Source organism: Streptomyces sp. NPDC001219, from assembly GCF_053597915.1.
Window position 1 is genome coordinate 1 of the sequence record NZ_JBSFJF010000028.1, and the last position, 57,671, is coordinate 57,671.

Genomic DNA, 57,671 nt, shown 5'->3' on the forward strand with positions numbered 1-57,671 from the left:
ACATGCCGCGCCTGACTCAGGAACCGGAACGCCTCAGGAGCCTTCCGCACATCCCACGCCGTCACCGGCAACGGCTCCAGCACACCCCCCTCGAAGAGACCGACAAGTGCGGTCAGCATCTCCCCGATTCGCTCGGGACCGGCGTCAAAAACATCGAACGCCTGGTAGCGCACGCCCTCATGCTCCGCCGCCACCTCCCCCGGCTCACGGACATCCGTCTTGCCCATCTCCAGGAAACGCCCACCCCGCGGCAACAACCGCAACGAGGCATCCACGAACTCCCCCGCCAGCGAATCCAGCACCACATCCACGCCCCGGCCACCACTCGCCGCCAGGAACGCCCCCTCGAAGTCCAGATCACGCGACGAAGCGATATGCGCCTCATCCAGCCCCAGAGCCCGAAGCGTCCCCCACTTCCCCGGACTCGCAGTGGCGAACACCTCCGCACCCAAATGCCGCGCCAACTGCACCGCGGCCATCCCCACACCACCCGCACCGGCATGCACCAACACGGATTCACCTGCCTGGAGACCACCCAGCTCCACCAGCGCGAAATACGCCGTCAGGAACACCACCGGAACCGACGCCGCCTGCGCGAACGACCAGCCCTCCGGAACCCGGACCACCATCCGCTCATCAGCCACCGCCACCGGACCGAACGCAGACGGGAACAACCCCATCACCCGGTCCCCCGGAGCGAACCCGGTCACTCCCGGACCGACCTCGGTCACCACCCCGGCGCCCTCGATGCCCAAGGGCCCGGCGTCGCCCGGGTACCTGCCGAGCACGTTCAGCACATCGCGGAAGTTCACCCCGGCCGCCCGCACAGCGATGCGTACCTGGCCGGCCTCCAGCTCGTCCGCTGCCTCGGGCCGCCGCACCAGGCGCAGGCTCTCCAGCGTGCCCTCGGCGGCGTTCTCAAGGCACCAACCGTCCTGCGGCAGGCACGGCACCGTCAGCTCGTCCCGCCGGATGTTCATGCTCAGCCTCGGCAGATGGGCCGTGCCGTTCCTCAGGGCGAGTTCGGGCTCTCCCGTGGCCAGGGCAGTCGGCAGTGCCGCCAGCGAGGCTTCCGTGCCGTCCACATCCACCAGCACGAAGCGGTCGGGGTGCTCGACGCGTGCGGCGCGGACGAGGCCCCAGACCGTGGCCTGTGCGGGGTCGGGGTGCTGGAGTTCCGCCGGGACGGCGTTCCGGGTCACCACCACGAGGCGGGTGGCGGAGCGGTGGTCGGATTCCGTCCATTGCTGTATGCAGGCCAGGGCGCGGTGCGCCGCTGCGCGCGCGGCCGCCGGAGTCGCGGCGGACTCATCGGTGGCGGTGTCGAGCCGCAGCGCGACGAACGCCGGCAGGTCATCGCCCGGTGCGGCGCCGAGGTCGTGGAGGTCGCCAAGGTCGTGGAGGTCGACGAGGTCGACGGGTTCCGCGGCGGTCTCGGGCGCCGGGGTCCAGTCGACCCGGTACAGCGCGTCGGAGTGGGTGCCGCCCTGCCGGGCGCGGCTGAACAGTTCCGGCGTCATCGGCTGGCGGGTGAGGGAGGCGATCTCCGCCACCGGTTGTCCTACGGCGTCCGCCAGTTGGAGCGACACCTCGCCGCCCGCGCTCGTCGATATTCGTGCCCGGAGCACGGTGGCTCCCAGGGCATACAGCTTCACGTTCTGCCAGGAGAGCGGCTGCTGTCCGAGGTCGGCGGTCTGGTCCGCTTCGAGTGCCAGCGCGTGGAGGACGGTGTCCAGCAGTGCGGGGTGCAGCCCGAAGGACGAGGCCTCCGCCGCTTCGGGGATCTCCACCGTGGCGAAGAGGTCACCGTCACGCCGCCATACGGCGCGCAGCCCGCGGAAGGCCGGACCATAGGCGATCCCGGCGTCGGCGAAGGCCTCGTAGAGACCGTCGGTCGGGACGGGCCGGGCTCCTTCCGGGGGCCACACGGCGAAGTCGAAGGTCTCGCGGTGCCGGCCCGCTCCGAGCACGCCGGTGGCGTGCCGGACCCATGGTTCCTCCGCGACACCGGTGCTCCCGATCCGGCAGGAGTGGAGGGTGAGTGCGCGGGCGCCGTGGAGGTCCGGCTCCTGGATGCGCATCTGCAGCTGGACGGCTTCGTGTGCCGGGAGAACCAGGGGGGCTTCGACGGTCAACGACTCGATGTGGTCGCATCCGGCCTGGTCGGCGGCGCGGAGTGCGAGTTCCAGGAAGGCCGTTCCGGGCACGAGGAGGGAGCCGTCGACGACGTGATCCGCCAGCCACGGGTGGTCCTGCGCGGTGAGCCGTCCGGTGAAGACGACGGAGTGCGAGTCGGCAAGCGTCATGGTGGCCGCGAGCAGTGGATGTTCGGCCGCCTGCAACCCCGCCGAACCGAGGTTCGTGGCGTTGGTGTGGCCCAGCCCGAGCCAGTAGCGCTGGTGTTGGAAGGCGTAGGTGGGCAGATCCGTGTGGTGGGCGCCGGTGCCGGTGCCGGTGCCGGTGCCGGTGAAGAGGGTGGCCCAGTCGACGGTGACTCCGCGGGCATGGGCGTGGCCGAGGGCGGTGAGGAGTCCCGTCACCTCCGGGCGGTCCTTGCGGAGGGCGGGCACGAGGAGGTGGTCCGCGTGACCGTCGAGGCATCCCTGCGCCATGGCGGTCAGGGTGCCGTCCGGCCCGATCTCCAGGAACCGCGTGACTTCGTGCTCCTCCAGCCACCGGATGCCGTCGGCGAAGCGGACGGCGCCGCGGACATGCCGTACCCAGTAGTCGGGTGAGGTCAGTTCCGTTGCCGTGGCGAGTTCGCCGGTGACGTTCGAGACCACCGGGATGCGGGGTTCCTCGTACGTGACGCTCTCCGCGACCGTCCGGAACGCGTCGAGCATCGGCTCCATCAGCGGGGAGTGGAAGGCATGGCTGACCTGGAGCCACTTCACCTTGCGGCCCTCGGACTCGAAATGCCCGGCGAGGTCCGCGACGGCGGTCTCCTCGCCGGAGATCACCACTGCCTGCGGGCCGTTCACGGCGGCAATGCTCACCCGCTGCTCGTGACCTGCCAGCAGCGGCACCACCTCGGCCTCGGTGGCCTGGAGCGACACCATCGCGCCGCCCGGCGGCAACGCCTGCATCAGCCGGCCGCGTGCCGCCACCAGACGGCAGGCGTCCTCCAGCGTCAGGACGCCCGCCACATGGGCGGCCGCCAACTCGCCGATGGAGTGGCCCACCAGGTAGTCCGGCCGGACACCGAAGGACTCCACCAGCCGGAACAACGCCACCTCAACGGCGAACAGCGCCGGCTGTGTGAACTCCGTCCGGTGCAGCGCCGCCGCGTCTGCCGCCGCGTCCGCCGCCCTGTCCTCCTCTGCGGCTCCGTCGGCGGCGAAGACCACACTCCGCAGGGGCGACGTCAGCTCACCGTCGAAGTGGGCGCACACCGCATCGAAGGCCTCCGCGAACACCGGGAAGTCCTCGTACAACTCCTGGCCCATTCCCGCGCGTTGGGCGCCCTGGCCGGTGAACAGAAAGGCGAGGCCGCCTTCGGAGGTGGCCAGGCCTGCGACGATGTTTCCCTGCGGTTCGCCGCGGCCGAGCGCGTTCAAGCGGTCGAGCAGGGTTTCCCTGTCCTCGCCGAGGACGACGGCCCGGTGTTCGAACGGCGACCGGGTGGTGGCGAGCGACCGTCCCACGTCCAGCGGGTCCAGTTCGGGCCGGTCCGTGAGATGCGCCGACAGGCGCGCGGCCTGCGCCCTCAGGGCCGCCTCGCTGCGTCCGGACAGGACCCAGGGCACGAGGGACGGTGCGGGTGTCGGGGAGGGCGCGTCCTGCGGTTCGTCGGCAGGGGGCTGTTCGAGGATGACATGTGCGTTGGTGCCGCTCAGGCCGAAGGACGACACACCTGCCCGGCGGGGCCGGTCTCCCTCCGGCCACCGCACGTCATCGGTGAGCAGCCGGACGTGGCCTGCCGACCAGTCCACATGGGAGGACGGCTCGTCCGCGTACAGCGTCCGGGGCAGGACTCCGTGCCGGAAGGCCTCCACCATTTTGATGACGCCCGCGACACCCGCTGCCACCTGGGTGTGCCCGATGTTGGACTTCACCGAACCCAGCCACAGCGGGCGGTCCGCGTCGCGGTCCTGGCCGTAGGTGGCCAGGAGTGCCTGTGCCTCGATCGGATCGCCCAGCCTGGTGCCCGTACCGTGGCCCTCGACCGCGTCCACGTCCGACGGCGACAGCCCCGCGCCGGCCAGTGCCTGCCGGATCACCCGCTGCTGGGAGGGGCCGTTCGGTGCCGTCAGGCCGTTCGACGCACCGTCCTGGTTCACGGCGCTGCCGCGTACGACGGCCAGCACGCGGTGGCCGTTGCGCCGGGCATCCGAGAGGCGTTCCACCAGCACCATGCCGGCGCCCTCGCCCCAGCTGGTGCCGTCCGCGGCCTCCGCGAACGCCTTGCAGCGGGCGTCCGCGGCAAGGCCCCGCTGCCGGCTGAACTCGATGAACGCACCCGGTGTGGACATCACGGTCACTCCGCCGGCGAGGGCGAGGTCGCAGTCGCCCGAGCGCAGGGACTGCACCGCCAGATGCAGGGCGACCAGCGACGACGAGCATGCCGTGTCCACGGTCAGGGCGGGCCCTTCCAGGCCCAGCGCATACGCCACCCGGCCCGACACCACCGCGCCGGAGCTGCCGGTGAGCAGATGGCCCAGGAGGTCGTCGGGCATGTCGCCGGCGCCCGACCCGTAGCCCTGGTAGCCGCAGCCCACGAAGAGTCCGCTGCGGCTGCCCCGTAGCGACAGGGGGGCGATGCCGGCCCGTTCCACGGCTTCCCAGGAGATCTCCAGCAGCATCCGCTGCTGGGGGTCCATGGCCAGTGCCTCGCGTGGTGAGATCCCGAAGAAGCCGGGGTCGAAATCGCCGGCGCCGCGGACGAATCCGCCCTCGCGCACATAACTGGTGCCCGGGCAGCCGGAGTCGGGGTCGTAGACGGCGTCGAGGTTCCAGCCGCGGTCCTCGGGGAAGGGCGTGATGGCGTCGCCGCCGTCGGCGATCAGCTTCCAGAGGTCCTCCGGGGACCGTACGTCCCCGGGGTAGCGGCAGGCCATGCCCACGATGGCGATCGGTTCCCCGTCCGCCGCTACGGGGTGCGCGAGTGCGGCGGTGTGCTGCTCCCCGAGGTCTCCCAGGAGTTCGGTGCGCAGATGACGCGCCAGTGCCAGCGGCGTCGGATGGTCGAAGACGAGTGTCGGGGACAGGGGCAGCGAGACGGCCGCGGAGAGGGTGTTGCGGAGTTCGACCGCGGTGAGGGAGTCGGTGCCGAGTTCCTGGAAGGTGCGGGTTGTCCCGACGTCTTCGGAGCCCGGGTATCCCAGCACGGTGGCGGTGGTCCGACGTACCAGGCGGAGCAGGTGTTGTTCCTGTTCGGCGGGGGTGCGCAGGGCGGCGAGGAGGCTGCGGACGCCTTCGGCCCCGGTGTCCTGGCCGGGGTTCCGGCCGGCGGCTTCGGACAGTTTGCCGAAGAGCGCGTTGCGGCCCGCGGGGAAGGTGTCCCAGTCGATGTCGGCGATGACGAGGTGGGTCTCGCCGTGGTCGAGTGCCTGCTGCAGCGCGACGAGTGCGGTTTCCGGCTCCATGGGCGGCAGGCCGGCGCGGCTGAGCTTCGCGCGCAGGGTGGGGTCGGCGGCCATGCCGTCGTGTGCCCAGGGGCCCCAGGCGATGCTGGTCGCGGGCAGGCCGTGGGCGCGGCGGTGCTGGGCGAGGGCGTCCAGGCCGGCGTTGGCCGCCGCGTAGTTGGCCTGTCCGGCCGCGCCGAGGGTGCCCGCGAGGGAGGAGAAGAGGACGAACGCGGTCAGGTTGTGTGCGCGGGTCAGTTCGTGGAGGTTGGCGGCGGCCTCGGTCTTGGGGCGCAGGGCGGTGGCGAACCGCTCGGCGTCCATGGTGGCGAGGGTGCCGTCGTCGAGGACGCCTGCGGTGTGGAAGACGCTGGTCAGCGGCTGATCTTCGGGGAGTGAGGCGAGGAGCTGGGCCAGTGCGTCGCGGTCTGCGGGATCGCAGGCGGCGAGGGTGGAGCGGGTGCCGTGGGTGGCGAGTTCGGCGACGAGGTCCTGGGCGCCCGGGGCGTCGGGGCCCCGCCTGCTGATGAGCAGCAGATGTTCGGCGCCTTCGCGGGCCAGTCGGCGGGCGAGGGCGGAGCCGATGGTGCCGGTGCCTCCGGTGATCAGGGTGGTGCCGGCCGGGGCCCAGGCGGTCGATCCGCTGGGCTGCTCGGGGTGGGGGGCCCGGACCAGCCGGCGGGCGAAGAGGCCGGAGGTGCGGAGGGCGAACTCCTTGCCGTTCCCGGTGTCGTGGCCGGGGCTGTGGAGTACCGCGCACAGGCGGTCCAGGGCGCGGTCGTCGAGCTGTTCCGGCAGGTCGACGAGGCCGGTCCAGTGGTCGGGGTGTTCGATGGCCGCGGTGCGGCCGAGGCCCCAGAGAGTGGCCTGACCGGGGGCGCTGAGCGGGTCGGAGCGGCCGATGCTGACGGCGCCGCGGGTCGCGCTCCACAGCCGTACGGGGGCGTCGGCGCCGAGCACTGCCTGGAGGAGCGCACCGGTCAGGGCGAGGGCGGCGGGGGTCTCGGGGTGGTGGGTGTCGCGGGCGGTGCCCAGGCCGAGGAGGGAGAGGACGTTGATCTCGTCCGGGGCGCGGTCCGCGTCGCGGTCCCGGTCGCGGGCCTCCTCGATGCGTTGTGCGAGGTGGTCGGCGTCCGGGGGCAGGTTCAGGGTGGTGACGGTCGCGCCGTGCCGGGCGAGTGCGGTGGTGAGGGCGTCGGCGACGGGCTGGTGGTCCTCCGGGCCCTCGGCGGGGACGACGAGCAGCCAGTGGGCCGGTGCGGTCGTGGTGGCGTGCGGCTCGACCGGCTCCCAGTGCTCGGTGTACCGCCAGGTCCGGGCGGTGGAGTGCTGTTGCTGGTCGCGGTGGAAGGCCGCGAGTGCGGGGACGACCGGTTCGAGGAGGGAGCGGTCGAGGCTGAGGCTGTCGGCGAGTTCGGGCAGGTTCTGCTGCTCGACGGCGGTCCAGAACGCGGAGTCGGCCGGCCGGCTGCCGGGCGCGTCGTCGGGGGGTGTGGCGTTGAGCCAGTAGCGGGTGCGCTGGAACGCGTAGGTGGGGAGGTCGACGCGGCGCGCGCCGGGCAGCAGGGCGGCCCAGTCGAGGGGGGCGCCGGAGAGATGGAGTCCGCCGACCGCGGTGAGCAGGCTTTGGGCCTCGGGGGTGTCCTTGCGGAGGAGGGGGGCCAGCAGCCGGTCGCCGTCAGGGAGGCAGGCCGCGGCCAGCGCGGTGAGGGTGCCGTCGGGGCCGAGTTCGACGAGCCGGGTGACGTGGCGTTCGGCGAGGGCCCGGACGCCGTCGGCGAAGCGTACGGCCTGGCGGGCGTGGCGCACCCAGTAGTCGGGGCTGCACAGTTCGTCGGGGGTGGCGAGGCGGCCGGTGACATTGGAGATGACGGGGGTCCGCGGCTGCCGGTAGGTGAGGTCGCGGGCGGTGGTGCGCAGGTCCGCCAGCATCGGGTCCATGAGCGGCGAGTGGAAGGCGTGGCTGACCCGCAGTCGGGAGACCTTGCGTCCCAGGTCCCTGAAGTGTCCGGCGAGGGTGTCCACGGTGGCTTCGTCGCCGGCGATGACGGTGGCCTCGGGGCCGTTGACCGCGGCGATGCCCACCCGGTCCGCGGTGTCCGTCAGCAGCGGCCGCACCTCGGCTTCGGTCGCCTGGAGGGAGGCCATGGCTCCGCCGGGCGGGAGTGCCTGCATCAGCCGGCCGCGGGCCGCCACCAGCCGGCAGGCGTCCGGGAGGGACAGCACGCCGGCGCAGTGTGCGGCGGCCAGTTCGCCGATCGAGTGGCCCATCACGACGTCGGGCTGGATGCCCCACGAGGTCAGCAGCCGGAAGAGGGCCACCTCGAAGGCGAAGAGGGCGGGCTGGGTGTTGCCGGTGCGGTCCAGCTGTGCCGGGTCGTCGCCGAAGACGGTGGCGCGCAGCGGCAGTTCGAGCTCCGGGTCGAGGTGTGCGCAGGCGGCGTCGAAGGCCTCGGCGAAGGCCGGGAACGTGTCGTACAGCTCGCGGCCCATGCCGAGGCGCTGGGCGCCCTGCCCGGTGAACAGGAACGCGGTCTTGCCGCGGAGGGGGGAGCCGGTGAGCGCACCTGCGGCGTCGGGTCCCTCCTCGGCGAGTGCGGCCAGCTTGCGGTGCAGTTCGGCGGGGCCGGTGCCGAGCAGGACCGCACGGTGCTCGAAGGCGGACCGGGAGGTGGCGAGCGAGTAGGCCAGATCCCGCGGGTCCGTGTCGGGGTGGGCCTCCAGGTGGGTCAACAGACGGCCGGCCTGTGCCCGCAGGGCTTCCGCGCTGCGGGCGGAGAGCACCCACGGGAGGTGCGGAAGGCGGGCCGCGGTGTGGTGCGGGGCTGCTTCGGCGGCCTGTTCCCGGCCCGCCGCGGCCGGTTCCGGGTCGTCCGGGGAGGGAGCCGGGGCCTCCGGGGCCTGTTCCAGGATGGTGTGCGCGTTGGTGCCGCTGATGCTGAACGACGAGACGGCGGCGCGGCGCGGCCGGGCAGCATCCGGCCAGGTCACGGGCTCGGTCAGCAGCCGGACGTGGCCCGCCGACCAGTCCACGTGGGTGGAGGGCCGGGCGGTGTGCAGGCTCTGCGGCAGGACGCCGTGCCGGAGCGCCAGCACCATCTTGATCACGCCGGCCACTCCCGCGGCCGCCTGGGTGTGCCCGATGTTGGACTTCACCGACCCCAGCCACAACGGCCGGTCGGCGTCGCGATCCTGACCGTACGTCGCGAGCAGCGCCTGTGCCTCGATCGGGTCACCCAGCGTCGTACCGGTGCCATGTGCCTCGACGGCGTCCACGTCGGCGGCGGTCAGCCCGGCGCCGGTGAGCGCGGAGCGGATCACCCGTTGCTGGGCGGGGCCGTTGGGGGCGGTGAGGCCGTTGGAGGCACCGTCCTGGTTGAGGGCGCTGCCGCGGAGCAGGGCGAGCACCGGGTGGCCGTTGCGGCGGGCGTCGGAGAGCCGTTCGACCAGCAGCATCCCGGCGCCCTCGCCCCAGCCGGTGCCGTCGGCGTCGTCGGAGAACGGCTTGCAGCGGCCGTCGCCGGCGAGTCCGCCCTGCCGGTCGAACTCGACGAAGGCGGCGGGAGTGGACATGATCGCGACCCCGCCGGCAAGGGCGAGGTCGCATTCGCCCGCCCGGAGGGACTGCGCGGCGAGGTGCAGCGTGACCAGCGAGGACGAGCAGGCGGTGTCGACGGTGACGGCGGGGCCTTCGAGGCCGAGGGCGTAGGCGACCCGGCCCGAGACGACGCTTCCGGTGGTGCCGGTGAGGATGTGCCCTGCGACGCCCTCGGGGACGTTGCCGCGCAGCCCGGCGCCGTACTCCTGATTGCTGCAGCCCGCGAAGACGGCCGTGCTGCTGCCGCGCAGCGTCGTCGGGTCGATGCCCGCCCGCTCCAGCGCCTCCCAGGACACCTCCAGCAGGAGCCGCTGCTGCGGGTCGGTGGCCAGTGCCTCGCGCGGGCTCATACCGAAGAACTGCGGGTCGAACGCGTCGGCGGTGTGGACGAAACCGCCACGGGTGGCGGCCACATCGAGTGCGCTCAGGTCCCACCCGCGGTCGGCGGGGAACTCCGACAGCGCGTCGACGCCCCCGGCGAGCAGCTGCCAGTACTCCTCGGGAGTCTGCACACCGCCCGGGAAGCGGCAGCTCATGGCGACGATGGCGAGGGGTTCACCGGCGGCGTCGACCAGCTGCTGATTCTGTTTGCGCAGCCGGTCGTTCTCCCGCAGCGAGGCCCGGAGGGCTTCGACGATCTGATCCGCGGACGTGGCCATTGGTCAGCTCTCCATCATTCCGGCTTCGTCAGGTGGGTGCGTCGGGACGGCGGTGCTCAGCCGTCCGCTGCGCCGAACGCGAGGCGCACAAGGTCGTCGACTTCCATGCTTTCGAGGGCGTCCGGGGCGGGGGCGGAGTCGACGCGGCCCTCGCGGCCGGTGCCGGACGTCGTCGCCTCTGCCAGCGCCAGCAGGTCATCGAGCAGTCCGGCCGCCCGCAGGCGTTCGACGGGGATGGCGGCCAGGGCCTCCCGTACCGCTGCGTCGTCCTCCGGTACGGCGGCCTGCCCCGCGGGATGACCGGGGGCCAGCTCCGCGCACAGGTGGTCGGCGAGGGCCAGCGGAGTGGGGTGGTCGAAGACGAGCGTGGCGGGCAGCAGGGCGCCGGTCGCGGTACCGAGCCGGTTGCGCAGCTCCACCGCGGTCAGCGAGTCGAAGCCGAGGTCCTTGAACGACTGCTGGTCACCGACCTCGGCCGCGGAGGCATGACCGAGTACCGCGGCGACCTGGGCGCACACCACGTCGAGTACGGCATGGTGCGCCTCGTCGCGGGTCAGAGTGGCGAGCGTGCGGGTCAGTGTCTCGGCGGAGCCCGCTCCGGCGGGTGCCGCCGCAGCCGCGGCCACCGTCCGGCGAGGTGCGGTCGGCAGGAGGCCGCTCAGCAGCGGTGGTACGGGCCCGCCCGAGCCCAGGGCGCGGCGGTCGACCAGCATCGGCAGCAGGGCTGCCTCGGGCCGGCCGAGCGCCGCGTCGTGGAGGGCGAGCCCGCGCTCGGGAGGCAGGGCGGGCAGGCCGGCGCGTGCCATGCGCTGCAGGTCGGCTTCAGTGAGTCCGCTGGTCATGCCCGTTGACCGGGACCACGGCCCCCAGGCGAGCGAGGTCGCGGGCAGCCCGGCGGCCCGGCGCTCGGCGGCGAAGGTGTCGCAGAAGGCGTTGGCGGCCGCGTAGTTGGCCTGTCCCGGCGCGCCGAACACACCGGCGGTCGAGGAGAAGACGAGGAACGCCGCCAGGTCCTCGTCACGGGTGAGTTCATGCAGATGGACCGTGGCATCGGCCTTGGGGCGCAGGACCGCGGACAGCCGCTGCGGGGTGAGCGAGGTGACGACGGTGTCGTCGAGTACGCCTGCGGTGTGCACGACGGCGGTGAGGGGGTGCTCCTTCGGCGCCGAGTCCAGCAGCCCGCTCAGTGCCTCGCGGTCGGACACATCACACGCCACGACCTCGACCTCGGCACCCAGCCCCGCCAGCTCCTCCACCAAGGCATCCGCCCCCGGAGCCTGCGGACCCCGACGACTCGCCAGCAGGAGATGACGTACGCCGTGCTCGGCGACCAGGTGCCGGGCCACCAACGCCCCCAGGCCACCCGTCCCACCCGTGACCAGCACCGTCCCCTCCGCATCCAGCGGAACGGGCATCGTCAGCACGACCTTGCCCACATGCCGCGCCTGACTCAGGAACCGGAACGCCTCAGGAGCCTTCCGCACATCCCACGCCGTCACCGGCAACGGCTCCAGCACACCCCCCTCGAACAACTCCCGCACCTGCGCGAACATCTCCCCGATCCGGTCAGGGCCCGCCTCGATCAGATCGAAGGCCTGATAGCGCACACCCTCGTGGCCCGCCGCCACCTCCCCCGGGTCACGGACATCCGTCTTGCCCATCTCCAGAAAGCGCCCACCCCGCGGCAACAACCGCAGCGACGCATCCACGAACTCTCCCGCCAGCGAATCCAGCACCACATCCACGCCCCGGCCACCACTCGCCGCCAGGAACGCCCCCTCGAAGTCCAGATCACGCGACGAAGCGATATGCGCCTCATCCAGCCCCAGAGCCCGAAGCGCCCCCCACTTCCCCGGACTAGCAGTGGCGAACACCTCCGCCCCCACATGACGCGCCAACTGCACCGCGGCCATCCCCACACCACCCGCACCGGCATGCACCAGCACGGATTCACCTGCCTGGAGACCGCCCAGCTCCACCAACGCGAAATACGCCGTCAGGAACACCACCGGAACCGACGCCGCCTGCGCGAACGACCAGCCCTCCGGAACCCGGACCACCATCCGCTCATCAGCCACCGCGAGGGGGCCGAAGGACTGGGGGAACAACCCCATCACCCGGTCCCCCGGCGCCAGTCCAAGGACGCCCGGACCGGCCTCCGTCACCACGCCCGCCCCCTCCAGGCCGAACGCTCCGGCATCTCCCGGGTACATGCCGAGCACGTTCAGCACATCGCGGAAGTTCACCCCGGCCGCCCGCACCGCGAGGCGCACTTCGCCTCGTCCCAGCGGTCGTGTGGCGTCGTCGTGGGGCATGAGGGTGAGGTGGTCGAGGGTGCCCTTGCCGGTCATGCCGAGGCGCCAGCAGGTGCCGTCGACGGGCTCGCGCAACGCGGTGCCGTCGTGGACGGGGGCGACCCTGGGCAGGTGCACGGTGCCGCCGCGGACGGCGAACTGGGGCTCGTTCGTGGCCAGTGCGGCGGGCAGTGCGGCGTACGAGGTGTCCTGGCCGTCGAGGTCGGCGAGGACGAACCGGCCGGGGTGCTCGGACTGCGCCGAGCGCACCAGGCCCCAGATGGGGGCAGCCGCGGCGTCGTGGTGGGTGGTGCCGGGGGCGTCGACGGCTCCCCGGGTGACGAAGACGAGGCGGGCCGCGGCGGGCGGGTCCGTCAGCCATCGCTGGACCAGTGCGAGTGCGCCGGTCGCCGCCTCGTGCGGGTCGGTGGCGGGGAGTTCCACGAGGACGGTGCCGGTGGTCTCGTGGAGAGCGGACGGACCGGTCAGCCGGGTCACGGTCCGGCCCGCGCCGTCCAGGCCGCCGGCGAGGGCCTCGCTGTCCAGGACGTGGAGGCGGGCCGGCTCCTCGGGCGGCGTCGTGGGCGTCGGGGCCACGGGCCAGTCCAGGTGGTAGAGGGGATCGGAGGGCCGGGCGGAGAGCGCGAGGTGGTCGGTGGACATCTCGCGCAGCGTCAGTGACGCGATGTCGGCGACGGGCCGGCCTTCGGCGTCGGCGAGGGTGAGGGCCACGGTGCCGGGTGCGGACAGGTCGCAGCGGACCCGCAGCTGCGTCGCCCCGGTGGCGTGGAGCTGCACCCCACGCCAGGAAAAGGGCAGCCGTCCGCTCTCGGTGTCCTCCGTCGGCAGGAACGCGGACGCGTGCAGAGCGGCGTCGAGCAGCGCCGGGTGGAGCGCGAAGCGGTCCGCGTCCTGGTGTGCGGGCTGGGGCAGGGTCACCTCGGCGAGTACCTGGTCGCCGTGGCGCCAGGCGGCACGCAGTCCCTGGAAGAGCGGTCCGTAGTCGAACCCGCCCGCGCTCAGTCGCTCATAGAGGTCCTCGACCGGGAGCGGCTCGGAGCCGGCGGGCGGCCAGGCCGACGGGGCCGGTGCCGTGGGCTCCGGGTGGGCGGCGGAGAGGGTACCGGTGGCGTGCAGGGTCCAGGGCTCTCCGGGAGCCGGGTCGACGTGGCGGGCATGGACGGTGAAGGGCCGGCGGCCCTGGCCGTCGTCGGCGCCGAGGGCCGCCTGCAGGTCCATCGGGTCCCGCTCGGCGAGTACGAGAGGACTGACCAGGGTCAGGTCCTCGACGTGGGGGCAGTCGGCCCGGTCGCCCGCCAGGAGGGCGAGTTCGAGGAAGGCCGTACCGGGGACGACAGCGGTGCCCGCGAGAGCGTGGTCGGCGAGCCACGGCTGGTCGCGTACCGAGAGCCGGCCGGTGAACAGGTGGCTGCCGTCGGCGAGTTCGACGGTCGCGCTCAGCAGCGGGTGGCCGGCCGGGCTGACGCCCGCGGTGGCGAGGGCCCGCGGGGTCGGCCAGTAGCGCTGTCGCTGGAAGGGGTAGGTGGGCAGGTCGGTGACGGCCGTGCGTCCAGGGCGGGCGTTGGCGACGGCGGACCAGTCGAGGTCCGCGCCGTGGACCTGGGCGCGGGCGAGGCCGTCGAGCAGCGAGCGGGACTCGGACGTCCGGTCGCGGAGCAGCGGGATGACGGCCGTGCCGGTGGAGTCGGGGGGCAGGCAGCCGGCTGCCATGGCGGAGAGGGTGCCGTCGGGGCCGAGTTCGACGTAGCGCTGTACGCCCTGCTCGGCGAGTGCGCGGACGCCGTCGTGGAAACGGACGGCGCCCCGCGCCTGACGTACCCAGTAGTCGGGGAGGTGCAGTGCGGTGGCGACCTCGCCGGTCAGGTTGGACACCACGGGGATGCGCGGCTCGTGGTAGGTGAGCCCCTCGGCGACCGTGCGGAACGCGTCGAGCATCGGGTCCATGTGCGGTGAGTGGAAGGCATGGCTGACCCGGAGCTGCTTGGTCCTGCGGCCGTCGGCGGCCAGCCGTTCGGCGATCCGGCTCACCGCGGGACGGTCGCCGGAGAGCACGACGGAGCCGGGGCCGTTGACGGCGGCGATGCACACCTGCTGGCCGAGTCCGTCGAGCAGCGGCAGCACCTCGGCCTCCGTCGCCTGGACGGCGACCATGGCGCCGGTCTCCGGGAGTTCCTGCATGAGCCGGCCGCGGGCGGCGACCAGCGCGCAGGCGTCGGGCAGGGAGAACACCCCGGCGAGGTGCGCGGCGGTCACCTCGCCGATGGAGTGGCCCAGCAGGTAGTCGGCGCGCAGACCGGCCCTTTCGCCGAGGCGGTGGAGGGCGGTCTCCATGGCGAACAGGGCGGGCTGGGTGTACTCCGTCCGGTGGAGCAGACCGTCGGTGTCGTGGAACATGACGTCGCGCAGCGGTCGGCCGAGAGAGTCGGCGAAGTGCTCGCAGACCTCGTCGAGGGCCTGGGCGAACACCGGGAAGGCCTCGTACAACTCCCGCCCCATTCCGGACCGTTGTGCGCCCTGCCCGGTGAACAGGAAGGCAGTGGGTGCGCCGGGACGGACCACGCCGTGGGCGGCTCCGGTTGCCGGCTCCTCGCCGGAGGCCAGTCCGCCGAGGGCGGAGAGCAGGGTGGCGCGGTCGGTGCCGTGGACGACCGCACGGTGCTCGAAGGAGGCGCGGGTGGTGGCCAGGGCGTGGCCGACGGCCGCGACGGGCAGCTCCTCGTGGCGTTCGGCGTGGGTGTGCAGGGCCGTGGCCAGGGCGCGGAGCGCCTCGGGGCTGCGGGCGGACAGCGGCCAGACGACCGGCAGCGCGGTGGTGCCGGCGGCGGCCGGTGTGTCCGGCTGCGCGCCGTCCGCCGGTGCGGCGGGCCCGGCCGGTTCCGGGGTGGCCGGTGCGAGTTCCGGGGTGGCCTGTTCGAGGATGAGGTGCGCGTTGGTGCCGCTGAAGCCGAAGGAGGAGACCCCGGCTCTGCGGGGGCGGCCGTGATCGGGCCACGGGAGGGGGGCGGCCAGGAGTTCCACGGCGCCTTCGGCCCAGTCGACGTGGGACGAGGGCGCATCGATGTGCAGCGTCCGCGGCAGCAGGCCATGGCGTATGGCCTGCACCATTTTGATCACCCCGGCCACGCCGGACGCGGCCTGGGTGTGTCCGATGTTGGACTTCACCGACCCGAGCCGGAGCGGCCGGTCAGCGGGGCGCTGCTGGCCGTAGGTGGCGAGCAGCGCCTGTGCCTCGATCGGGTCGCCGAGGGTGGTGCCGGTGCCATGTGCCTCGACGGCGTCGACCTCACCGGCCGTGAGCCGGGCGTCGGCGAGCGCCGCCCTGATCACCCGTTGCTGGGAGGGGCCGTTGGGCGCCGTGAGGCCGTTGCTCGCGCCGTCGGAGTTGATGGCGCTGCCGCGGACGACGGCCAGTACCGGGTGTCCGTTGCGCCGGGCGTCGGACAGCCGCTCGACCAGCAGCATCCCGGCACCCTCGCCCCAGCCGGTGCCGTCGGCACCGTCGGCGAAGGCCTTGCAGCGGCCGTCGGCGGACAGCCCGCGCTGGCGGCTGAACTCCAGGAACGCGGCAGGGGTCGACATCACGGTGACACCGCCCGCCAGGGCGAGCGAGCACTCCCCCGACTGGAGGGCGCGTACGGCCCAGTGCAGGGCGACGAGCGAGGAGGAGCATGCCGTGTCGACGGTGACGGCCGGGCCTTCGAGGCCGAAGGAGTAGGCGATCCGGCCGGAGACCACGCTCGCCGCGTTGCCCGTTCCCAGGTATCCGTCCACGGCCTCGGCGGCGTTGCCCAGGACGGTGGTGTAGTCCTGCCCGTTGGTGCCGGCGTAGACGCCCGTACGGCTGCCGCGCAGGGAGTGCGGGTCGATCCCGGCCCGCTCGAACGCCTCCCAGCAGACCTCCAGCAGGATGCGCTGCTGCGGGTCCATGGCGAGGGCCTCGCGGGGCGAGACACCGAAGAATCCGGCGTCGAAGCGGTCGACTTCGGTGAGGAAGCCGCCCCGGCGGGTGTACGTGGTTCCCTCGTGCTCGGGGTCGGGGTCGTACAGTGCCGCGGTGTCCCAGCCACGGTCTTCGGGGAACTCCCCGATGGCGTCGCCGCCGGCGGCCAGGAACTCCCAGAACGCGTCCGGTGTCCGGATGCCGCCCGGGAAACGGCAGCTCATCGCCACGATGGCGACGGGCTCACCGGCTGTCGTGGCGTCGGTACCTGATGCGGTCAACTCCTTTGTATCGCCGAGCAGTTCGGCCAGCAGGTAGGTGGCGACGGCCGAGGGCGTGGGGTGGTCGAAGACCAGGGTGGCCGGCAGCCGGAGTCCGGTCCGGCGGCCGAGCGCGTTGCGCAGTTCGAGGGCGGTCAGGGAGTCCAGGCCGAGATCCTCGAAGGCCCGGTCGGCGTCGACCCGGCCCGCCGAGCTGTGGCCGAGGACGGTGGCGATCTCGGCGCGTACGAGGTCGAGGACCTGGGCGTGGCGCTCTTCCGGTGCCAGGGCGGCCAGTTCCCGGGCCGCCGGGGTCCCGGCGCCCGCGCCCCGTCCGAGCGCCGGGGCCGCGGTCCGCTTGGCGGGACGGCCGGCGAGTTCCCGGAGCAGGGGGGCAACCGCGGGGCCGCTCCTGCGGATCGCGGCGACATCGAGCGGCACCGGGACGGGTACCGCCCGGCCCTGGGACAGACAGCGGTCGAACAGGGCGAGGGCCACCTCGGTGGACAGCGCGCCGACACCGCCCCGGTCCATCCGCCGCCGGTCCGTCTCGTCGAGGCGGGCGCTCATCTCGCTGCGCTCCGCCCACATGCCCCAGCCGAGGGCGAGGGCCGGGCGGCCCTCGGCGCGGCGGCGGTGGGCGAGCGCTTCCAGAAAGGCGTTACCGGCGGCGTAGTTGCCCTGGCCGGGACCGCCGAAGGTGGCGGCCGCCGAGGAGAACAGGACGAAGGCCGACAGATCGAAATCCCGGGTGAGCCGGTCGAGGTTGACCGCGGCATCGGCCTTGGGGCGCAGGACGGTGGCCATCCGCTCGGGGGTCAGGGAGGAGATCACCCCGTCGTCGAGCACACCGGCGGCGTGCACGACCGCTCCCAGAGGGTGTGCTTCGGGGAGGGTGGCAATCAGGTCGACGAGGGCCGCGCGGTCGGCGACGTCGCAGGCGGCGAGAGTCACCCGGGCACCCAACTCACGCAATTCGGCCGCCAGTTGGACGGCACCAGGTGCGGCGTCCCCGCGCCGTCCGACGAGCAGCAGATGGCGTACGCCGTGGCCGGTCACCAGGTGTCGGGTCACGGCGGCGCCCACGGTCCCGGTGGCCCCGGTTACCAAGACGGTGCGGAACGCGTCGAAGCGGGCCGCGGCGGTGGGGTGCTCGGCGGTCCGGGAAGGCTGGGGAAGCCGGGTCAGACGAGGGGCCAGGATGCGCGCGGCGCGGACGGCGAGCTGCGTCTCCCCCGACTCCACGGCCGCGCTGACCACGGCGGTGGGCAGGGCATCGCCGTCGCCGTCGGTGTCGGCGTGGGCGTCCACGTCCACCAGCAGGAAGCGGTCGGGGTTCTCCGACTGCGCCGAGCGCACCAGGCCCCATACCGCGGCGGCGGGCAGGTCCGTGACGGTCTCGTCCGGGGAGGTGGCGACGGCGCCCCGGGTGAGGAAGACCAGGCGTGCGTCGGCGAGGCCCGGCCGGGCGAGCCAGTTCTGCAGCAGCGTCAGGGCGTGCACGGCCGAGATGTGGGCGGCGTCAGCCGGTTCATCGGACTCGGCGACCGGGGCCACGTCGGCGGTCCGCCAGGGCACGACGACCAGGTCGGGGGCGTCGGCGCCCTGTTCCACGGCCGTGGCGAGTGCGTTCAGCTCACCGTGGAACGCGGGTTCGTGCGCGTCGGCTCCGGCCCCTTCTGCGTCGGCCCCGGTCCCTTCCGCTTCGGCGCCGGCCCCTTCCGCCCCGAGGACGGCGATCCGGCAGGGCCGCTGCTGCGGGGTGGGCGGCCGCAGCCCGGTCCACTCGACGGTGAAGAGATCGTCGCGGCCGTCGGGGCCCGGCGGCGGTCCGAACTCGGTGGCGGGTACGGGGGTGACGGAGCCGAACGAGGCGACCGGCTCGCCGAGTTCGTCGGTGAGGTGGATGTCCAGACCGCCGTCGGCCGCGGGCGCGAGGCGGGCGCGCACCGATTCCGCGGCCACCGCGTGCAGCACGCAGTCACGCCAGGACACGGCGACGGCGTCGGGGTGCCCCGCCGCCGGGAGTGCCTGGAGCACGGCGTCGAGCAGCGCCGGGTGGAGGGCGAACCGGGCCGCGTCGCCGCGGTACTCCTCGGGCAGTGCGGCCTCGGTGAACACCGTGTCGCCCTGTCGCCAGACGCTTCCCGGCCCGCCGGACGGGTGGCCGTGCGGGGCCGCGTCGTCCGCCCGCGCCGTGCGGAGCGGGTCGGTGTCGACGGGCGGCCAGGTCCGCAGGTCGTGGCCGGGGAGTGGGGGCGACTGCGCGGTGAGCGTGCCGTGGGCGTGCCGGGTCCACGGCGTCTCGTCGTCCGGCCGGTCGGCGGGGCGGGAGTGCACGGTGAGGGTGCGCTGCCCGCCCGGTTCAACGGCGGCGTCGAGTACCACCTGGATCTCGACGGCGGAGTGCTCGGGCAGGACGAGGGGAGCGTCCACCCTGAGTTCGGCGAGGTGCTCGCAGCCGGCGACCGCGCCGAGGTGCAGGGCGAGGTCGAGGTAGGCGCTCGTGGGGAGCTGGACAATGCCGTCGGCCGCCTGGTCGGCGAGCCAGGGGTGTGCGGAGGGCGTGAGGCGTCCGGTGGAGACGAGGGCGCCGCGGTCCGCCAGTGTGATGGCGGTCGGCAGCAGGGGGTGTTCGCCCTTGCGGTGCGCGGTGGCCGCGTCGGGGGCCAGCCAGTAGCGCTCGCGCTGAAAGGCGTAGGTGGGCAGGTCGACACGGTCAGCGGCGGGGAAGAGCCGGTCCCAGTCGGGGCTCGCGCCGCGGGTGTGCAGCGCGCTCAGGGCGGTGAGGACGCTGTGGGTTTCGGCCCGCTCCTTGCGCAGAGCGGGGACGAGAAGATGGCCGGTGTCCACGTCGAGGCAACCCTGGGCCAGGGCGGTGAGCGTGGCGTCGGGGCCGATTTCGAGGAAGCGGGTGACGCCGCGCTGCTCCAGTGCCCGGATGCCGTCCGCGAACCGCACGGCCTCGCGTACGTGCCGCACCCAGTACTCGGCGGTCCCCAGGTCGGTGGCCGGCTCCCCGGTCACGTTGGAGATGACCGGGAACTGTGGCTGATGGAACGTCACGCCCTCTGCCACCGCACGGAATTCGGCGAGCATGGGGCTCATCAGCGGGGAGTGGAAGGCATGGCTGACCCGGAGTCGCCTGACCTTGCCGCCCTGCTGCTCGAAGTGCCGGACGAGCCGGGTGAGCGCGCCCTCGTCGCCGGCCACGACGGTCGTCCGGGGTCCGTTGACGGCGGCGATGCTCAGCCGTTCACCGGTATCGGCCAGCAGCGGCAGCACCTCGTCCTCGGCGGCCCGGAGGGAGAACATCGCGCCGCCGGGCGGCAGTTCCTGCATCAGGCGGCCGCGCGCTGCCACGAGCCGGCAGGCGTCCGGCAGCGAGAGGACACCGGCGACATGCGCGGCGGCCAGCTCCCCGATGGAGTGGCCGAGCACGAAGTCGGGCGCCAGGCCCCAGGATGCGACGAGCCGGAAGAGTGCCACCTCGAAGGCGAACAGGGCGGGCTGGGTGTAGCCGGTCCGGTCCAGCGCGGCCGCTTCCCGGCCGAAGACGACATCCGCGAGCGGCTGGGGCAGCTCCGGGTCGAGGTGGGCGCAGATCTCGTCGAAGGCCGCCGCGAAGACGGGGAACGCCGCGTGGAGCTCACGACCCATCCCTAGTCGCTGGGCTCCCTGGCCCGCGAAGAGGAACGCCGTCTTGCCGCGGCCCGCCGTTCCCCGGACGGCTGCGGTGTCGTCCCCCTGCGCGAACCTGGTGAGGCGCTGCAGCAGTTCCTCGCGGTTCTCGCCCAGCACCACCGCGCGTTCCTCGAAGGCGGTACGGGTGGTGGCGAGCGAGGCGGCGATCTCCACGGTGCCGACGGTCTCGGGCAACTCACCGATGTGGGCAAGCAGTTGATGCGCCTGCGCCCTGAGGGCCGGTTCGCTGCGGGCGGAGAGTACCCAGGGCACGACCGGGAGCGGCGTGGCGGGGCGCGGCGCCTCGGCGTCCTGCTCGGCGGAAGGGGCGGGCTCCGTCGCGTCCGGGCCGGTCTCGGCGGGCGGGGCCTGTTCGAGCACAGCGTGGGCGTTGGTCCCGCTGACCCCGAAGGCCGAGACCCCGGCGCGCCGTGGCCGGTCGGTGTCGGGCCAGTCGACGGCGTCGCCGAGCAGCCGGACCTCGCCCTCGCTCCAGTCGACGTGGGTGGAGGGCCGCTCGGCGTGCAGGGTGCGGGGCAGCACGCCGTGCCGCATCGCCTGCACCATCTTGATGACTCCGGCGACACCGGCCGCTGCCTGGGTGTGGCCGATGTTGGACTTGACCGTGCCGAGCCACAGCGGGTGGCCGGCTTCCCGTTCCTGGCCGTACGTGGCGAGCAGCGCCTGTGCCTCGATGGGGTCGCCGAGGGTGGTGCCGGTGCCGTGCGCCTCCACGGCGTCCACGTCGGACGCGGTCAGCCCGGCGGCGGTGAGCGCCGCGCGGATGACCCGCTGCTGGGACGGTCCGTTGGGGGCGGTCAGTCCGCTGCTCGCCCCGTCCTGGTTGACGGCGGTGCCCCGTACGAGTCCGAGGATGCGACGGCCGTTGCGGCGGGCGTCGGAGAGCCGTTCGAGCAGGAGCAGGCCGGCGCCCTCGCCCCAGCCGGTGCCGTCGGAGTCGTCGGAGAAGGCCTTGCAGCGGCCGTCGGCGGACAGCCCGCGCTGGCGGCTGAACTCCAGGAAGGTGACGGGGGTGGACATCACCGTCACGCCGCCGGCGAGGGCGAGGGAGCACTCGCCCTGGCGCAGTGCGTTGCAGGCCAGATGCAGGGCGACCAGTGAGGAGGAGCAGGCGGTGTCGACGGTCACCGCCGGGCCTTCGAGGCCGAAGGTGTAGGCGATCCGGCCGGAGGCGATGCTGGCGGCGCTGCCGTTGCCCAGGTGTCCTTCGAGGCCGGCGGGCGGCTCGGTGAACCGCGAGCCGTAGTCGTTGTACATGACGCCGACGAACACCCCGGTGGGGCTGCCCTTGAGGGCCTGCCGCCGCAGACCTGCCCGTTCGAACGCCTCCCAGGACGTTTCGAGGAGCAGGCGCTGCTGTGGGTCGGTCGCCAGTGCCTCGCGGGGCGACATGGCGAAGAAGTCCGGGTCGAAGTCGGCGGCGTCGTGGAGGAAGCCGCCTTCCCGGGTGTAGCAGGTGCCTGGGTGAGCGGGGTCCGGGTGGTAGAGGGAGTCCACGTGCCAGCCGCGGTCCTCCGGGAAGGGGGTGATGCCGTCGGTGCCGTCGGCGACCAGCTGCCAGAGGTCTTCCGGCGAGCGCACTCCGCCGGGGTAGCGGCAGCTCATGGCCACGATCGCGATGGGCTCGCGTTCGCGGGCCTCCTTGTCCCGCAGACGCTTGCCGGTGCGGTGGAGGTCCGCTGTCACCCGTTTCAGATAGTCGCGGAGCTTTCCCTCGCTCACAGTTCAGCTCCCTTCCCCGGACCGCTCGGCGGACCGGCGGCCTGCCGCACACCGGCGGCCGCCACGCTGGAATCCTCTATTCGCTGATCACATTCTGTGGGCGTGGATCGGCCGATCAGCGCGTCGGCCGGTGACTCTAAGAGAACCCCTAGGAGGTGTTCCGGCAGCTTCGACGGCATGCCCGGGAGCCCGCCGGCACCGGCTCAGGGTGTCCTGCGGGAAAGGGGGCCACGGCTTGGGCCTGCCTGCTGAAGTGCTGCCGGACGGTACCGGCTCCGGCGGCGCCTCAGTGGGCGGCCGGAGCCGGTGTGCGGGCGGGCGGTCAGCCCGTCATGACCCGCCGAGTTCCTGCTCGATGAAGTCGAACAGCTCGTCGTCCGATGCCTGGTCCAGCCGGTCCTCCAGCCCGGCGTCCGGGTCCTCGGGGAGGCTGTCGAGCCGGTCCATGAGTCCCTGCAGCCGACTGCGCAGCGAGGACCTGGCGGCCGTGTCGTCCATGAGCCGCTCGGTCTGTGCCTCCCAGGCGTCGAGCGAGCCGGGTGCGGGGTCGCCGTTGGCCGGCCGCTGCTCCACCGCGGGGCCCAGCCTGCCGAGCAGATGGTCGGCGAGGCCCCCCGGTTCCGGGTAGTCGAACAGCAGGGTCGCGGGCAGCCTGGTCCCGGTCACGGTGGTGAGCCGGTTGCGCAGCTCGACGGCGGTCAGCGAGTCGAAGCCCAGCTCCAGGAAGCCGCGCTCGGGGTCGATCGCGTCGGCCGAGCTGTGGCCCAGCACCAGCGCGGCCTGGCCCAGGACGGCGTCGAGCACCGCCTGGCGCCGGTCGGTCTCCGGCAGCGCGGCGAGGCGGGTGCCGAGCTGATCGGCCTGGGCGGCGGGCGCGGGGCCCGGCCGTCCGGTCGCCGTCCTGGGCCGCGGGCCGGCCAGCGACCGCAGCAGCGGGGGCACTTCGCCGGCCGCGGTCCGCAGCGCCGCCAGATCGAGCCGGGCCGGGACGAGGAACGGCTCACCCGTGGCGAGTGCCGCATCGAGCAGCGCCAGGGCCTGGTCCGACGGCATGGGGCGCACCCCGCCCCTGGCCATCCGGTGGAGGTCGGTCTCGTCCAGCTTGGTGGTCATCCCGCTGCGTTCGGCCCACAGGCCCCAGGCGAGGGAGACGGCGGGACGTCCGGCGGCCCGCCGGGAGTGGGCGAAGGCATCGAGGAACGCGTTGGCCGCCGCGTAGTTGCCCTGTCCGACCCCGCCGAAGGTCCCGGCGAGCGAGGAGAACAGGACGAACGCCGTCAGGTCGAGGCCACGGGTCAGCTCGTCGAGGTGGAGTACGGCATCGGTCTTGGCCCGCAGCACGGTGTCCACCCGGTCCGCGGTCAGGGACCCGAGCACCCCGTCGTCGAGGACTCCCGCGGTGTGGATCACCGCGCTGAGCGGGCGTTCGGCGGGTACGGAGGCCAGCAGCCGGGCGGTGTCGGCCCGGTCGGTGAGATCGCAGGCGGCGATGTCGACCTCGGCGCCCAACTCGCGCAGCTCCTTCTCCAGTTCGGGCATCCCCTCCGCCGTCCGCCCCCGACGGCCGGCGAGCAGCAGGCCGCGTACGCCATGAGCCGTCACCAGATGACGGGCGACGAGCCGGCCGAGCATGCCGCCGCCCCCGGTGATCAGCACCGTGCCGTCGGCGCCGAGGCCCCGGAACGGCTCGGCCGCCCGGGCCCGCACCAGACGCGGCACCCGGGCCCCGCCCTCGCGGAGCGCGATCTCGGGTTCGCCGGTCGCCAGGGCAGCGGGCAGCGCGGCTGCTGACCGTGCCGTGCCGTCGTGGTCGAGCAGCGCGAAGCGGCCGGGGTTCTCGGCCTTGGCGGTGCGGATGAGGCCCCAGACGGCGGACTGTGCCAGTCCGGGAACCGCGGCGCCGGCCCGGTCCGCCACGGCGTCGCGGGTGCACAGGACCAGCCGCGAGGCGCTGAACCGCTCGTCGCGGAGCCAGTCCTGTGCCAGGTCCAGTGCGTGGTGCACGGCCCGGCGGGTGGCCCCGGCCGGATCGCCCTCGGCCGGCCGGCAGCCGATGAGGACCGTGGCGGGCACCGCGGCCCCGGCGTCGACGGCCGCGGTCAGCGCGGACAGGTCCGGGTACCGGGCGTGGTGGTCACCGGGGACCTGGGGTACGTCCGTGCCGATGACCGCATACGGCTCGGCCGGAGGTTCGCCCAGCGCCAGGTCCGCCCAGTCCATCCGGTACAGGTCGGCCGGCTTCGGTCCGGCGGCGGCCAGCTGTGCGGGGTCGACCGGCCGCAGGACGCAGGCCGGCAGCGCGGCGAGCGGGGCGCCCGAGGCGTCCGCCAGCCGCACTCCGTAGGTGTCGTCGGCCTGTCGGACGAGACGGACCCGCACGGTGTCCGGGCGGGCCGCGGCCGTCGCGGTGACCGCCCGGAAGCTGAAGGGCAGCACGGCCCGTTCGGTGTCGGGTGCGGCCAGGGCGACCGTGTGCAGCGCGGCGTCCAGCAGCGCCGGGTGCAGCACGAAGCCGGTGTCGCGGTACTGCTCGGGCAGGGTGACCTCGGCGAACACCTCCTCGCCCCGGCGCCAGGCGGCCTGCAGACCGCGGAAGGCCGGTCCGTAGGCGAAGCCGTTCGCGGCGGTGCGCTCGTACAGGTCGGAGACGTCGACCGGGTCGGCACCCGGCGGCGGCCAGGCGGTGAGGTCCGCGGGCGTCCCGGTCCCGGACGGGCCGTCGGCAGGCGTCCCGGTCGCGGGCGGGCCGTCGGCGAGGGTGCCCTCGGCGTGCCGGGTCCAGGGCTGCTCCTCACCGTCCGTGCCGGTCGCGGGGCGCGCGTGCACGGACAGCGGGCGGCGGCCCGACTCGTCCGCCTCCCCGACGGTGACCTGAAGCTGCACCGTGCCGTCCTCCGGGACCACCAGCGGGGCCTGCAGGGTGAGCTCCTCCACGTGGCGGGCGCCGGTCCGTTCGCAGACCTGGAGCGCCAGTTCCACGAATCCGGTGCCGGGGAACAGCAGCGTGCCGTCCAGGGCGTGGTCGGCCAGCCACGGCTGGCGCCCCGCCGAGAGCAGCCCGGTGTACAGGGCACCGCCGGAACCGGCGAGCGGCACCGCCGCACCGAGCAGCGGATGCCCCGCCGCCTCCAGCCCCACGGCCGAGACGTCGGTCGGGTCAGCGGCCTCCAGCCAGTACCGCTGCCGCTGGAACGGGTAGGTGGGCAGCGGCACCCGCCGGGCGCCCGAGGACGCGAGGCAGCGCTCCCAGTCCGGGCCGTGGCCGCGCAGATGCAGGTGGGCGAGGGCGGTGGTGAGCGACTCCGGTTCCTCGGTGTCCCGGCGCAGCAGCGCACCGAGGAAGACCCCGTCGGTGGTGGTCAGGCACTCGTCCGCCATGGCGGTCAGCACCCCGGACCCGAGGTCGAGAAGGGTGCGCGCGCCCAGCTCTTCCAGGGTGCGGGCCCCGTCGTGGAAGCGGACCGCCTGCCGTACGTGGCGCACCCAGTAGTCGGGGCTGCACAGCTCCTCGGCCGTGGCCGGGCGGCCGGTGACGTTCGAGACGACGGGTACGGTCGGCGGCTGGTAGCTCAACTCCGCTGCCACGGAAGCGAACTCGTCGAGCATCGCGTCCATGCGGGCCGAGTGGAAGGCATGGCTGACCCGCAGCCGCCTGGTCCGGTGTCCAGCGGCGGCCAGGTGTCCGGCGACCTCGGTGACGGCGTCCTCGTCGCCGCTCAGGACGGTGGCGGCCGGTCCGTTGACCGCGGCGACCGCGACCCTGCCCTCGTACGGTGCGAGCAGCGGCAGGACGTCCTCCTCGGCCGCCTGGACGGACACCATCGCTCCGCCGGCGGGCAGCGCCTGCATCAGCCGGCCGCGGGCGGCGACCAGACGGCAGGCGTCCGCCAGGGAGAACACCCCGGCGACATGTGCGGCGGCCAGTTCCCCGATCGAGTGGCCGAGCAGCAGGTCCGGGCGCACCCCGTAGCTTTCGAGCAGCCGGAACAGGGCGACTTCGAGGGCGAAGAGACCGGCCTGGGTGTAGACGGTCCGGTCGAGGAGGTCCGCCTCGGGTGTGCCGGGCCGGGCGAACAGTACTTCGCGCAGGGGCCGGTCGAGGTGGCCGTCCAGGTGTGCGCAGACCGCGTCCAGGGCGTCGGCGAAGGCGTCATGGGTCGCGTAGAGGCTCCGTCCGGTCCCGGCGCGCTGCGATCCCTGCCCCGGGAAGAGGAAGGCCAGCTTTCCGGGGCGGGCGCGGTCCGCAGCGACCCGTGGGTGCTCCCGGCCGTCGGCGAACGCCCGGAGTGCCGCGGTCAGTTCACCGGTGTCCCGGCCGAGGAAGGCGGCCCGGTCCTCGAATCCGGTGCGCGAGGTGGCCAGGGACAGCGCGATGTCGGCAGGGGTGAACTCGGGCTTGCGGGCGAGGTGTTCCGCCAGCCGCCGGGCCTGGGCCCGCAGGGCCGGTGCGCCGCGGGCGGACAGCAGCCAGGGGACGACGGCCGTCGGCGCGCCCGCGGCCTCCGGCTGACGGCCCTGCGGGGTGACGCCGGACTCGACGGCCACCGGGTCGGGCTCGGGCTCTTCGAGGATCACATGCGCGTTGGTGCCGCTGATGCCGAAGGCGGAGACACCGGCCCGGCGCGGGCCGGCGCCCGGTGTCCACTCCTGCGGCTCGTCCAGCAGCCGCACGTTCCCCGCCGACCAGTCGATGTGCGGCGACGGCTGCGCGGCGTGCAGGGTGCGCGGCAGCACTCCGTGCCGCATCGCCTGCACCATCTTGATGACGCCGGCGACTCCGGCCGCGGCCTGGGTGTGGCCGAGGTTCGACTTGACCGAGCCGAGCCACAACGGGCGTTCCGCGGGCCGTTCCTGGCCGTAGGTGGCGAGGAGCGCCTGCGCCTCGATCGGGTCGCCGAGCCGGGTACCGGTCCCATGGGCCTCGACGGCGTCGATGTCGCCCGTGGACAGTCCCGCGCCGGCCAGCGCCTGGCGGATGACGCGCTGCTGGGAGGGCCCGTTGGGTGCGGTCAGGCCGTTGGAGGCGCCGTCCTGGTTGACGGCCGAGCCCTTGACGACGGCCAGCACCGGGTGTCCACGACGCCGGGCCTCGGACAGCCGCTCCAGCAGGACGACACCGACTCCCTCGGCCCACCCGGCGCCGTCGGCGTCCGCCGAGAACGCCTTGCAGCGGCCGTCGGGAGCGAGTGCCCGCTGCCTGCTGAACTCGATGAAGGTCTGCGGGGTCGAGATCACCGTCACACCGGCGGCCAGCGCGAGCGTGCATTCGCCGGACCGCAGGGCCTGACTCGCCAGATGCAGGGCGACCAGCGACGACGAACACGCCGTGTCCACCGTGACGGCCGGCCCCTCCAGGCCCAGGGTGTAGGCGATACGGCCGGAGGCGACACTGCTCGCGCTGCCCGTCGCCAGATGTCCTTCCATGCCCTCCGGGGCGGTGCCCACACGGGAGCCGTAGTCGTCGTAGTTCGAACCGACGAAGACGCCGGCCGCCGTGCCACGGAGCGTCTCCGGGTCGATGCCCGCCCGCTCGATCGCCTCCCAGGAGGTCTCCAGGAGGAGCCGCTGCTGAGGGTCGATGGCGACCGCCTCACGCGGCGAGATCCCGAAGAACGCCGGGTCGAAGTGGTCGGCGTCGTAGAGGAACCCGCCGTCGCGGGCGTAGAACGTTCCGGGCTTGTCGGGGTCCGGGTCGTAGAGCCGCTCGATGTCCCAGCCGCGGTTGGTGGGGAACCCCGAGACGGCGTCGGTGCCCTCGTCGAGCAGCCGCCACAGGTCCTCGGGTGTGTCGGCCCCGCCCGGATAGCGGCAGCTCATCCCGACGATGACGACCGGATCGTCGTCCACCGGAACGGCGGGTGCGGCCGGGGCCGCGCTCTCCGGCTCCGCGCCGAAGAGCCCGTCGTGCAGGAACACCGTGAGCGCGGCCGCCGTCGGGTGGTCGAACACCAGGGTGACCGGCAACCGCAGGCCGGTCGCCTCGGCGAGCCGGTTGCGCAGCTCGACGGCGGTCAGCGAGTCATAGCCCAGGTCACGGAACGCCCGGTCGGCGGGGATCGCGTCGGCTCGGTCGTGGCCGAGGACGGCGGCGGCCGCGGCCGCTACCTCGTCCAGCAGCGCCGCACGCCGCTCCCCCGGCGCGAGTTCCCGCAGCCGTACGACGAGCGGCACCGCGTCGCCGCGCACCGCGGCCCCCTCGGAGCCGTCGCCGCCCGATGCCTGGACCTCGGGCAGCTCACTCACCGCGGCGACCCTCCGGGCCGTGGCCCTGCGCCAGTCGACGTCCGCGACGACCAGGAACGTCTCGCCCTGGTCCAGGGCCGTCTGCAATGCGGAGACAGCCAGATCGGGGTCCATCGGCGGCACTCCGTCACGGCGGAGCCGCTGCGCCAGTTCCTCACCCACCAGACCGCCGCCGCCCCAGGCTCCCCAGGCGATCGACGTCGCGGGCAGTCCCTCGGCGCGGCGCTGCAGGGCGAGCGCGTCCAGGCAGGCGTTGGCCGCCGCGTAGCTGCCCTGGCCGGGGCCGCCGAGCGTGCCCGCCATGGAGGAGAACAGGATGAACGCCGACAGGTCCAGGTGCCGGGTCGCCTCGTGGAGGGCGAACGCGGCCCCCGCCTTCGGCTCCCACACGGTCTCGGCGCGGTCCGGGGTGAGCTGGTCGATCACCCCGTCGTCGAGGACTCCTGCCGTGTGCACCACCGCGGTCAGCGGCTGTTCCTCCGGCAGGCTCGCGAGGAGTGCCGTCACCGCTGCCCGGTCGCCGACATCACATGCCCGCACGGTTGCCTGTGCTCCGAGCGCGGCCAGCTCCTCGACGAGCGCCTGGGCGCCCGGCGCCTCGGGGCCCCGGCGGCTGACGAGCACGAGTTGCTCCGCGCCGTTGCGGGCGAGCCAGCGGGCGAGGTGCCCGCCCAACGCGCCCGTCCCACCGGTGACCAGGACGGTGCCCTGCGGCCGCCAGCCCTCCCCGGCCGGCGGGTCTCCCGGGAGCGACCGCAGCATCCGGCGGGTGAAGACTCCGGACCCACGCAGCGCCAGCTGGTCCTCGCCGGAGTTCTGCGCCAGCAGCGCGACCAGCCGCCGTCCGGCCCGGTCGTCCCACTCGCCCGGCAGGTCGACGAGTCCGCCCCACCGCTGCGGATACTCGAAGGCGGCGATCCGGCCCAGCCCCCACGCCGTCGCCTGCACCGGGTGGTCGAGGGCCTCGGCACGGTTCACCGACACCGCGCCACGGGTCGCACACCACAGCGGAGCGTCGATCCCGGCGTCACCGAGCGCCTGCAGCAGCGACGTCATCAGGACCAGCCCGGCCGGCAGGGACTCGGTGACGGCCCACGGTTGCTCGTCCAGGGCCACGAGGGAGAGCACCCCGCCAATCGCCCCGGCCGCCGTACCCGCCTCCTCGCGCAGTCGGCCGGCCAGGCGTTCCCGGTCGCCGTCCTCCGCACCGACGGTCACGATCCTGAAGTCCACGGCGCCCGACCGGAGCGCGCGGACAACGCCCTCGGCCGCCGAGGAGTCCTGGTGGCCGTCGGGTACGACGACCAGCCACGTGCCGTCCAAGCCGGTGCGCTCGGGTTCCGGTTGGGGTCGCCAGACGATCCGGTAGCGCCACCCGTCGACCGTGCTCCGCTGCTGCCGTTGCTGGTGCCACAGCGAGAGCGCGGGCAGGACCTCACGCAGCGCACCGTCATCGGACAGCCCGAGCGTCTCGGCGAGAGCGTCCGCATCCGCGCGCTCGACGGTCTCCCAGAATCCGGCGTCGACGAGTCCCGAGGCGGCCGGCCCTGCTGCGGGCTTGTGCGGTGCGAGCCAGTAGCGACGGTGCTGGAAGGCGTAGGTGGGCAGGTCGACGAGCTGCGGACGATGCGCGGCGAACGCCGGGGACCAGTCGACTTCGACACCGTGTACGTACAGCTCGCCGAGGGAGGTGTAGAGGCGCGCCAGACCACCGTCGTCACGGCGCAGCGTCCCCGTCACCACGGCATCCGCACCCGCCGCCTCAGTGGTCTCCTGCACCGGCATCGTCAGGACGGGGTGCGGGCTGACCTCCACGAACACCCGGTGATCCAGCGCCAGCAGCTCACGCACCGCGGGCTCCAGCCGCACCGTCTGCCGCAGATTCGTGAACCAGTACCCGGCGTCCAGCTCCGCCGTGTCCAGCCACTCCCCCGTCACCGTCGAGAAGAACGGCACGGACGACGTCCGGGGTGCGACCGGCGCCAAAACCTCCAGCAACTCCTCGCGGATCGACTCCACATGCGCCGAGTGCGAGGCGTAATCCACCTCGATCCGACGCGCACGGATATCGCGCTCCCGGCAGCCCTCGAACAGCTCGTCCAGCGCGTCGGCATCACCGGAGACCACAACGGACGACGGGCCGTTGACCGCCGCGACCGAGACCCGGCCGTCCCACGGTTCGATCAGCTCCACGACCTCGGAGGAGGGCAGGGCGACGGACACCATCCCGCCACGCCCCGACAACGCACGGATCGCCTTGCTGCGCAGGGCTACGACCCGGGCGCCGTCCTCCAGAGTCAACGCCCCGGCCACACATGCCGCCGCGATCTCCCCTTGGCTGTGCCCGACGACCGCCGCAGGCTCCACACCATGGGCGCGCCACACCTCGGCCAACGACACCATCACGGCCCACAACACCGGCTGGACCACATCGACCCGGTCCAAGCCCGGCGCACCTTCCGCCCCACGCAACACACCACTCAACGACCAGTCCGTGAACGGCTCCAACGCCGCCTCACACTCGGCCAACCGGGCCGCGAACACCGGCGAGGAGTCCAACAACTCCACCGCCATCCCCGCCCACTGCGACCCCTGACCCGGGAACACGAACACCGTCCTGCCCGGATCACCCGCCGCAGCGAACGCGCCCACCTCTCCCAATTTTGCGGTCAGTTCATCGCTATCCGAGCCCACAACCACCGCCCGGTACTCAAACGACGACCGCGACGCCACCAACGACCAACCCACATCAACCGGCGACCAGTCGGCACCTGCCACCCGCGACACCAACCGCTCCGCCTGAGCCACCAACGCACCCTCGGAACGACCCGACACCACCCACGGCACCACCACACCCGACGCCGGAGCACCGGCCGTCGCTACGCCAGCCGGCCCAGCCCCTTCGGACTCCTCGGCCTGCTCGACGATCACATGCGCATTGGTCCCACTCACACCGAAGGACGAGACACCGGCGCGGCGCGGACGGTCGTCCTCCACCGTCCATGGCCGGGCCTCGGTCAGCAGCTCCACCGCGCCCGACGGCCACTCCACATGCGGCGACGGCTCGTCGGCGTGGAGCGTCGCCGGCAGCTCGCCGTGGCGTAGCGCCTGCACGGTCTTCATGATCCCGGCCATGCCGGAGGCTGCCTGGGTGTGCCCGATGTTCGACTTGACCGACCCGAGCCACAGCGGCCGGTCCGCCTCCCGCCCCTGCCCGTAGGTGGCCAGCAACGCCTGCGCCTCGATCGGATCACCCAACGACGTACCGGTGCCGTGCGCCTCCACTGCATCGACCTCACCGGCCGCCAGACCGGCATCGGCCAGCGCGGCCCGGATCACCCGCTGCTGGGAGAGGCCATTGGGTGCGGTGAGACCGTTGGAGGCACCGTCCTGGTTGATCGCCGTTCCGCGGACGACCGCCAGCACCGGATGCCCGTTGCGGCGGGCGTCCGACAGGCGTTCCACCAGCAGCACGCCGACGCCCTCGGCCATGCCCATGCCGTCGGCCGCCGCCGAGAACGGCTTGCACCGCCCGTCCCGCGCCAGCCCCCGCTGACGGCTGAAGCCCACGAGGCCGATCGGTTCGCTCATCACCGCCGCGGCGCCGGCGATCGCCAGGGAGCACTCGCCCGAGCGCAGTGCCTGTACGGCCAGATGCAGCGACACCAGCGAGGACGAACAGCCCGTGTCCAGCGTGATCGCGGGGCCTTCCAGTCCGAGCGTGTAGGAGATACGGCCGGAGGCGATGCTTGTCACCGTTCCGGTGATGAGGTGCCCCTCCAGCCCTTCCGGGGCCTCGCCGTTGCCGTATCCCTGGTAGGCGGCCCCGAAGAAGACGCCGGTCGGGGTGCCGCGCAGCGTTCTGGGGTCGATGCCCCCGCGCTCGATCGCCTCCCAGGAGGTCTCCAGGAGGAGGCGTTGCTGCGGGTCCATGGCGAGGGCCTCGCGCGGCGAGATCCCGAAGAACTCGGGGTCGAAGTCACCGGCCGCGTCGAGGAATCCGCCTTCGCGGACGTAGCAGGTGCCGGTGCGGTCCGGGTCCGGGTCGTAGAGCCCGTCGAGGTCCCAGCCCCGGTCGGCGGGGAACTCCGAGATCGCGTCCGTCCGGTCCCGCACCAGCTGCCACAGGTCCTCGGGCGACCGTACGCCTCCCGGATAGCGGCAGGCCATGGACACGATGGCGATCGGGTCGTCGTCTGCGGGAGCGGCGGGGGCCGCGGTGTCCGAGGCGGCGGTCGGCATGGGCAGCGGGCCGCCGGCACCGACCAGGGTGGTCTCCAGATGCCCGGCGAGCGCCTTCACGTTCGGATGGTCGAAGACCACGGTGGCGGGGAGCTTCTGTCCGGTGGCGGTGTTGAGCCGGTTGCGCAGCTCGACCGCGGTGAGGGAGTCGAAGCCCAGCTCACGGAAGGCGCGGCCGGTCTCGACCTCCGACGTGTCCGCGTGTCCGAGCACGGCCGCGACCTGCTTGCGCACGAGGTCGGCGAGCTGCCGCTCGCGTTCGGCGGGTGCCAGCCCGGCGAGCTGGGAGCGGAGCGACTCGGAGGTGCTCTCGGCGGCGTCCGTGTCGGCCTCGTCGGCCTCCAGCGCCCGCAGCACCTCGGGGATCTCGTGCAGCAGCGGACGGCGGTGCGCGGCGGTGAAGACGGGGACGAAGCGTTCCCAGTCGATGTCGGCCACGGCGAGGAAGGTCTCATCGTGGTCGAGCGCCTGCTGAAGTCCCCGTACGGCAAGCTGCGCCGGCATGAACGGGATGCCGCGCCAGCGCAGTTGCTCCTGGACGACATCGACGGCCATGCCGCCGCCTTCCGGGCTCCAGATGCCCCAGGCGATCGAGGCACCCGTCAGGCCGCGGGCGCGCCGGTGTGCCGCGAGCGCGTCGACGTAGGCGTTCGATGCGGCGTAGGCACCGTGATCGCCGCTGCCCCAGGTGCCGGCGACGGACGAGTACAGCACGAAGGCGTCCAGTCCGTCGCGGTCGAAGAGCGCGTCGAGGTTGCGGGCGCCGAGCAGCTTGGCGCGGGCGCCCTCGGCGAACTCCTCCAGTGTGGTGTCGGCGAGCGGCACGAGCAGACCGACGCCGGCGGTGTGCACGACGGAGCGGATGGCCGGGCCCTCGGACTCGACCTGGGCGACCAGCTCGGCCAGCGCGTCGGCGTCCGTCACATCGCAGGCGGCGATGGTGACCCGAGCACCCAACTCGGCCAGTTCGTCGCGTAGTTCTGCCGCGCCCGGGGCGTCCGGGCCGCGTCGGCTGGTCAGCACCAGATGCTCGGCGCCGTTACGGGCGAGCAGCCGGGCGGTGTGTGCGCCGAGGCCTCCGGTACCGCCGGTGACCAGCGCGGTTCCGCTGGTGCGCCAGGGAGCGACCGGCTCGCCGCCGTCCAGGGGGGCGCGGGTGAGCCGGCGGGTGAGGAGCGCGGAGCCGCGGAGGGCAAGCTGATCCTCCTCACCTCCCGCTGCGAGGACCCCGGACAGCAGGGCCGTCCCCTGGTCGTCCAGTGCGGCGGGCAGGTCGACAAGGCCGCCCCACAGCTTGGGGTGCTCCAGGGCGAACACGCGGGCCAGGCCCCAGACGGCTGCCTGGAGCGGATGCCGGACCTCGTCGTCGGCGAAGCCGGTTGCGGCGGACTCGGTCGTGAGCAGCCACAGCGGAGCCTCCACCGCGGCGTCGAGCAGCGCCTGCATCAGGGCCACGGACTGGACCAGTCCCACGGTGACCTCGGGGTGCCCGGTCAGCGGCCGCTCGTCCAGGGCGAGGAAGGAGACCACGCCGCTGGGGGCACCGGCCCTGAGGGAGTCGCGCAGCTGGTCGGCCACACCTTGGCGTGCGGTGGTCGACTCCTCCAGGACGAGGAGCACGGTCTCGGCGCCGTTGTCCCCCATGCCCTGGAGCGTGGCCCGTACGAGGTCGTTGTCCAGGTGGTCGGCGGGTACGACGACGAGCCAGACACCTTCCAACTTGCCCTGTCGCGGCTCGGTTTGGGGTCGCCAGGCGATCCGGTAGCGCCAGCCGTCCACGGTGCTCCGCTGCTGCCGCCCCTGCCGCCACGACGACAACACCGGCAACACCTCCGCCAAAGCCCCCGGCTCCGCCAGGCCCAACGTCGCCGCCAGACCCTCCAGATCCGCACGCTCCACCGCGTCCCAGAACCGCGCATCCAATGGATCGACCGCGCCGTCCACCGACGACTGAGCCGGTTCCAACCAGTACCGCCGACGTTGGAAGGCGTACGTGGGCAGGTCGACGAGCTGCGGACGATGCCCGGCAAAGGCCGCCGACCAGTCCACCTCCACACCGTTCACATACAGCTCACCGAGGGAGGTGTAGAGCCGCGCCAGACCACCGTCGTCACGGCGCAGCGTCCCCGTCACCACGGCATCCGCACCCGCCGCCTCGGCGGTCTCCTGCACCGGCATCGTCAGCACCGGATGCGGGCTGACCTCTACAAACACCCGGTGATCCGACGCCAGCAGCTCACGCACCGCGGGCTCCAGCCGCACCGTCTGCCGCAGATTCGTGAACCAGTACCCGGCGTCCAGCTCCGCCGTGTCCAGCCACTCCCCCGTCACCGTCGAGAAGAACGGCACGGACGACGTCCGGGGTGCGACCGGCGCCAGAACGTCGAGCAACTCCTCGCGGATCGACTCCACATGGGCCGAGTGCGAGGCGTAGTCGACGTCGATGCGGCGGGCTCGGACCTCGCGCTCCTGACATACGTGCATCAGCTCATCGAGCGCGTCCGCATCACCGGAAACCACCACGGACGTAGGACCGTTGACGGCCGCAACCGAAACCCGACCGTCCCACGGCTCGATCAGCCCCACGACCTCGGACGAGGACAGGGCCACGGACACCATCCCGCCACGACCCGACAGGGCGCGGATCGCCTTGCTGCGCTGGGCCACCACCCGGGCGCCATCCTCCAGACTCAACGCTCCGGCGACACACGCCGCCGCGATCTCCCCCTGACTGTGTCCGACCACCGCCGCAGGCTCCACACCATGAGCCCGCCACACCTCCGCCAACGACACCATCACGGCCCACAACACCGGCTGCACCACATCGACACGGTCCAGGCCCGGCGCCCCGTCCACCCCACGCAACACACCACTCAACGACCAGTCCGTGAACGGCTCCAACGCCGCCCCACACTCCGCCAACCGACCCGCAAACACCGGCGAGGAATCCAGCAACTCCACCGCCATCCCCACCCACTGCGACCCCTGCCCCGGGAACACGAACACCACATCGGCGTCGCCCTCCAGGGCTCCCGCGTCGCCCACCACCGCACCGGCGGGCGTCTCGCCCTCCGCCACCGCACGCAGTCCGGCGACCAGTGCTTCCTGGTCGGCGCCCACCACCACGGCCCGGTGCTCCAGGGCCGCACGCGAGGCCACCAGCGCATGCCCCGTGTCCACCAGCGCATGTCCGGTGTCCGCCGGCGACTGTCCGCTGGGCTCCGCCCACGACGCCAGCCGGTCTGCCTGCGCACGCAAGGCCGTCGCGGAGCGCCCGGAGACCACCCAGGGCAGCGTGGCGGGCGCCAGGTCCCGGGCGGGGGAGGCCGCGGGCCGTTCGTCGGTGGGGTCCGCCGCCGGCGCCTGTTCGAGCAGGACATGGGCGTTGGTGCCACTGCCGCCGAATGACGACACACCGGCCCGCCGGGGCGCGTCGGTCTCGGGCCATGCGGTCTCTTCGGTGAGCAGACGGACGTTCCCCGTCGACCAGTCGACATGCGGGGAGGGCGCGTCGACATGGAGCGTCGCGGGCAGGACGCCATGGCGCAGCGCCTGCACCATCTTCATCACTCCGGCGATGCCGGAGGCGGCTTGGGCATGCCCGATGTTCGACTTGAACGAGCCGAGCCACAGCGGCCGGTCCCCGTCCCGCTCCTGCCCGTAGGTGGCCAGCAACGCCTGCGCCTCGATCGGATCACCCAGCGACGTGCCCGTGCCATGCGCCTCCACCGCATCCACCTCACCGGCCGACAGACCGGCATCGGCCAGCGCGGCCCGGATCACCCGCTGCTGCGAAGGCCCGTTCGGCGCGGTCAGGCCGTTCGACGCACCGTCCTGGTTGGTGGCGCTGCCGCGGATCACCGCCAGTACCGGATGGCCGTTGCGGCGGGCCTCCGACAGGCGCTCCAGCAGCAGGACACCGACGCCTTCACCCCACGCGGTGCCGTCGGCGGCCGCGGCGAACGGCTTGCACCGTCCGTCCCGCGCGAGCCCCCGCTGACGGCTGAACTCCACGAAGTTCCGTGCCGAGGACATCACGGTCGCTCCGCAGGCGAGCGCCATCTCGCACTCGCCGTGCCGCAGCGCCTGGACGGCGAGATGCAGGGCGACCAGCGAGGACGAGCACATGGTGTCGACGGTGACCGCCGGCCCCTCCAGCCCGAAGCTGTAGGCGAGCCGTCCGGAGAGTACGGCTGCCGACCCTCCGGTCAGCAGATGGCCCTCGACGCCCTCCGGGGCGGTGCTCCCGTCGGTGGAAGCGGCATAACCCTGATTGCTCGACCCGACGAAGACGCCGGCCGCGCTGCCGCGTACCGAGGTCGGGTCGATGCCCGCACGCTCGAAGACCTCCCAGGAGGTCTCCAGGAGGAGCCGCTGCTGCGGGTCCATGGCGAGGGCCTCGCGCGGGGAGATCTCGAAGAAGCCGGCGTCGAACTCCGGGGCGTCGTAGAGGAAGCCGCCCTGGCGGACATAGCTGCTGCCCGCCCGGTCGGGGTCCGGGTCGTACAACTTCTCCACGTCCCAGCCGCGGTCGGTCGGCATGGGTCCGATGGCGTCGGTGCCTTCGGCCACCAGCCGCCACAGCTCCTCGGGCGAGCGCACCCCTCCCGGAAGGCGGCAGGCCATGGCGACGATCGCGATGGGATCGTGCTCCCGCGACTCCACCTCCTGCAGCCTGCGGCGGGTCTGCCGCAGATCCGTGGTGACCCGCTTGAGGTAGTCGCGGAGCTTGTCCTCGTTGTCCATGTAGCGTCAGCCCTTCAAGAAACCGGCGGTCGGTGTGCGTTCCGGATCAGCCGGTCCCGAGTTCCCTGTCGATCAGGTCGAACATGTCCTCGTCGCTCGCTTCCGCGAGTTCGTCGTCGACGGTCGCCGGTGGTGGCGGGGTCTGGCCTTCCCATTGGGTGAGCAGGCCGCGCAGTCCCTCGGTGAGCGCCCGCCGGGTGTCGTCGTCACCGGCCGCTTGCAGTGCGCTCGCGACCTGTCGCAGCTCGGGGAGCACGGGGGCCCCGCTCCCTGCCTCCGGTCGCAGCCCCGGTGCCGGTTTCGGTTCGGGCTCCGGTTCGGGCTCCGCGGGCAGGAGCTCGTCCCGCAGATACTCGGCGAGCGCGGTCGGTGTCGGGTGGTCGAAGACCAGAGTGGCGGGGAGCCTGAGCGCGGTGACCGCGTTGAGCCGGTTGCGCAGCTCCACCCCGGTCAGTGAGTCGAAGCCCAGCTCACGGAAGGCCCGCGCAGGCCGGACCGCCTCGGTCGAGGAGTGCCCCAGTACAGCGGACGCATAGGTGCGGACCAGGTCCAGGAGCATCCGCTTACGCCTGGCCTCCGGCAGCGCGGCCAGCCTGCCCGGCAGGTCCGAACCCTTCTCGCCGTCCTCGTCCGCCGTGTCCTCCTGGCCGGCGAGCAGTTGCCGTACGTCCGGCAGCTCGTCCAGAAGCGGACGGGGCCCGCTCACCGTGTAGGCGGGGAGGAAACGGTCCCATCGGATGTCGGCGACGACGAGGGTGGTCTCCCCGTGGTCGACGGCTTCCCGCAGCGCATGTACGGCCAGGCCGGCATCCATTGCGGGGACACCCCGGCGACGCAGCTGCTCGGCCACGGCCTCGTCGACCATGCCGCCCCCGGCCCAGGCACCCCAGGCGAGGGAGGTGGCCGGGCGCCCCTGTGCCCGGCGCCATTCGGCGAGTGCGTCAAGAGCAGCGTTGGCCGCCGCGTAGGGTCCCTGGCCGCCGTTGCCCCACACCCCGGCGCCGGAGGAGAACAGCACGAAGGCGTCCAGCGGGTGATCCGCCAGCAACTCGTCAAGGTGGCAGGCGCCGGAGACCTTGGCGTGTACGGCGGCCATGGCGTCTTCGAGTGAGGTCTCGCCCAGTGGACGGGCCTCGCCGACGACGCCCGCGGTGTGCACGACGGCGGTCAGCGAAGCCTCGTCGGTGAACGAGTCCAGCAGCTTGGCCACCGCGGCCCGGTCGGTCACATCGCATGCGGCCACGGTGACGCGCGTGCCGAGGGCGGTCAGCTCGGCGGACAACTCGGATGCACCGGGGGCGTCCGGGCCGCGCCGGCCGGCGAGCACCAGGTGCTCGGCACCGCCGGCCGCGAGCGCCCGCGCCACATGGGCTCCGAGGGCGCCGGTGCCCCCGGTGATGAGAACGGTGCCGCGCGGCCGCCACGGCTCGGCCACCGCCGACGGGTCGAGGGGCGCGCGCACCATGCGCCGGGCGTGGACACCGGACGGGCGGACCGCATACTCGTCCTGACTGCCGCCGTCACCGCCGAGCAGGGCCAGGAAACGGCGCAGCGCGTCGTCGTCCAGGGTCCCCGGCAGATCGATCAGACCGCCCCAGCGCTCGCTGTGATCGAGGCCGAAGACCCTGGCCAGACCCCAGATCGCCGCCTGGCCGGGGTTGCGTATCGGGTCGGACGCCCGGTGGGGCCCCGGTCCCCCTGCGGCGACGTCGGTGGAGACGGCGCCCTGGGTGACCGCCCAGAGGCGGGCCTTGACCTCCGAGTCGGCGAGTGCCTGGGTGAGGGCCAGGGTGCTGAGCAGACTGCTGGGCACTCCCCGGTGGCCGCCGGCATCCCGGTCGTCCAGCGCGAGCAGCGACACCACGTGCAGCGGGGTGTCAGCATCACCGCACAGCGCCGCCAGCTGTGCCACCAGTTCCGCACGGTCGGCAGTGGCCGATACGGGCATGATGCGGGCCCGGTCGCCGAGACCACGGGAGGTCGCCTGCACGAGGTCGTCGTCCAGGTAGTCGGCGGGAACCACGATCAGCCACCGCCCCGCCAACTCACCCTCCTCCGGCTCGGGTTGGGGTCGCCAGACGATCCGGTAGCGCCAGCTGTCCACCGTGCTCCGCCGCTGCCGACCCTGCCGCCACGACGACAGCACCGGCAACACCTCACCCAAGGCCCCCGGCTCCGCCAGCCCCAACGTCGCCGCCAGGCCCTCCAGATCCGCACGCTCCACCGCGTCCCAGAACCGCGCATCCACCGGGTCGACCACACCGTCCACCGCCGGCTGCCCGGACTCCAGCCAGTAGCGGCGGCGCTGGAAGGCGTAGGTGGGCAGGTCCACGAGCCGCGGACGATGCGCGGCGAAGGCCGGGGACCAGTCCACCTCCACACCGTTCACATACAGCTCACCGAGGGAGGTGTAGAGCCGCGACAGACCACCGTCGTCACGACGCAGGGACCCTGTCACCACCGCCTCCCCGCCCGCAGCCTCGACAGTCTCCTGAAGCGGCACGGTGAGCACGGGGTGCGGGCTGACCTCAACGAACGTGCGGTGACCGGCCTCGATGAGGGCTTCGACGGCGGGCGCGAACTCCACGGTTCGCCGTAGGTTGGTGAACCAATAGGCGGCATCCATCTCCGCCGTGTCCAGCCACTCCCCCGTCACCGTGGAGAACAGCGGTACGGACGACGTACGGGGTGCGACGGGCGTCAAAACTTCCAGCAACTCCTCGCGGATGGACTCCACATGAGCCGAGTGTGAGGCGTAATCCACCTCGATCCGACGCGCACGGATCTCGCGCTCCCGGCACCCGTCCATCAGCTCGTCCAGCGCATCCGCATCACCGGAGACCACGACAGACGACGGGCCGTTGACCGCCGCGACAGAAACGCGGCCATCCCAGGGCTCGATCAGCTCCGCGACCTCGGACGAGGACAGGGCCACGGACACCATCCCGCCACGGCCCGACAACGCACGGATCGCCTTGCTGCGCAGGGCCACCACCCGGGCACCGTCGTCCAGACTCAACGCTCCGGCGACACAAGCGGCCGCGATCTCCCCCTGGCTATGACCGACGACCGCCGCAGGCTCCACACCATGGGCGCGCCACACCTCGGCCAACGACACCATCACGGCCCACAACACCGGCTGGACCACATCGACCCGGTCCAAGCCCGGCGCACCTTCCGCCCCACGCAACACACCACTCAACGACCAGTCCGTGAACGGCTCCAACGCCGCCTCACACTCTCCCAACCGTTCAGCGAACACCGGCGAGGAATCCAACAACTCCACCGCCATCCCCGCCCACTGCGACCCCTGACCCGGGAACACAAACACCGTCCTGCCCGGATCACCCACCGCAGCAGCCGAACTCAACTCTCCCAACTTTGCGGCCAGTTCATCGGAATCCGAACCCACAATCACCGCCCGGTACTCAAACGACGACCGCGACGCCACCAACGACCAACCCACATCAACCGGCGACCAGCCAGCCCCCGCCACCCGCCTCGCCAACCGCTCCGCCTGCCCCACCAACGCATCAGCAGAACGCCCGGACACCACCCACGGCACCACCACGCCATCGGAGGCCGAAGACGCAGAAAAGACCGAAGCCGACTCCCCTTCCTGTTCCTGCTCAGGCTCCTCCGCCTGCTCGACGATCACATGTGCATTGGTCCCGCTGATCCCGAAGGCGGAGATTCCGGCGCGGCGCGGACGGTCGTCCTCCGCCGTCCACGGCCGGGCCTCGGTCAGCAGCTCCACCGCGCCCGACGACCACTCCACGTGCGGCGACGGCTCGTCCACATGCAAGGTCGCCGGCAATTCGGCATGCCGCACGGCGAGCACCGTCTTCATGACACCGGCCATCCCGGAAGCGGTCTGGGTGTGCCCGATGTTCGACTTGACCGAGCCGAGCCACAGCGGCCGGTCCGCCTCCCGCCCCTGCCCGTAGGTGGCCAGCAACGCCTGCGCCTCGATCGGATCACCCAGCGACGTACCGGTGCCGTGCGCCTCCACCACGTCCACCTCACCGGCCGCCAGACCGGCATCGGCCAGCGCGGCCCGAATCACCCGCTGCTGCGAAGGACCGTTCGGGGCGGTCAGGCCATTCGACGCACCGTCCTGGTTGATCGCCGTTCCACGGACCACCGCCAGCACCGGGTGCCCGTTGCGGCGGGCGTCCGACAGGCGTTCCACCAGCAGCACGCCGACGCCCTCGGACAGCGCGAAGCCGTCGGCCGCCGCCGCGAACGGCTTGCACCGCCCGTCCCGCGCCAGCCCCCGCTGACGGCTGAAGCCGATGAACGGCCCGGGATCAGCCATCACCATCGCGGCTCCCGCGACGGCGAGCGAGCACTCCCCCGAGCGGAGCGCGCGCACGGCCATGTGCAGGGCGACCAGTGACGACGAGCATGCCGTGTCGACCGTTACGGCCGGGCCTTCCAGTCCCAGGGTGTAGGCGACCCGGCCGGATGCCACGCTGGTGGCCGCACCGGTCGCGAGATATCCCTCGATCTGCCCGGGGTCCGCCGCGCGGAGGCGGTTCCCGTACTCCTGGTCGGTGACACCCATATAGACGCCGGTCCCGCTGCCCCGCAGGGACTTGGGGTCGATGCCCGCACGCTCGAAAACCTCCCAGGAGGTCTCCAGGAGGAGCCGCTGCTGCGGGTCCATCGCCAGGGCCTCGCGCGGCGAGATCCCGAAGAACTCGGCGTCGAAGTCACCGGCGTCGCGCAGGAATCCGGATTCCCGGACGTAGCTGCTGCCCGGCTGGTCGGCATCGGGGTCGTAGAGGCCCTCCAGGTCCCAACCGCGGTCGGTGGGGAAGGCGGACATCGCATCGGTGCCCTCCCGCACCAGCCGCCACAGGTCCTCGGGCGACTGGACGCCCCCCGGGTAGCGGCAGGCCATGGACACGATCGCGATCGGGTCGGCCTCTGCGGAGACGGGCGCGGGCACAGCCACGGGCTCGGGCGCCGCGGACGGCTTCGCGGCGGGTTCCTCCTCGCCGGTGATCTCGGTGCCGACGTAGCCGGCGAGCGCGGCCGGGCTGGGGTGGTCGAACACGACGGTCCGTGGCAGTCGCAGCCCGGTGGCTCGGCTCAGGCGGTTGCGCAGTTCGACGGCGGTCAGGGAGTCAAAACCCAGCTCCTTGAAGGGGCGTTCGGAGTCCACGGGGGCCGTCTTGTCATGACCGAGCACGGCGGCGGTCTGTTCGCGGACGAGATCCAGCAGTACGGCGGTGCGGTGCCGGGCATCGAGTCCGGCCAGCCGCTCGGCGAGCAGCGACCGTGCGGACCCGCGCACCGTGCCATCGCTGCCGTCGCCCCCGCTCCCGCCCCCGTCCCCGTCTCCGCCTCGCCCCTTGTTCTCGTCCTCGCCCTTGTCCACCGCGAGTTGGGGGATCTCCGTGAGCAGTCGGCTCGGCCGTACCGAGGTGAAGACGCTGCTGAAGCGCTGCCAGTCCACCTCGGCGACCGCGATCGAGGTGTCGCCGTGGTCGAGCGCCTGCTGAAGCGCGGTGAGCGCGGTGTCCGGGTCGATGACGGGCACTCCGCGGCGCCGCAGTACCTCGTGAATCGAGTCGGCGATCATGCCGCCGCCGGCCCAGGGGCCCCAGGCGACCGACATTACCGGCAGCCCGTCGGCCCTGCCCCGTTCGGCATGGGCGTCGAGGAGGGCGTTGGCCGCCGCGTATGCGCCGTGGTCGGCCACTCCCCAGGTGCCGGAGATGGACGAGAAGTAGACGACGGCGTCGAGTTGTGCGGGGTCGAGCACGGAGGACAGATGGCCGGCGCCGGCGACCTTGCCGACGAGCGCCGCCGCGAGGTCCTCCGGCCCGGCTCCGGCCAGCGGGCCGAGGGCGCTGACACCGGCGGCGTGCACCACGGCCCGCACCGGTTCCCCGTCCTGCTCGATCTGCCGCACGAGGTCCGCCACCGCCTGCTGATCGCCGAGGTCGCAGCCCGCCACGGTGACCTGAACACCCTGGTCACGGAGTTCGGAGCACAGTGCGGCCACGCCGGGGGCATCGGCGCCACGACGACCGGTGAGGACGAGATGTTCCGCGCCCTGGTCGGCGAGCCAACGGGCGATATGGGCGCCCAGCGCTCCGGTGCCGCCGGTGACGAGGGCGGTGCCGCGCGGCCGCCAGGAACGCCGCGGAGTCACACCGGCGACCGGTGCGGGAACCAGCCGCCGCCCGAACAGGGCGGCCCCGCGGACAGCGAGCTGGTCCTCGTCGTCTCCGGCTGCCAGTATCCGCGCCATCAGCGCCGCCGACCGGTCGTCCACCGCCGGCTGACCACCGGCCTGGGCGGCGGGCATGTCGATCAGCCCACCCCACCGCTCCGGGTGCTCCAGCGCGGCGACCCGACCGAGCCCCCAGATCCCGGCCTGATCGGGATTCACCGGCGCACCGTCCTGGCCCGTGGAGCCAGCGGTGGAGCCACCGGTGGCGACCGCACCTCGGGTAACGCACCACAGCGGGGCACCGACCCCGGCGTCTCCGAGCGCCTGAAGCAGTGCGAGCGTGAGCGACAGGCCGGTGGGAACAGAGGGGTGGGTACGGTCCGGCCGTTCCTCCAGGGCCAGTAGTGACAGCACTCCGGCGTACGGAGCGGACTCGGCGCGCAGCAGTTCCACCAGCTCGGCGCCGTCCTGCACCGTCAGCGAGTGGATGCGTGCGCCCGCTTCCTCCAACGCCTCCCGGGCATCCTGCACGAGAGCGTCGTCCTCGTACCCGGCCGGAACCACCACGAGCCAGCTGCCGTCGAGTTGCCCGGCGGCCGGCTCGGTGAGCGGCCGCCACACAACGCGATAGCGCCACCCGTCCGCTGTCTCGCGCTGCCGCCGGCTCCGGTGCCACGACGACAGCGCAGGAAGCACCTCGTTCAGGGTCTCGACGCCGGGCAGCCCGAGCGTGCCCACCAGCGCTTCCGCGTCCTGGTCGCCGACGGCCGTCCAGAACGCCTCTTCCTCTGGGGATACGGCCACGGCCGGCGCAACCGGCTCCAGCCAGAAGCGCTGCCGCTGGAACGCATACGTCGGCAACTCCACCCGGTGCGGGCGCCGGTCGGCGAACACGGGGGACCAGTCGATGTCGACACCGTTCGCATACAGCTCCCCGAGGGAGGTGTAGAGCCGCGTCAGACCACCGTCGTCACGACGCAACGTCCCCGTCACCACCGCCTCCACACCGGCAGCCTCGGCAGTCTCCTGAAGCGGCACGGTGAGCACGGGATGCGGGCTGACCTCCACAAACGTACGGTGACCGGCCTCGACAAGAGCCTCAACGGCAGGCGCGAACTCCACGGTCCGCCGCAGGTTCGCATACCAGTAACCGGCGTCCATCTCCCCCGTGTCCAGCCACTCCCTCCTCACCGTCGAAAACAGCGGCACGGACGACTTCCGGGGCACGACCGGCGCCAGAGCCTCCAGCAGCTCCTCACGGATCGACTCCACATGAGCCGAATGCGAGGCGTAGTCCACCTCGATCCGACGAGCCCGCACCCCACGCTCCCGGCACTGCGCCACCAGCTCATCCAGCGCATCCGCATCACCGGACACCACCACCGACGACGGCCCATTGACCGCCGCAACCGAAACCCGACCACCCCACGGCTCGATCAACTCCGCGACCTCGGACGAGGACAGCGCCACCGACACCATCCCGCCACACCCCGACAGCGCACGGATCGCCCTACTCCGCAGCGCCACCACCCGAGCGCCATCCTCCAGACTCAACGCCCCCGCCACACACGCCGCCGCAATCTCCCCCTGGCTATGACCGACCACCGCCGCAGGCTCCACACCATGAGCCCGCCACACCTCCGCCAACGACACCATCACCGCCCACAACACCGGCTGCACCACATCCACCCGATCCAGACCCGGCGCCCCGTCCACCCCACGCAACACACCACTCAACGACCAGTCCGTGAACGGCTCCAACGCCGCCCCACACTCCGCCAACCGACCCGCGAACACCGGCGAGGAATCCAACAACTCCACCGCCATCCCCACCCACTGCGACCCCTGACCCGGGAACACGAACACCGCTCCTGGACCGGGGGCAGCGGGTACGGAGCCGGTGGCGGTGTGGGGGCCGGTGTCGCCCTCGGCCACGGCGTGCAGGGCCGCGAGCAGCGAAGCAGGGGCGTCGCCGATGAGCACCGCTCGGTGTTCCATTGCCGCGCGGGTCGTGAGCAGGGAGTGCGCCACGTCGTACGGTGCGGCGTCGGGGAGGGAATCGAGATGGGTGGCGAGCGCGGCCGTCTGTGCGCGCAGTGCGTTCGGGGTACGGCCATGTACGACCCATGGCACAACCGGACGCCCGGCGGCGCCGTCGCCCGCTTCTGCACCGCCCTGCTCCGCGGTGCCACCCTGCTGGGCGGTCCCGTCCCGCTCCGCGTCGCCGCCCGCCCCGTGCGGGGCTTCCGACGGACGCTGTTCCACGATCACATGCGCATTGGTGCCGCTGATGCCGAACGACGAGACTCCGGCCCGGCGCACCTGCCCGTTCCCCTCCCACGGCTGCGCCGCGGTGAGCAGCCGTACCGTGCCTGCCGACCAGTCCACATGCGGGGACGGTGCATCGAGGTGCAGGGTTTCCGGCAGGAGGCGGTGTTGCAGCGCGAGCACCATCTTGATGACTCCCGCGACCCCGGCGGCGGCCTGGGTGTGCCCCATGTTGGACTTGAGCGAGCCGAGCCACAGTGGCCGGTCCTCTTCGCGGTCCTTGCCGTACGTGGCGAGGATCGCCTCGGCCTCGATGGGGTCGCCCAGCGTCGTCCCGGTACCGTGCGCCTCGACCGCGTCGACCTCGGACGGCTGCAGCCCGGCTGCGGCGAGCGCGGCCCGGATCACACGCTCCTGCGAGGGCCCGTTGGGGGCGCTGAGGCCGTTCGAGGCGCCGTCCTGATTGGTGGCGCTGCCGCGTATCACGGCCAGCACCGGGTGGCCGTTGCGCCGGGCGTCCGACAGGCGTTCCAGCAGCAGGATTCCGGCGCCCTCGCCCCAGGCCGTGCCGTCGGCGGCAGCGGCGAAGGGCTTGCACCGTCCGTCCGGCGCCAGTCCCCGCTGCCGGCTGAACTCCACGAACATTCCCGGCCGGGACATCACCGTCGCCCCGCCGGCGAGCGCGAGTGTGCACTCTCCGCCGCGCAGCGCCTGCGCCGCCAGATGCAGTGCCACCAGGGATGACGAGCACGCCGTGTCCACGCTGATGGCCGGCCCCTCAAGACCGAGCGTGTAGGCGATGCGTCCGGAGGCGACGCTCGTGGTCGTTCCGGTGAGGACATGCCCCTCGACCTGGTGGCTCGCCTGGTGGAGACGGGGGCCGTACTCCTGCGCCATCGCACCGACGAACACACCCGTGCGACTGCCGCGGACTCCCGCCGGGTCGATACCTGCCCGTTCCAGCGCCTCCCAGGAGGTCTCCAGGAGAAGCCGCTGCTGCGGGTCCATCGCCAGGGCCTCGCGCGGCGAGATCCCGAAGAACCCGGCGTCGAAGGACGCGGCGTCCAGGAACCCGCCCTCGCGTACGTAACTGGTGCCCGAACGTTCGGGGTTCGGGTCGTACAGGCCGTCGGTGTTCCAGCCCCGGTCGGTGGGAAACGGCGACACCACGTCCACGCGGTCCCGCAGCACCTGCCAGAGGTCTTCGGGCGACCGCACGCCACCGGGGTAGCGGCAGGCCATCGCGACGATGGCGATCGGCTCATCGGGATCGACGGCCGGGCGGTGCGCTGGTTCCAGGGCGCTGCTGCCGCCCAGGAATTCCGCGTCGATATGGCGGGCCAGCCGGGCGGGAGAGGGATGGTTGTACAGCGCCGTGGACGGCAGCCGCACCGCGAGCGCCCGGTTCAGCCGATTGCGCAGCTCCACCGAGGTGACCGAGTCGAAGCCCAGATCCTTGAAGGTCCGGCCCGCGTTGATGGCGGAGGGCTCCCGATGGCCGAGCACCGCGGCAGCGTTGTCCCGTACGACATCGAGCGTCGGCCGGCCCGCCGCGGGGCCGGTGGGCGTGGCGTCGGCGGTCGTGGCGTCGGCGGGCCGGGCCGGCTCCTGGGAAGCGGTCCGGCCGGGACGCTCGGCGGCGGTGTGCTCCACCCACTGCCGCTCGCGCTGGAAGGCGTAGGTGGGCAGATCCAGGAGCTGGGGACGATGGGCGGCGAAGGCCGGGGACCAGTCGACGTCCACCCCGTTCACGTACAGCTCGCCCAGTGAGAGGTAGAACCGGACGAGCCCGCCCTCGCCCCGGCGCAGCGTGCCCACCACCACCGCCTCAGGAGCCGCGTCCTCCACCGTCTCCTGCACCGGCATCGTCAGCACCGGATGCGGGCTGACCTCCACGAACGTGCGGTGACCTGCTGCGATCAGGGCTTCGACGGCAGGCGCGAACTCCACGGTCCGCCGCACATTCGCATACCAATACCCGGCATCCATCGCCGCCGTGTCCAGCCACTCCCCCGTCACCGTGGAGAACAACGGCACGGAAGACTCCCGCGGCGTGATGGGTGCCAGGGCCTCCCTCAGCGTCTCCTCGATGGACTCCACATGCGCCGAATGCGAGGCGTAGTCCACCTCGACCCGTCGCGCGCGCACCCCACGCTCCCGGCACTGCGCCACCAACCGGTCCAGAACATCACCATCACCGGACACCACCACCGACGACGGACCGTTGACCGCCGCAACCGAGACCCGACCGTTCCATGCCTTGATCAACTCCTCCGTCTCGGGCCGGGGCAACGCCACCGACACCATCCCGCCACGCCCCGACAGCGCACGGATCGCCCTACTCCGCAGCGCCACCACCCGAGCGCCATCCTCCAGACTCAACGCCCCGGCGACACAAGCCGCCGCGATCTCCCCCTGGCTATGACCGACCACCGCCGCAGGCTCCACACCATGAGCCCGCCACACTTCCGCCAACGACACCATCACCGCCCACAACACCGGCTGCACCACATCCACCCGGTCCAGACCCGGCGCCCCGTCCACCCCACGCAACACACCACTCAACGACCAGTCCGTGAACGGCTCCAACGCCGCCCCACACTCCGCCAACCGACCCGCAAACACCGGCGACGAGTCCAACAACTCCACCGCCATCCCCACCCACTGCGACCCCTGACCCGGGAACACGAACACCGTCCCGCCAGCGCGGTCGGACACTTCGCCGAGTGTCACCGCGGCATCGGCATGTCCCTCCGCCACCGCGCGCACCCCGGAGGTCAGTTCGCCGGTCTCGGCCCCGACGATGACCGCCCGGTGCTCGAACGAGGACCGCGACGCCACCAGCGACCAACCCACATCGACCGGCGACAGACCACCCCCCGTCACCCGCGACACCAACCGCTCCGCCTGCCCCGCCAACGCCCCCGCGGAACGCCCCGACACCACCCACGGCACCACCACGCCCCCGCCCGCACCCGCACCCGCACCCGCTCCGGAGGACACGACCGTCGGCGCAGCAGCACCCTCACCCTCGGCCGACTCCGTCCCATCAGGCCGATCGGACTGCTCGTGCGGCTCGGTCCGCCCCACGATCAGATGCGCGTTCGTACCGCCCATGCCGAACGACGAGACACCAGCGACGAGTTGACGGTCCTGCTGCGCCGTCCATGTACAAGACTCCGTCTGCACCCGCAGGTTCAGGGCGTCGAGCGGAATGTCGGGGTGGGGTGTGCTGAAGTTCAGGCTCGGCACGAGGTGTCCGTGCTCCACGCACAGCACCGCCTTCAGCAGCCCTGCGATTCCCGCGGCCCCTTCCAGGTGGCCGATGTTCGACTTGACCGAACCCACCGGCAGCGGGGTGCTCCGTCGTGGGTCGGTGCCGAGGGCGGCGCCGAGAGCCGCTGCCTCGATGGGGTCGCCGACCCTGGTGCCGGTGCCGTGCAGCTCCACATAGCCGATATCGCCGGGGTGGACGCCGGCACGTTCGCAGGCCAGGCGCAGCACCTCTTCCTGCGCTGCGGCATCCGGGGTGGTGAGTCCGGGCCCGCCGCCGTCGTTGTTGACCGCTCCGCCACGGATCACACAGTGGACCTGGTCGCCGTCCGCCAGCGCCCTGGCCAGCGGCTTGAGGACGACCAGGCCGCCTCCCTCGCCGCGTACGAACCCATTGGCACGGGCGTCGAAGGTGTGGCAGAGGCCGCTCGGGCTGAGTGCGCCGAGGCGGGACATGGCGATGGTGCTCTCGGGGGCGAGATTGAGGTGCACCCCGCCGGCCAGGGCGGTGTGGCAGTCTCCGCGACGCAGACTGTCGCATGCGGCCTGGACCGCCACGAGCGACGAGGACTGAGCGGTGTCCAGCGTCATGCTGGGGCCGCGCAGACCGAGGTGGTAGGAGAGGCGGTTGGCGATGAGTCCGCGGTTGAGGCCGGTCGGGGTGTGGTGGTCGAGTGCCGCGGGGCCCTGCTGGTGGACGAGCAGGGCGTAGTCCTCGACGGTGGCTCCGATGTACACCCCGGTCCGGTGGCCGTGGAGGCGTTCGGGGCGGATGCGGGCGTTCTCCAGGGCCTCCCAGCCGAGTTCGAGGGCGAGTCGCTGCTGCGGGTCCATCGACTGCGCCTCGCGCGGTGAGACGCCGAAGAAGGTGGCGTCGAAGGCGGCGACCTCGTCGAGGAAGCCGCCCCGGGCCGGCTCGGACACCCCTGACCGCTCCAGGAGTTCGGCGGCCCAGCGGTCGGCGGGTGCCTCGGTGACGGCGCTTCTGCCGTCGCGGAGGAGTTCCCAGAGGGCGTCGGGGTCGGCTGCCCCGGGCAGGCGGCAGGAAAGGCCGATGACCGCGATCGGCTCGCCGTGTGGCGAGGGAATCGTGGAGCCCGCGGATTCCGACCCGTTCATCAATCGCACTCCCTACGCGAAGCGGCACCGGCTTGCGCTCACCGTTCCACAGCGACGGGCTCCGAAAGGTGGGCCGAAGGCCACCTCTAGGGGAACTCCTAGGCGCGGCGGAGGCTCCTTCCGCACGGCCCTGAGCAGGACTTCCGTACCGCCCTGAGCAGGGCTTCCGCCTCGGTGCGCGCCCGCTTGCCGCAAGCCTTCGGCGACGGACCCCGGTACCCGTCTCGCGGGCGCCTGGGTGCCTTGGCCACCCCTCCCGCCCCGCCGGCCATCGCGGACGAGGCACACAGGACTAGGTGAATGCCAGAAGTCCCCGGTGCAGGCTGTGAGGGGAGAGAGCGGCCGTCCGGCGCCGCACACACATCGGCATGGAGGGTGCAGCAATGCATGTGGACAGCGCAGTGGGGCCGTTGCGCTCATCCGGCCCCGCACTGTCTTCCCGGCGGGCGGCGGGACTGTCCGGCCGGCTCGCCGCCTCCGCGCTCGCCATGGAGGGCGGGGTGATGAGCAACGAGGCGTTTCACACGTGGTTCGAGGAGCGGCAGCATACCCATGCGCTGGAGGTCAGCCGGATACCCTTCGAGGAACTGCGGGGCTGGAACTTCGCTCCCGGAAGCGGGAACCTGCGGCATGACAGCGGGCGCTTCTTCTCCGTCGAGGGCATCCGGGTCCGCTCCGACTACGGGCCGGTGCGTGAGTGGTGCCAGCCGATCATCCACCAGCCGGAGATCGGTGTGCTGGGCATCGCGGTCCGCGAGATCGACGGGGTGCTGCACTGCCTGATGCAGGCCAAGCCGGAGCCGGGGAACATCAACGGGGTGCAGCTCTCCCCCACGGTGCAGGCCACCAAGAGCAACTACACGCGGGTGCACGGCGGTTCCGCCGTGCCGTACATCGACTGCTTCATCGACCCCGATCCGCGCCGGGTGCTGGCCGATGTGCTCCAGTCCGAGCAGGGGTCGTGGTTCTTCCGCAAGCGCAACCGCAACATGGTGGTCGAGGTGGGCCCCGAGGTCGAGGCGGGCGAGGACTTCTGCTGGGTCACGCTGGGCCAGCTCGGTGCGCTGCTGCGCCATTCCGATCTGGTGAACATGGATGCCCGTACGGTGCTGTCCTGCATCCCCGACTGGCGCGCGGGTACGTCGACGGCCCATGCCGGCCTGCACTCCGATACGGAGATCCGCAGCTGGGTCACGACGCGACGGGCCCGGCACGAGATCACCACCGAGCCGCTGCCGCTGCGCGAGGCAGCGGGCTGGCGCCGCTCGGACGAGGCGATCTCGCATGAGAGCGGGCTCTTCTTCAGCATCGTCGCCGTCGATGTCAGCTCGCACCGGCGTGAGGTCCCGGCCTGGTCACAGCCGCTGCTCGAACCGCACGGGCTGGGGATCGCCGCGCTGCTGGTGAAGCGGATCGGCGGGGTGCCGCACGCGCTGCTGAGCGCACGGGTCGAGCCGGGTTTCCTCGATGTGGTGGAGCTGGGACCGACGGTGCAGTGCACTCCGGAGAGCCATGCCCATCTTCCGGCCGCGGACCGTCCCCGGTATCTCGATGCCGTGCTGGAGCGCGGTCCGGAGCGGACGCTGTTCGACGCCGTGCTGTCGGAGGAGGGCGGCCGCTTCCACCATGCCCGCAGTCGCTACCTGATCATCGAGGTGGACGAGGGCTTTCCGACGGAGGTGCCCGAGGACTTCCGATGGGTGACGCTCTGTCAGATGAATGAACTGCTGAAGTACAGCCACCACCTGAACGTGCAGGCCAGGACCCTGGTCGCGGGGATGAGGACGCTCCCGTAGCCGGGATGGACGCATGCGTCACCGGCGTTCCGGGCCGCCCCGGAACGCCGGTGCCGTAGGCGTTTCCGCGTCCCCGGGGCAGGTGCGTTGTGCTGCGCCGCCCACCCGACCCGGTCCGGTCGGCCGGACGACGGCACCCCGCAGGCCGCTCAGTACGGCTCCCAGGTCAGCACGGCCGGCTCCCCGGCATTGACGCCCGGGACGGTGCCCCTGCTGTTCCGCTGTCCAGTGTTCCGTTCCACTGTCCAGGTCGGCCATGCCTCGCATCCTGTGGTCGCTGCACGTGAGGCGTCAACGGCCACAGGTCACTTCTGTGGATTTCCCTAGAAGAGTGGCCGAACTCGCTCACGGCCAGGGCATGGAACCGGCCACGACCTGCGCCGATGCGATCCGCGACGTTCGGCCCCGCAGATCGGGCCGTTGGTCCGGTTGACACCCCTCACCTGGGGTTCCACGATTCTCGTGAACTTGTCAGACAGCCGAACAGCCATGACTGAGGGGTTCAGATCCGGCTGCCCGTGCACCCCATGAGGCGACCGGACCGTCGCGCCTCACCCCGGCCACAAGCCAGGGGCCCCGGCGGAGGAGAAGCCTCATATTCTCCTCAAGAACCTCGCAGTACACCTGAGATGCGTGCGTAACATTGGCCATACCGTCACCACTGGGCAGCGCCCGCGAATTCCCGCTTTGCCGTCACCGTGCGATCCACCGTGTCTGCGCCGCCCGGAGCCGCACCGAACCCGAACTCCTGCGAAATATTTCATGACGGATACCTGTCACAGTCGAATCTCTTTCCCCGGGACCGTTACCGTCGAGTATTTCCTTACAGCCCTTCAGAGATCGGCTTGGACGCCCTTCGATTGCGGCCCCAGCGCATCGCGCAACGCCCCCGAGCGGGTTTCACAGAACGATGTGGCAACCTTGAACGCGGAGAACGACGAAATTCCCGTGCAGCACACTGCCGTTGGAAGGTGAACGCCGACAGGAAGCAACAGAGACCAGCTCGCTGCAATACACGCCGGGCGCTCGGCGTAAGCGGCAGAAACCCGGCAGGCTGCCTCGACCGCACTGCCCCGCCGGTTTTTTGCGCTTCCTGCCCCTTCGCCGGTGCCACCCACGGCGGCATGTCCGTAGCAGTACGCACCCTGCGCGCCGAACACCGGCGGCGGTGCGGTCGGGAAATGCCCGGTACCGCGCCCGCTTGTCCGCGCAGTGTGCGACACCTCGGCACACGCCGCTGCAAGAACAGCTCGCGGTCTGAAGGGACCTGAACCTGATGTTGCTGGACCGCGAGGTGGAACTCGACCTGGCAGCCACCGTCCTCGGAAGCGGGCGAGGCGCGCTGGTACTGGTCACCGGTCCGTTGGGGGTCGGCAAATCAGCACTCCTCGACGGCATCGGCGCCCTCCGCGCGGCGCGGGGAGCCCTGCACCTGCGGGTGAACGCGGCGCCGATGGAGCGGGACTTCCCCCTGGGGGCGGCCCGCCAGCTCCTGGAACCGGCGCTACGGCACGCCTCGCCCGAGGAGATGGCGCGATGGACAGCGGGGAACGCGAGCCAGGCGCGCAGCGTGCTCGACGCCGGCCGGCCGGTGGGTGCGGAACCGGCACAGCCCGTTCTGGACAGCCTCACCGCGCTCGTCGAGAACATGGCCCGCGACCAGCCCGTTCTGCTGCTCGTCGACGAGCTGCAGTGGGCGGACCCGGCCACCCTCCAGTGGCTGCGGCACCTGAGCGGGCGGCTCGCCGGCCTGCCGGTGCTGCTGGTGTGTGCCGTCCGCGAGGGCGACGACCTGGCCGGGCATCCGGCGGTCCAGGGGGTCATCGGACATGCCACGCACATCCTGCGCCCGGGAAACCTCGCCTGGAAGGACACTCACGCGCTGATCCGCCGGTACCACGGCGAAGCGCCGGACGGGGTGTTCGCCGCGGCCTGCCAGCAGGCAACCGGCGGCAATCCCCTGATCCTCCACTGCCTTCTGGCGGATTCCGCGCACCGGGACCTCCAGCCCGTCGCGGACAACGCGGAGGCCGCCGCCGCGCTCCGGCCCGCCGCGCTGCGACACCGGCTGCTGCTGCGCCTGGACGCGCAGGCGGAGCAGGTCAGGAGGGTTGCGCGGGCCATGGCCGTGCTCGGGGACGACACGACCCCGGAGCTGCTGAGCAAGCTGGCCGAGGTGGACGCCACCGGGCGGGACCACGCCCTGCGGAAGCTGACAGCTCTCGGTCTGACGACCGGCGAACAGCCTCCCCGGTATGTGCACGCCCTCGTGCAGGAGGCGGTGGCGGAGGGCATACCCCCGGAGGAACGGGCCGCCATGCACGCGCTGGCGGCCGAGCTGCTGCACCGGTCCGGCCGGCCGCCCGAGCAGGTGGCGAGGCATCTGATGGCCCTCACCGCACCGACCTACGCATGGGCCACCGACGTGCTGCGCGCGGCGGCGGGCACCGCGCAGGGCAGGGGCGCGCCCGAGGTCGCCGCACGCTATCTGCGGCGGGCCCTGATGGGCCGTTCACCGGACGGGGAAAGGGCGGAACTGCTGGTCGACCTGGCCACGTCGGAACGCAGCTTCGCCCCCTACACGTCCGTGCGGCACATCGCCCAGGCCGTCCTGCTGTGCGACGGCCCCGTACGGCGCGCGCGGGCCGTGGTGCGGCTGGCGCCCAGCGCGTTCTCCTCGACGCTGCTGCCCGTCCACGAGCTGCTGCAGGAGGCGGCGGACGCGCTGGGGCCCGTGGACCGGCTGCACGGACCGGAACGGGAGCTGGCGCTGCGCGTGGAGGCCCGCGTCCGGCAGTCGACGCTGTCCGATCCGGAGAAGCTGGCCGACTCCGTGGCCCGTCTCGTCGGTCTGGGTCCCGAGCCGAAGACCGGCACCGTGGCCGAGCGGGAGCTGCTCGCCCCGCTGATCGGTGCCGCGACGTTCGCCAACGCGCTGCCCGCCCATGAGGTGGCACAGCTCGCGAAGCGTGTCCTGGAGAGCGAGCCGGCCCTGCCCGCGCATGTGCACACCACCATGCCGCTGGTGGTGGCCGCCCTCGTGGCCGCGGACGCCATCGAGGAGCTGAGTTCCTGGCTCGACGCGGTCCAGCAGAACGCGGCGGGGCGGCAGACGCGCGTGGAGCAGGCGCTGATCGGCACCGAGCAGGCACTCGTCTCGCTGGCCCGCGGCCGTCTGACGGTCGCCAAGAAGCAGGCGCTCGCCGCCTTCGAACTGGCCGGGTCGAAGCACGAGGAGGTCTTCACCCTGTCGTCCATGACCCTCGCCACGTGCGCGATCCTCACCGGGGACGACCAGCTCGCCGACCGGCTGCTCGCCGTCAAGTACCGGGCGGAGGAAGATCCGTATGTGTGGTCGGGACTGGCCATGCTGAAGGGGCAGAGCGCGGCGCGGAAGGGCGATCTGGAAGCGGCTCTGGGCCACTTCCTCGACGCCGGACGGCGTCTCGAACAGTGCGGATGGCACAACCCGGCGCTGCTCCCCTGGGCCTCGGCCGCCGCGTTTCTGCACCTCTACCTCGGCGAACGCGAGCAGGCCAGGGAGCTGAGCGCGCTGGAGGTGAAATGGGCCCGCGCCTGGGGGGCGCCGGGGCCGCTCGGCCGGGCACTGCGCGTGTACAGCCACATGGTCGAGGGGCCGGGCAGCACCGACGTGCTCCGAGAGGCCGTGGAGGTCCTCCAGCTGTCCGCCAACCGCTTCGAGCTGTGCCAGGCCCTGCTGGACCTCGGTGCGCGCCTCGGCCCGGCCGACTCCCATGGCCGCGCGGCACTGCGCCGGGCCCACGCCGAGGCAGTCGCCTGCGACACCCCCTGGCTGGCCCGGCGAGCGGAGGAACTGCTGGCCGAGGCACCGCCGGACCCGGAGGCCACCCGCGGCCAACTGACCCCCGCGGAGCGGAAGGTCGCCGAGCTGGCCGCCTCGGGGATGACGAACCAGGCGATCGCCAACGAGCTGAACATCACGTGCCGTGCCGTGGAAAAGCATCTGACGAATTGCTACCGCAAGATGTCAATTCCCGGGCGAGTGCATCTCTCCGATGCATTGCGAGAACTCGACCGGCAGCCCAACTCGCCCGCTGCGGCGGCGCCCTACTGACCTCCGCACCCTCGTCTTTGTCGTAGAGGCCGGCGTCGCCTGGTGGCGCCGGCCTCTCTCAACAATCGCACCATGACAAAGAGTTATTGCTACCGCACCGTATTGATACCGAACCACCGCACCGGGACACCACAGTGTTTTGCTATTTGCCACATGTCGCGTTGACTCCCGGGATGCGGCCTTCCTAGGGTTCTGATCAGCGGAATACCAATGCAAGAAAGGCACTTCGCTCCGTGGACCGATGGAGCGAGGACGACCAATGCCTCATTCGACGGTCGGATTTCCCGGTGCGTCGACCGCAGAAAGACGGTAGCTCCCTTGACATCCCAGCAATACGCCGACCCGATGCCGACGTCGGCGCCCCTCCCCCCTCAGCCCCCCCACACCCCGCGTGTGCCCGACCAGCCCGCCCTCGGGGCGGGACGGCGCCCGCTCGACCACCAACAGGCCTGCATGGCGAGCCTCAACGAGTCGCTGGCGATCATGGCCGCTGACGCGGAGTTCTTCCGGCTGTTCGGCCAGGACTCCGCCGACACCTGCGGACGCAGCCTCTACTCGCTTCTGCACCCCAGCGCCCCCGGGCTGCTGAACCGGCACTTCGCCCGCCTGGCCGAGGGGCAGCGCGCACGGTTCGTGGAACGGATGGTGGGAATACGGGGCGAGGAGGTGCCGTTCTCGGGTGAACTGACCGGCATAGCGGTACGGAGCGAGTCGGAGCAGGCCCCGTCGTTCGTCGTGGTGGTCCGGCCCGACGACGCCTCGGCCTCGCTCACCGGCCAGGAGGACGCGCCGGCCGGCCGCCGGCAGCTGCTCACCGAACTCGACGCACAGATCCTCGAAGGCGTCGCCAGCGGCGCCTCCACGGTGCAGCTGGCCGCCCGGCTCTACCTCAGCAGGCAGGGTGTGGAGTACCACGTCGGTCTGATGCTGCGTCGGCTCAAGGCACCCAATCGGGCCGCGCTGGTCGCCCGTGCCCACTCCATGGGGATGCTCACCATCGGCAGTTGGCCGCCCCGGGTCCTCCCCGAGTTCGTGAAGGACGCCGACAGCCGGCGCAGCCGCAGCCGCCGGACGGACGCTCCCCGACGGCGCTCCGCAGCCGCCCGCCCCGAGGCCACGGCAGCTCGCACACCGTCGGCCACCCCGGGCACCCGGACCGTGCCGGGCATGCCGAACTCCCGCGCGTCATAGGTCTGCAGAACGGCCGTCAGGACAACGGGCGTCCCCGATGGACAGCCCTTCTCTGTTCACCCGGCACCGGCTCCGCGAGGAAGTTCCCCTTCTCCTCGCGGAGCCGGTGTTGCGTGGTGTGGGAGGCGGCGGTTTCCGGGACGACGGCCCGGCTCATCCCCCGTAACTCCGTGGCCACTTGATGAGGCGTCCGTTCCACCGAGCCCCTCGCCGCTGCCGCACCGCCCGGCCCTGCCGCATGGTGCACGGGTCTCACGTCCGGCCGGGGGACGAGATAGAGTCAACTCGGCTGGAAAGCGCCGTCGCCCGGCATGTGTCACCAGCGGCGCATGCCCCTGACACGAGACGTCCCGGAACCGGGACGGGCACCTGGCGTGCTCCGGCGCGGCGCCCGTACGACCCCCGGGGAGATCTCTTCGCCAAAGCTTCGCCTCCCGGGTACCCCCGGAGGTCTCCGGTTCACTACATATAGGAGAAACTGGAGAAAGCGCCCCAACGGGGAGAGGGCAAGGAGACAGCAATGGACAGGCAGCATTCCCCTGCGCACGGGCGTCGCCGCGTGCCACGCGGGGCCTGCGCGGGAGCGGACCGGCCGTCGGCCGACGGCCGCCCGCATACTGTGTCCCTGCCCGCGGCGGACCGCCCGGAACGACCGTGCCGGGTGCAGGTGCGTGCAGAGGAGACTCCCGATGACCGACGGGATACACACCGACGCGTTCGAATGCCAGCGGGACCGGTTGACGCTCG

Annotated in this window: 8 protein-coding genes and 1 pseudogene (1 of these 9 running past the window's edge); 4 read left to right on the forward strand and 5 right to left on the reverse strand. The window is 72.5% G+C overall.

All coding sequences use genetic code 11. The features are described from left to right. The 5 genes and pseudogenes from ACWC9R_RS19730 to ACWC9R_RS19750 all read right to left on the reverse strand — a co-directional run. A partial coding sequence (locus ACWC9R_RS19730) for a type I polyketide synthase (RefSeq protein WP_450733220.1) occupies nt 1-9,674 on the reverse strand: 9,674 nt, incomplete at its 3' end. Between the two features lie 93 nt (nt 9,675-9,767). Then, nucleotides 9,768-9,821, reverse strand: a pseudogene (locus ACWC9R_RS19735) (polyketide synthase docking domain-containing protein); the annotation flags it as partial. 56 nt (nt 9,822-9,877) lie between these two features. Beyond that, complete coding sequence (locus ACWC9R_RS19740) at nt 9,878-21,763, reverse strand: SDR family NAD(P)-dependent oxidoreductase (protein WP_450733144.1); 11,886 nt, start codon at nt 21,761-21,763, stop codon at nt 9,878-9,880. A 330-nt stretch (nt 21,764-22,093) separates the two neighbouring features. After that, nucleotides 22,094-36,994, reverse strand: coding sequence for a type I polyketide synthase (locus ACWC9R_RS19745; protein ID WP_450733146.1), 14,901 nt, complete (start codon nt 36,992-36,994; stop codon nt 22,094-22,096). Nucleotides 36,995-37,040: 46 nt separating this feature from the next. Continuing rightward, a complete protein-coding gene (locus tag ACWC9R_RS19750; protein WP_450733148.1) occupies nt 37,041-49,841 on the reverse strand; it encodes a type I polyketide synthase in 12,801 nt (4,266 codons plus the stop codon). A gap of 368 nt (nt 49,842-50,209) precedes the next feature. Here ACWC9R_RS19750 and ACWC9R_RS19755 point away from each other — a divergent pair, with 368 nt between their 5' ends. The 4 genes from ACWC9R_RS19755 to ACWC9R_RS19770 all read left to right on the forward strand — a co-directional run. Beyond that, the gene (locus ACWC9R_RS19755) at nt 50,210-51,637 is read left to right on the forward strand and encodes an NDP-hexose 2,3-dehydratase family protein (protein ID WP_450733150.1); all 1,428 of its coding nucleotides are present in this window, start codon (nt 50,210-50,212) and stop codon (nt 51,635-51,637) included. A gap of 1,276 nt (nt 51,638-52,913) precedes the next feature. Beyond that, the gene (locus ACWC9R_RS19760) at nt 52,914-55,733 is read left to right on the forward strand and encodes a helix-turn-helix transcriptional regulator (RefSeq protein ID WP_450733152.1); all 2,820 of its coding nucleotides are present in this window, start codon (nt 52,914-52,916) and stop codon (nt 55,731-55,733) included. A gap of 393 nt (nt 55,734-56,126) precedes the next feature. Further along, nucleotides 56,127-56,924, forward strand: a complete 798-nt coding sequence (locus ACWC9R_RS19765; protein ID WP_450733154.1) for a LuxR C-terminal-related transcriptional regulator — start codon at nt 56,127-56,129, stop codon at nt 56,922-56,924. Nucleotides 56,925-57,613: 689 nt separating this feature from the next. Continuing rightward, nucleotides 57,614-57,671: the 5' portion of an ATP-binding protein gene (locus ACWC9R_RS19770; RefSeq protein ID WP_450733156.1), read on the forward strand. The gene runs 2,822 nt beyond the window's last position; 58 of the gene's 2,880 nt are visible here — the first part of the coding sequence; its start codon is at nt 57,614-57,616; its stop codon lies beyond the right edge, outside the window.

What these genes read in the sequence shown, in the direction of transcription:
- ACWC9R_RS19745 (WP_450733146.1), bottom strand. Translation starts at nt 36,994, where the DNA reads ATGGACAACGAGGACAAGCTCCGCGACTACCTCAAGCGGGTCACCACG.
- ACWC9R_RS19750 (WP_450733148.1), bottom strand. Translation starts at nt 49,841, where the DNA reads ATGAACGGGTCGGAATCCGCGGGCTCCACGATTCCCTCGCCACACGGC.
- ACWC9R_RS19755 (WP_450733150.1), top strand. Translation starts at nt 50,210, where the DNA reads ATGGAGGGTGCAGCAATGCATGTGGACAGCGCAGTGGGGCCGTTGCGC.
- ACWC9R_RS19760 (WP_450733152.1), top strand. Translation starts at nt 52,914, where the DNA reads ATGTTGCTGGACCGCGAGGTGGAACTCGACCTGGCAGCCACCGTCCTC.